Raw genomic sequence first — 57,671 nt, 5'->3', positions numbered from 1 at the left:
GTGTTTCCCGCGGCCCAAATGCTCGGAAATCTCGTTTGTTCTCAAACCGAGCTCCGGACTGATCGCGTTGAGAAGCGAGGATTTTCCAACACCGGACTGACCGGCAAACACCGTTGTTTTGTCCTTAAAATGCGGGATGATGTCCGTTAAACTGCCTTGGTCTTTAGAGGAGGTGAGGTACACGTCATAACCAATTTTCCGATAGTCTTCTGCATAGGCTTGAATCACACCTCGTGAATCTTGATCTTCAATCAGATCCATTTTTGTAATGCATATAATCGGCTGAATATCATTGGCCTCAACAAGAACCAAGAAGCGGTCGAGCAATGCCGTGCTGAAAGAAGGCTGAACCGCTGAGAATACAAGGACCGCTTGATCAACGTTGCAAATTGGCGGCCTGATAAGCTCATTGGTTCTTTCTTTAATTTCTAACAGATATCCCTCTTTATCATTTTCAGCCTGATACACAACGTAATCGCCGACGAGAGGGGTAATTTTGTTCTTTCTGAAAATGCCTCTTCCTCTGCATTGTATCACTTTATCTGAATCCTCTGATTCATCCAGTACATAGTAAAAGCCGCTTAGCGCCTTAATAATTTTGCCCTCAGGCATATTTTCCCTCCTTGTTATTCATCTTTTGGATACTCAATGGTTTTGTAGCTGACGACTTTATTGTTTACCATCACTTGATAATACCCTTTTTGGCCGGGTTCAATCTTTAGTTCGATCGTCCGTTCAGTCGGCTCTTTTATCTTAAATTCTTCATAAGTGTCAGAGATGCTGTGATCCGCATCGTCAATCGCGATTTGCACTTCAAGCTCGTCACCTTCATTTTCTGGCTCGTAGGGGATCTTGACCTTTTCTTTCACTGTTTTCGCAGGTTTTTTCTCAGGTCCGAGAGAGAATGTCACTTCAACTTCGTTTCCCGGCTTTACTGCCGTTCCTGCTGCTGGTTTTTGTTTAACAACCTGTCCTTCTGGAACGTCATCCGAGTATGCTTCTTTTTCTATCAGCTTCAGCCCGTTGTCTTCCAGATATCCAGACGCTGCTTCTTTACTGTAAGTTTTCAAGTCTCTAAGCGTAATGTCTTCGGGTCCGATACTGACTGTGAGCTTGACTTGATCTTCACTCGGCACAAGCTCAGTCCCTGCTGACGGATTCTGGTCAATGACAGTGCCCGCGTTTTTCTCGTCATTCACTTCACTCACCGTTACATGTTTAAACCCCTGGTCCTTTAACGCTTTTTTTGCCTGATCGACCGTTTGGCCTGTCACATCACCGATCTCCGTTTTTGCTTTTCCGGTGCTCTTATAAAGAGTGACCGTTGCTCCTTCTTTGACTGTGGAATCCGCTTTAGGATCCGTTTTTACCATCAGGCCCTCGTCAATTTTCTCATCCGAGATTTCCAAAACCTCGGAATCAACCTGCAAACCTTCTTTTTCCAAAAGGCCTGCCGCCTTTTCGTATTCCATTCCGGAGACATCAGGTATTTTGACATCTTTAGGCATAAAAAGCGATGGGAAAACAGTGACAGCGAGAATTCCAGCCGTGATGAAAACGATGCATATCGTGAGCAAAACCCACGGCCACTTTTTTCTTTTGCCGTTTTTCTTTGTTTTATTCTCTTGGGCGGATGTCAATTCAGCTTCTTTTTCGCCAGCAGCTTTAGCGAGCTCTTCATCTTTAATGATAGGAATCGCTTTTGTCATTTCTTCATCTTCTTGAATGGTAAATCTCTTTTCATTGAGTCTGTCGGCGTCAAAAGCTGTTTGTATGTCTGCTTCCATGTCTTCAGCCGTTTCGTAGCGATGAAAAGGATCTTTGGCAGTTGCCTTTAGTATGATGTTTTCAACGCTTTGGGGTACTGACGGATTCCACCTTCTCGCCGAAGGAGTTTCCGCCTGAAGATGCTTTAAGGCGATGCTGACTGCCGATTCTCCATCAAACGGGATACGGCCGGTTAAAAGCTCAAATAAAACGATTCCAAGCGCATAAATATCCGATTTTTTTGTCGCCAAACCGCCCCGCGCCTGTTCAGGTGATAAGTAATGGACTGAGCCCAGGACAGAATTGGTATGGGTGATTGTGGTCGAACTCAGTGCCGTCGCAATTCCGAAATCCGTCACTTTGATATTTCCCATGTGGTCAATCAAAATGTTATGCGGCTTAATGTCTCTGTGAACAATCTGATTTTGGTGGGCATGAGCGATGGCTGAGACAATTTGCTCCATAATGTTCAGCGCTTCTTTAGGGTGAAGCGGCCCGTTTGCTGTTATGTATTCTTTGAGCGTCATGCCCTCAACGTATTCCATGACAATATAATAAATATCGCCTTCCTCGCCCAAATCGTAAATGCTGACAATATTCGGGTGATCAAGGCTTGATGCGGATTGGGCTTCTCTGCGGAAACGCCTGATAAACTCATTGTCATTCGCATAGTCAAACCGAAGGATTTTGATTGCGACTTCACGGTCTAGAATGATATCCTCAGCTAAATACACGTTGGCCATTCCCCCGCCGCCTATAACGCGGAGAATTTGGTAACGCCCGCTGATCCGCTTGCCGATTAGCACTGATCTTCACCCTCTTCAACATGTAAAGCAAGCTCAAGCAAAACTGCTGTAATGTTGTCTTCCCCGCCATTCTGATTGGCTTTGTCCACAAGCAGGTTTACTTTTTCCTGAGGAGCTGAATCGCTTTGCAGGATGTCTTTTAATTCAGTGCCTTCCACTTTATTCGTCAGTCCGTCAGAGCATAGAAGCAGTTTGTCCCCGGCTTCAATGTCAAAGGAACGTGTATCAATGCTGACTGACTGGTCTGTTCCAAGTGCCTTCGTCAACACATTTTTTCGCGGATGATGTTCGGCGTCTTCTCTGGAGATCTCTCCAGTGCGAACCAGTTCATTTACAAGCGAATGATCTTCTGTCACTTGAATGAAATCATCGTCCTGGAGCAAATAGCATCTGCTGTCACCTATATGGGCAACAGAAACCGTTTTCCCTGTAAAAAGCGCACATACAATCGTCGTCCCCATACCTTGGCATTCTTCGTGGGCCTGGGCGTGATCGTATATTTTGCTGTTTACCGCAAGAATCTGTTCAATAAGCCACTCTTCACATTCCGAGGGCGCAACTGGAATCGTTTCTGCCTCATTCCATTTTTCCCCCATGGCTTTCACAGCCATCTTGCTTGCAACATCTCCAGCAAGATGGCCGCCCATGCCATCAGCGACAACCGCTAATACAAATTCATCTTTCCCCTTGAATATTCCCGCATCATCTTCATTATGCTGGCGGATTTTCCCTGTATCTGTTTTTAAGGCTGTTAACAACCCTCATCACCTCGTCTCGTCTTGACGCTCCTTCGCGCGAAGCTGACCGCAGGCTGCGTCAATGTCATGTCCTTGCTCTCTTCGGATTGTGACATTTACTCCGCGGGATTTCAGCGTTTTCTCAAAAGCAAAAATCTGATCACGTGGTGTACGCACATAGTCCCGTTCAGGCACGTAGTTTACCGGAATCAAGTTTACGTGGCATTTGACTCCTTCCAGCAAGTCGGCAAGTTCTTCAGCGTGCTCGACCTGGTCGTTTACGCCGCCGAACAGCCCGTATTCAAAGCTGATACGGCGTCCCGTTTTATTAATATAATATTTAACGGCTTCCATTAAATCAGGCAGTTTATACGCTCTGTTAATCGGCATCAAACGGCTTCTGATTTCTGTATTCGGCGCGTGCAGAGAAATTGCAAAGTTAATCTGCATTTTCTGATCAGCGAATTCGTAAATTTTCGGGATGATGCCGCTTGTAGAAACCGTAATATGACGAGCACCAATATTCAGGCCCTTGTCATGGTTAATGATTTTCAAGAAAGCAAGCATTTCATTAAAGTTATCAAAAGGTTCACCAATTCCCATGATCACCACAGAGCTGACACGTTCATCCGTTTCATCCAGAGCCTTTTGAACTTTGAGTACTTGAGCGACAATTTCACCCGCTTCAAGGTTTCGTTTCAAACCTCCGAGTGTTGACGCGCAGAACGTACAGCCAATACGGCAGCCGACTTGTGTCGTTACACATACAGAATTGCCATACTCGTGTCTCATTAAAACGGTTTCGATTGTATAACCGTCATGCAGCTCGAACAAAAACTTCATCGTACCGTCTTGAGAGGTTTGTTTAACAGCCGTTTTCAGCGTCGTCATCTCAAAATGAGCGCTTAATTTCTCACGCAGATCCTTTGACAAGTTTGTCATTTCTTCAAAAGAAGACACGCGTTTTTCATATAGCCATTCAAAGATCTGTGCCGCGCGGAACGGTTTCTCTCCGTTGTCTGTCAGCCATTGTTTGATTTCATCTAATTCAAAAGAATAAATAGACGGGCGCTCTGTCCGCAATTCTTTTCTTACTTTTGTTTTTTTAAGTTCAGCCATTACTTATCCCTTCTTTCTCATGCTGCAAATAAAGAAACCATCTGTTCCGAAATAATGAGGAAGGATTTGCACCCTTCCATCCCGAACAAAGGGTCTCGCCTTTTCGGGCAGCCGCTTTTCAAGAGACAAATCGGGTTCAAAATCAGGATGTTCTTGTATAAACGCATGTATTACTTCTTCATTTTCTGTCCGGTCCATTGTACACGTACTGTAGACAAGAGTGCCACCTTTTTTTACTAATGGTGCGATTTCCCTCAAGATCGACAGCTGGATTTCAGCAAGCCGCGCGCTGTCATCAGGCTTTTTCGTGTATTTCATGTCCGGCTTTCTTCGGATGACACCAAAACCTGAGCACGGGGCATCGACCAATATCCGGTCAAACTGTCCATTTTCAAACGTTTCGCCTGCTTTTCTCGCATCCATCGTTTTCGCGTCAATGATTGTAAGTCCAAGCCGATCTGCAGCTTCTTTGATCAGCTTCACTTTATGCTTGTGAAGATCAAGTGATGTAACGCTTCCCTTGTTCTCCATTAATTCTCCGATATGAGCCGACTTTCCTCCAGGCGCGGCACACGCGTCAAGCACCGTTTCACCGGGCTTAGGATCAAGGGCGCGGGCGACGAGCATGGAGCTCTCATCCTGAATGGAAACTTCACCGTTTTGGAAGAAATGAGTTCCAGCGATTGATCCCTTTAAGAGCTTCACAGCGTCTTCAGCCAGATCGCCTTTTTCAACTTCGATTCCCTCAGCAGCCATTTGATTAAGCAAATCCGCTCTGTCTGTTTTCATTTGATTGACCCGCAGTGTCTGCTTCGGCGGAATGAGGTGGATGCGGCAAATCTTTTCAGCCGCATCAAATCCATATGCATCCGCCCACTCTTTCACAAGCCATTCCGGATGGCTTGTCTCTGTCGCCAGCCGGCGGACAGGATCTTCGATAGCGTCAAAGGATGGAACACCTTCGCGCTGAATGGAACGAAGCACGCCGTTGACAAATGATGCAATGCCCTTGTGTCCGCGGATTTTAGCTATCTCGACCGCTTCATGGATAGCCGCCCTCTCTGGAATCTTCTCCAAATACTCCATTTGATACAGGGACAGGCGAAGAAGCTGAATCACCCACGGCTTTACTTTTTGAGGCTTATTAATAAACGGTTTGAGCATATAATCGAGCGCGATCTTGTTTTGCAATGTACCGTAGACAAGTTCAGTCAAAAGCCCTCTGTCCTGATCACTCAGTTCATTTGATTTAATGACCGATTTCAGGAGCAGATTGCTGTATGCCTGGTTTTGTTCCAGTTTGATCAGCGCCTCTAGGGCGATATCACGAACATTATTTTTTTTCATTTTTTACTCCTAACATATCGCCGGCCTCAGCATGAGCGCCGCGCACAAAGTCCTCGCCTTTCATGCGTTTTTTGCCGGCCGGCTGAAGTTCGGTTAATAACAGGGCCGTATCGTTACCTGTGGCAACGATAATCCCTTCCTTTTCAACCGAAACGACTGTGCCGGGCTCAGCTTTTGTTTGTGCGGGTGTTTTTTTCGACGCCCACACTTTCAAGTTTTGTCCATTAAGAGTCGTATAGGCAACAGGCCAAGGGTTTAAGCCGCGGACTTGGTTGTAAAGCTCTTCACCTGTTCTAGACCAATCGATCAGCTCTTGCTCTCTTTTGATATTAGGCGCGTATGTCGCTTTCTCTTCATCCTGCTTTTCAGGTGATATGCTGCCGGCAATGACGTTTGGAACTGTTTCAGACAATAGCTTCGCGCCAGCTACGCTTAATTTATCGTGCAGCGTTCCGACATTATCGGTTTCTTCAATGTCCACTTCCACTTTTGAGATCATATCGCCGGCATCCAATTTTTCTACCATATACATAATGGTAACACCGGTTTTTTTCTTTCCCTGCAGAATGGAATAATGGATCGGAGCCCCCCCGCGCAGTTCCGGTAAAAGTGACGCGTGAACGTTAATGCAGCCGTATTTCGGGCTGTCGAGAAGCTCCTTAGGCAAAATTTGTCCGAATGCTGCCGTTACAATAAGGTCAGGCTTTAATGCCAGCACTTTCTCAATTTCTTCTTTCAATCTGACTTTTTCCGGCTGAAGAACCGGGATGCCGTGACGCAATGCCTCTTCCTTTACCGGAGGAGGTGTCAGCACTTTTTTTCTGCCCTTCGGACGGTCCGGCTGTGTGACGACCCCCACTACTTCATAACCATCCTCTATCAGGGTTCTTAAAACAGGAACTGAAAAATCCGGCGTCCCCATAAATACGATCCTCGTCATCAAATCATCCTTCCATATCCGCTAGTTCATCTTCTGTATAGTATTTGCTTATTTTAGATGTAAACAGCACACCGTCTAAGTGGTCCATTTCGTGCTGCACGGCTCTCGCTAAAAAGCCTCGCGCTTCAAGAATGAACGGTTTTCCCTGACGGTTAAGCGCACGCACTTTGACATAATCGGCACGTGTGACATCACCATAGACGCCAGGAAAGCTCAGGCATCCTTCAATTCCGGTTTGCTCACCGCTTTTTTCTAAAATCTCAGGATTAACGAGATCAATTCTGCCGCTGTCATCTCCGATATCTACGACAGCCACTCTTTTTAAAATGCCGATCTGCGGCGCTGCCAGTCCGACTCCATCCATTTCAAGCATGGTGTCGTACATATCATCAAGCAGCTTTTTTACCTTTTTATCAAAAACAGTCACGGTTTCCGCAGGTGTTTCCAACACCTCCGCAGGATGTGTGACAACCTTTTTTACTGCCAATTTGTTACCCTCCAAGACGTGAGATCTTACATCATCATATAAGGATTCATATCAATTGAAATCATTACATGCTTTTGTTCAATTTCGCGTTTATAATGTTCCAGTATCTTCTTCAACAAAGCGGATAACTGGGTTTCCTGTTTGTATTTTATCACGCATTGATAGCGATATCTATCTTTGATCCTGGCTATCGGTGACGCGCTTGGCCCGAGAATTTTCGTGTCAGCTCCGCAGTTTGCTTTCAAAAAGTGAGCGATTTTTTCAGCAGTAACAGCTGCTTTCGCCACTTCCTCATGAGAAACAGTCACAAGAGCCAAAAAGTAATAGGGCGGATAGGATTGCTCTCTCCTGTGCGCCATTTCGTGCTGATAGAACGTTTCATAATCGTGCGTCTTCGTCAGCTGGATGCTGTAATGGGACGGTGTGTACGTTTGAATGATGACATGGCCGGGCTTTTCATGCCTGCCTGCCCGGCCGCTGACTTGCGTTAACAGCTGAAATGTTTTTTCGGCCGATCTGAAATCAGGAATATGAAGTGTGGTATCGGCACTTAACACTCCGACAAGTGTGACATTCGGAAAATCAAGCCCTTTCGCGATCATTTGCGTTCCGAGAAGAATATCCGCTTTTCCTTCTCCGAAAGCTGACAATAATTTTTCATGGGCGCCTTTCCGCGATGTCGTGTCAACATCCATCCGAATCACTCTCGCATTTGGCAGAACTTTTGTCAGCTCTTCCTCCACCCGCTGTGTTCCCGTTCCGAAAAAACGAATATGCTCGCTTGTGCATTCGGGACAAGTATGCGGAACAGGCTCCTCATGTCCGCAATAATGGCATTTCAGCCTTTGGCCGTAACGATGGTACGTCATGGAAATGTCGCAGTGCGGGCATTGCGGGACATATCCGCAATCCCTGCACATCACAAAGGAAGAATAGCCCCTTTTATTTAAAAACAGCACGGCCTGCTCACCCTTGGCAATCGTTTCTTCAAGCTTTTCCATCAATTCAACTGAAAACATCGAGCGATTGCCGTTTCTGAGCTCCTCTCTCATATCGACAAGGGAAACCTCAGGCATCACCTGGCGGTTAACGCGATGCTTCAGCGAAAGAAGCTCGTACACACCCTTTTGCGCCCGTGCATATGACTCTAATGTTGGGGTAGCACTGCCTAACACAACAGGACAGCTGTGATGCTCAGCCCGCTTGATTGCCACCTCTTTCGCATGATAGCGCGGCATTTCTTCTTGTTTATAAGAGGATTCATGCTCTTCATCGATGATAATCATGCCGAGATTTTCAAATGGAGCAAAAATAGCTGATCTGGCGCCGACGACAAGCCGCACTTCCTTCCGGTGGATTTTGCGCCACTCGTCATATTTTTCCCCTGTGGATAATCCGCTGTGCATGACTGCAACCTGAGAGCCGAAACGGCCCTTGAAGCGATTGACCATCTGCGGCGTCAGCGAGATTTCCGGTACGAGGACGATGGCTTCTTTTCCTTTCGCCAGTACTTTTTCAATCGATTGCAGATAAATTTCTGTTTTTCCGCTTCCTGTCACGCCGTGAAGAAGGAACACTTTATGCTCATCGTTGTCCAAGGTCTGACGTATTGGTTCAAAGGCAGCGCTCTGTTCGTCTGTCAGCGGGAGCGGTTCTGTTTTTTTGAACATTTTGTTCTGATAGGGATCTCTGTAAACCTCTTCATAGCTTTCCTTCAAAAGCCCCTTTTGGATCAGGGTTTTGATGGTCGCAGAGCTCGCATCCGTTTTGTTGCACAATTCCGCCGCAGGGATTTTCACCCCTTCCGGCTCAGCGATGAAAAAGTGAAGAATTGCCTGCTGCTTTGCTGCTTGACGGGATAATCCCTCAGCCTGCTTGGCAAGCTCTTCTTTACTCGCATTTGCCTGAATGTGCCTGACCATTTTTTTATTGGCTTTTTGCGCGACTTTATACGTCACGTCAATGCTGCCTTTTTGAACATGCTTTTGAATCATTTTCAGCGTATCGTGATCGGGTATATCCGAATACAGCAGAGTCTTTGTTTCAGAAAACAGCCGTTCCACTTGAGGCGGAAGATCGGCGCCGTCTGCGATTTTTAATTCTTTTTCATATTTCGCCTTTAATGCAGCAGGCAGCATCGCTTGAAGCGCCGTTATTTTAAAAGACAGCGTTTTGTCGGACAGCCATGATGACAGATTCATAAGCTCCTCTGTCAAAACAGGTGTAAGATCTAATAAATCCTCTACTTTCTTGACAGACTTCCCCGAGAGATCAGATGCTTCTTTGACAGCTGTCACAAATCCTTGAATTTTACGGGGGCCAAACGGAACAATGACCCGCATGCCCGTTTTGATCATGCCCTTGAGATGGTCTGGGATTTTGTAATCAAAAGGCCTGTCTATATTTTTGGTGCTGACATCAACGATGACTTCAGCAAAATTCATGGGCGCTCTCCGGTTTGTGTTAAGAGGGCTGCGATCTCCTGAAGGATTTCAAAAGAAACATCGAGCTTAGACATCATCGGCAGCTCGCGTTTGCGCCCGTCTTTGAAGAAGATTGTCACGATATTCGTATCAGCACCAAAACCAGCCCCATTTGCTTTCACATCATTTGCCACAATCATATCAAGATTTTTGGCGGTGAGCTTTTTACGGGCATAGTGTTCAACGTCTTGTGTTTCAGCGGCAAATCCGACCAATAGCTGCTCCTGCTTTTTCTCGCCCAATTCTTTCAAAATATCAACCGTTCTTTTCAATTCAAGGGTCATCCCGCCGTCTTGTTTTTTCATTTTATGGTCAAACACTGTTTTCGGCGTAAAATCGGCTACTGCAGCTGTTTTGATGACAATATCGCTTGCGTCATACACAGAGAGCACCGCTTCGCGCATATCCGCAGCCGATTGAACAGGGATAAACTGAGAAAGGCCTTTCGGCTGATCCAGCGAAACAGGGCCAGAGATTAAGGTTACCTGTGCGCCGAGCTGGACAGCAGCCTCCGCTAATGCATATCCCATTTTGCCCGTTGATTTATTGGTGAAAAATCGGACAGGATCAACCGCTTCCCTTGTCGGACCAGCTGTAATGACCACACGTTTGCCCTCCAAAGGAGCGATTTTTTCGTCAGCAAAATGCTTTTCGGCTAGCTTCACGATATTTTCAGGCTCTTCCAATCTGCCTTTTCCTACATAACCGCATGCTAAATAGCCCTCGCTCGGCTCAATAAAACGAAAACCATCCTGATAAAGAACTGAAATATTTCGTTTGACTGCCGGGTGGTCGTACATGTGAACGTTCATCGCCGGCGCGATCCAAACGGGAGCCGTTGCTGCTAACAATGTTGTCGTCAGCATATCATCAGCAATGCCGTTTGCCAGTTTTCCAATCACATTAGCCGTAGCCGGCGCCACGATAACCAAGTCGGCCCAGTCTGCGGCATCAATATGAGAAATGACGCTTGGATTTTGTTCTTTAAATGTATCTGTATAGACTTCATGGCGGCTCAATGCCTGAAATGTCAGCGGTGAGACGAACCGACATGCTGATTCAGTCATAATCACTTTGACATTTGCACCTGCCTGAACCAGCTTGCTCGTTAACGCACAGGCTTTATAAACAGCGATGCCTCCGCTCACGCAAAGTAACACATTTCGATTGTTAAGCAATGACTTCTCCCCCTCTGCACTTTACAAAAACCGCACGGAAAAAAATAACAACCTACATGATATAGGTTGCTACTTGTGCTACTATTCGCGGTCTTCCTTTTCAAACGAAAGCAGGCCTGCATCAATTTCTTCTAAAGCTTTGCCTACATATTTGTGTGAAATCGTATGTTCAATCATTTGGTCTTTTTTGATCTGCATTTCTCGGGCACGTCTCGCAGAAACAGTCACGAGCGTGTATTTGGAATCTAATTTATTCATTAAAGAATCAATTGACGGATCTAACATTGGTTATTCAACCTCCAGCATTTTCTTATATCTTGGCGCAACGCGCTCGCGCTTCAAATGTTCAGCGAGAACGATTGCTTTGATTTTATCGCAAGCCGTTTCGACATTATCGTTTTCAACGACATAATCATAAGCATCCATCATTTCGATCTCAGCTTTTGCGGCTTTCATTCGATTTTCAATCAGAGCGTCTGTTTCCGTTCCTCTTGTCACGATTCTGTTCTTCAGTTCAGAAAGGCTTGGAGGCGCAAGGAAAATAAACAGGCCTTCCGGGAAAGCATTTCTCACTTGAAGAGCGCCTTGAACTTCGATTTCTAAAAAGACGTCTTTTCCTTCTTGAAGCGTCTGTTCAACATAATCGACAGGCGTGCCGTAGTAATTGCCGACATACTCTGCCCATTCAAGCAGCTTGTTGTCTGCAATCATTTGCTCGAATTCATCTCTCGTTTTGAAAAAATAATCGACTCCGTTCACTTCGCCCTCTCGCGGACTTCTTGTGGTTACTGAAATCGAATATTCAAATTTTGTGTCTTCCTGCGAAAAAATCGCTTGCCGAACCGTTCCTTTACCAACTCCTGAGGGACCTGAGAGAACGATTAATAACCCTCTTTCTTTCATGCGGCAATTATCCCTGCCCTTCATCCATAATTTCTTCTTTAACAGAAAGTCTGTGTGCAACTGTCTCAGGCTGGACGGCAGATAAGATAATGTGATCACTATCCATGACGACAACTGCACGGGTTCTTCGCCCGTATGTAGCGTCAATTAGCATTCCGCGGTCTCTTGCATCCTGGATCATTCGTTTGATTGGCGCAGACTCCGGGCTGACAATCGAAATCATCCGATTGGCGGAGATAATATTGCCAAATCCGATATTAATCAGTTTAATCGTCATCTTCTACGTTCCCCCTGTAAAATAGACGTCTCTAGTTTAGCCTAGTAAGACCGTCTGTAAACAATACGCACAGTCACTATTCTATATTTTGCACTTGTTCTTTTATTTTTTCAATAGAACTTTTCATTTCGACGACAAGCTTTGTGATCTGATGATCATTTGCTTTTGAGCCGATTGTATTTGCTTCCCGATTCAGCTCCTGAACGAGAAAGTCGAGTTTGCGCCCGACAGCTCCGCCTCCAGCTAATATATCACGAAACTGGGCGAAGTGGCTCTTCAGCCTGGTAATCTCTTCAGTGATATCAGAGCGGTCTGCAAAAATAGCGCATTCTGTTACAAGCCGGCTCTCGTCTAACACGTCTTCAGTCCATTCTTTTATTCTGGCGTACAGCCGTTCCCGGTAACGAGATACGACATCCGCTGCCAGCAATTCAGTCTCTTTCACCAGCTCTTCAAGCTGATCAATGTGCAGCAGGCAGTCTTTTGCTAAAAGCAGCCCCTCTTTTTCACGCATTTCACAGAGCCCTTTTACCGCTTCCTCTGCAGCAACGGTGATTAACGCCTCCAGCTTGTCATTTTGCGTCTGTTCTTCATGAATCTGAACGACATGGTCAAGCTTGAAGAAATCCATTACATCAGGCTCTGCAGACAATTGATACCGCTTCTTCATATCTCTCGCAGCTGCGACAAACTCATCGAGCAGCGGCCAATCAATTTCAAGCCTTTTCTCAACAAGCATATCGCTGTCAACGGATACGAAAAGTTCAATTCTTCCGCGATGGATATGCTGCAGAATGGTCTGTTTCAGCTTATCTTCAAAATATAGCAAAGGCCTTGGCAAACGAGCGTTCACTTCTTTAAATCTGTAGTTCACAGATTTAAGTTCAACGCTTACAGAGAGATCATCTTGTGTTTTGCTTGCACTGCCGAAGCCTGTCATACTTCGTATCATTTTAAAACACCCAATTCTTCCCTGTTCTATAATAAAAGGGCAATAGACATGCTATTACCCCTAAGATTATATCATATGAATTTATTTTTTTCTTGTCAAAAGTGACCCAGCCAGCAAAAAAGTAGGAATGGCGGACATGCCGATGACTAGCATCCAGTCTCCCGGCGTGATGGCAACTGTATGGAAAATCGGCTGAAGCGGCGGATAGTAGATCACGACCAGCATCAGCAAAATTGATGACAATACTGCGCCGATTAAGTACAGATTTTCAAACGGATTTCTGGAAAAAACAGAGGTCTCGCTGCGACAGTCAAAAACGTGAATAAGCTGAGCCAGAACCAATGTGGCAAACGCGATCGTCTGGGCATAAGCCAAATTCTCCGGATTCCGGTGATACACAATGATAAACGCTAAAATCGTGGCAGCTCCGATCAAAAATCCTCTGGAGACGACCTTCCATCCAAGCTTGCGGGCAAACACTCCTTCTTTCGGATGACGCGGCTTCCGCTTCATCACGTCTCCTTCCGGCTGATCCATGCCGAGCGCCATTGCCGGCAATCCATCGGTCACCAAGTTGACCCACAAAATCTGAATCGGCACGAGCGGCAAAGGAAGGGCAAGCAGCATCGCAAACATCATGACAAGAATTTCTCCGACGTTAGAAGCCAACAGGTATCTGATAAACTTTCTGATATTTTCATAGATGTTTCTGCCCTCTTTTATCGCTGATTTGATCGTCGCAAAATTATCATCCACGAGAACAAGGGATGACGCTTCTTTTGCCACATCTGTCCCGGTAATGCCCATAGAGACTCCAATGTCAGCCTGTTTAATGGCTGGGGCGTCATTGACGCCGTCTCCCGTCATCGCCACAATATGCCCGTTCTCCTGGTAGGCTTTCACGATTTTCAGTTTGTGCTCTGGAGAAACGCGGGCAAATACATACACATCCTCCACTACATGAGAAAGCTCTTCTTGAGAAAGTTCATTCAGCATCTTGCCATCCATGATTTTGCCGCTTTTCGGGAGGAGGCGCAAGTCTTTCGCTATCGCTTTAGCAGTCTCCACATGATCGCCTGTAATCATGACGGTCTTAATTCCCGCTTCACGGCATTCTTTAATCGCCTGTCTGACTTCCGGCCGCGGCGGATCGATAATGCCCGAAAGACCGAGCATCGTCAAATCTTTTTCCGCCTGCTCCATAGATGGTGTTTCACCTGCTTTTAGCGGCCTGTAGGCAACCGCTATCGTTCTGAGCGCCTGGGATGCCAACTGTCTTAATACCGCCTCTGTTTCTGCTTTTCTCTCATTTGAGAAAAGCGCCGCTGAGCCGTCATAAAAAATACGGGAAGAGCGCTGCATCAGCACATCCGGTGCACCTTTTGTAATGATATACCGCTTTCTGTCCTGATCCTCGACAATGACAGTCATCATTTTCCGTGCAGAATCAAACGGAAACTCTTCAATCATCCGGTAATGAGATTCAACAAACTCCTTTGAAAAACCGCCTTTTCTTGCCGCGGTGAGCAGCGCTCCCTCTGTTGGATCTCCGTCAAGCACATATTCGCCGTCTCTTTTTTCAATATTGGAGTTGTTACAAAGCGCTCCGAACAGCAGCATCTGCTGAAGCGGCGTATGCTCATTCACACTGATCTCTTTTTCGTTCAGTGTGAAGCTTCCTTTCGGTTCATAGCCGGCCCCGGTTACTCTCCATGTTTTTCCTCCGGACCAGACATGTGTCACCGTCATTTTGTTTTGCGTCATTGTCCCTGTCTTATCTGAACAAATGATAGACGCACACCCAAGCGTCTCAACCGCGGGAAGCTTTCGTACGATTGATTTTTGCTTAATCATCCGCTGTACGCCTAGCGACAGCGCCACTGTCACAATGGCCGGGAGCCCCTCTGGAATTGCGGCGACAGCTAACGACACACCCGCTAAAAACATGCTGTACAGATCGTGCCCCTGAATGACACCGACAGCGACGACAAGTACGGTCAAAAGCAAGGCAACAACAATTAAAATCTTCCCGAGCTGCTCAAGTCTTCTTTGCAGCGGGGTTGACAGTGTCCCTGCTGATTCAAGCATGTCGGCAATTTTCCCCATTGCCGTATTCATTCCTGTGCCGACAACGACCCCGACACCGCTGCCGCGGGTCACAATGGTTCCCATAAATGCCATATTCGTAATATCACCGAGGGAAACATCCGGTTTTTTCAATTTATCTGCATGCTTCACAACCGGGATTGATTCCCCGGTCAGCGCTGATTCTTCTATTTCAAGGCTTTTCGCTTCGACAATTCGAACGTCCGCGCCAATCCTGTCCCCGCTTGTAAATTTCACAATATCACCCGGCACAAGTTCCTTAGAAGGAATCTTTGTCCAGCTTCCTTCCCTGAGCGCCATGACATGCGGTGTTGAAAGCTCTTTTAAAGCCTGAAGAGATTGCTCAGCACGCCTTTCTTGAAAGAAACCGAGTATGCCATTCACCAACACAATCGCAATAATCGCAACCGCGTCTACATATTCACCAAGAAATCCTGAGATTAACGTTGCCACCAAAAGCACAAGCACCATAAAATCTTTGAACTGCGCCAAAAACAAGAGAAGCGCTGATGTTTTTTTCCCTTCTTGCAGCTCGTTTGGTCCATGCTTGTCGAGGCGTTTTTTCACCTCTTTTTCTGTTAATCCTTGTTTCATGGACGTATTGGTTGCCTCTAGTAAATCTGTTTGTCCCATTTCATGAAACTTCATTCCGCTCGTCCACTCCCCTGCTCTCGTATAGAGATATCACTCTATAAGCATGCTTATTCTGACTCGTCCCATTTCATGCTATAATTATCGAATGCAGGAAGAATGAGAGGGTGTATTGCATATGTCGTTTGATGGCATGTTTACATACGGAATGACACACGAACTTAATGAGAAAATGATGGGCGGGCGAATTACGAAAGTCCATCAGCCATATAAGCACGATGTGATTTTTCACATCCGTGCTAATGGAAAAAACCAAAAACTATTACTATCCGCTCACCCGAGCTATTCACGGGTGCACATCACGACGCAAGCTTATGAAAACCCAAGCGAACCGCCAATGTTTTGCATGCTGCTGAGAAAGCATATCGAAGGCGGATTCATTGAGAAAATTGAACAAGCGGGCTTGGACCGCATTATGATTTTTCATATCAAAAGCCGGAACGAAATTGGCGATGAAACCGTTCGAAAGCTTTATGTAGAAATTATGGGCCGCCACAGCAATATCATTTTGACAGACGGAGCAGAAAATGTGATCATCGACGGACTTAAGCATTTATCGCCGTCAATGAACAGCTACCGTACCGTACTGCCCGGCTACGATTATAAGCTTCCGCCGGCCCAGGACAAAATCTCGCCGCTTGAGGCGACAGAAGACGATATTTTACGTCATCTCAGTTTTCAAGAAGGACGGCTGGACAAACAAATTGTCGACCACTTTTCAGGTGTGTCCCCGCTCTTTGCTAAAGAAGCGGTTCACAGAGCGGGGCTTGCCAACAAAGTCACACTGCCAAAAGCGCTGCTGGAGCTGTTTACGGAAGTAAAAGAGCACCGCTTCATTCCCAACATTACAACTGTAAACGGAAAGGAATATTTTTATCTGCTGGAGCTGACTCATCTAAAAGGTGAAGCGCGCCGGTTTGATTCATTAAGCGAGCTGCTCGACCGTTTTTATTTCGGAAAAGCTGAACGAGACCGGGTTAAGCAGCAGGCTCAGGATCTTGAACGGTTTGTTGTCAATGAACGGAAGAAGAATGCCAACAAAATCAAAAAATTAGAGAAAACACTGGAGTATTCGGAAAACGCCAAGGAATTTCAGCTATACGGGGAGCTTTTAACTGCTAATTTATACATGCTGAAAAAAGGTGATAAACAGGCTGAGGTCATCAACTATTACGATGAAGAAAGTCCGACAATCACGATCCCGTTAAACCCGAACAAAACGCCCTCTGAAAACGCACAGGCCTACTTCACGAAGTATCAGAAAGCGAAAAATTCGGTCGCAGTTGTCGAAGAGCAAATCAGGCTGGCACAGGAGGAGATCGAATACTTTGATCAGCTGATTCAGCAGCTTTCGTCCGCTTCTCCTCGAGATATCAGCGAAATCAGGGAGGAGCTCGTGGAGGGCAAATATTTACGCCCTAAGCAGCAAAAAGGACAGAAAAAACAAAAACCGCACAACCCGGTTTTAGAAACATATGAATCCTCTTCGGGCTTGACGATTTTAGTGGGTAAAAACAACCGCCAAAATGAATATTTAACGACAAGAGCGGCAGCCAGAGACGATATTTGGCTTCACACGAAGGATATTCCAGGCTCCCACGTTGTGATCAGAAGCAGCGAACCGGATGAGCAAACAATCATTGAAGCCGCGACAATTGCAGCTTATTTTTCAAAAGCTAAAGATTCAAGTTCAGTGCCTGTAGATTATACAAAAATCAGGCATGTCAAAAAACCGAACGGCGCGAAGCCCGGCTTCGTCACCTATGACAGCCAGCACACCGTCTTTGTCACACCTGATGCTGATACTGTCATCAAGCTGAAAAAAAGCTGAGCCGCATAAAGAAAAGCCAGAGCATTGTATGCTCTGGCTTATTTCTTTCGTCTTACATGATAAAGCCTGTCAACTTCAGCGACAAAGTCGCCGTCAATCAGCTCATCCACTTTTTCAGACAGTTCCTTTGTATGCTTTGGACTGGCTCCGTTTGTAGAAACAGACACCGTAACATGCCCTCTTTTTACGATTTTCGGCATGTACACGTTGCCAAGCTCAGCTTCACTGACACAATTGACAAGCTGAAAAGGTGAAGCGGTTTGAGCAATTTCTTTGTTCACTGCCGCATTATCCGTCGCGGCAATAATCAAAAAAGCATCGAGATAGTCTTCTTTTTCAATCGTGCGGCTGGCCCATCTGATGCGGCGGTTGTCTGCCATCTTCTTGATTTCCGGTTCAACATCCGGACTGACAAGCGTAATATCAGCTCCCTCAGAAAGCACCGTTTTCAGCCTTCTGAGAGCAATGGTGCCGCCCCCCGCAATGACAACCTTTTTCTTTTCCAGGCTAATGTGCAGCGGAAGCATATGAACCTCCGTCAAAATCAAATTGCCCCTCATGGTTTGCGGCGGTTTCTCTCACACGGTTTAAAAATGCGTTTTTCACATGGGGGTGGAAACCGATATAGGAAGAGAGATAGACATTCGGATTTTGAGCTTTTAATTTCTGAACCTCTCGTTCTATTTCATTCATCAGCATACCCGTAAAGAGCAAATAGGGAACAACAAAGGTTGTCATGCCGTCATCTTTTTTAAGCTCTGAAAAAATCTCTTTATAATTCGGGCCGCATGCTGTCAAAAAGCACGGGATGACTTCCTTGACCGGAAGCATATTTTGAAGAAGACTGGCAATACCGGTTACGTCTCTTTTTACATCGGGATCTGAACTTCCCCTTCCGATGAGCACGACTCTGGCATTTTCATACGGAACACCTATATCTTTTATTCGGTGATATACAGCTTTGACTACTTCTTCATCAATTCCGATCGGCCTTCCGTATGAAATGCGGACTGAAGGATATCGCGATGCTGCACGCGCAATTTCTTCCGGAATATCATGTTTTGCATGCGCAGCTGTTAAAAGAAGCAGAGGCACCACTGCGATATGAGTGGCGCCTTGCTTCACACATGCTTCAAACCCTGTCTCAATTGTCGGCTCCTGAAGCTCCAAAAAGCTGATTTCCTGTACAGGCGCAGAGACGTGCGCCTTGCATCCTTCCAAAAAGGCTGCGGCTTCTTGCTGCGCCTTTTTTACCCGGCTGCCATGACCGACATATAAAATCGCTTGTTTCATTTTTACAACGCCTCGCTTAAATCTTGTTTTTTCAGTTCAGATTCAAACCAATCCAGCTTATAGTGATAATTTACAACATTTCCAATGACAATTAAACTCGGATTTTTAATATCTTCTTTTATCACTGTTTCTGAAAGGGTTTCAACTGTACAAAAAACAGATTTTTGCTTGTCCGTTGTTCCCCAGTGAATAAAGGCTGCCGGCGTAGAACCGTCCCGGCCGTTTTCAAGGAGTTTTCTTTCAATCTGCTGTACGTTTTTGATACCCATATAGATGACAAGTGTATCAATTCCTGTAGCCAGCGCTTTCCACTTTTCCTCAAAATCTTCTTCCTTTTTATAATGACCCGTTACAAAAGCGACGTTAGAGCCCGCATCCCGATGAGTAACAGGAATCCCGGCATAAGCGGCTGCCGCGATTCCTGACGTAATGCCGGGGATGATTTCAAACGGAATTCCGTTTTCAGAGAGGCATTCCGCTTCTTCTCCCCCTCTGCCGAACACAAATGGGTCTCCGCCCTTCAGTCTGACAACGGTTTTCCCTTTTTGCGCATACTTCACAAGAAATCGATTGATGGTTTCTTGCTTCATCGTATGAAAATCTGGAAGCTTCCCGCAGTAGATCAGGTCTGCTTGCTCTTTGGCATATTGTAAAATCTCTTTATTTACTAATCTGTCATATAAGATGACATCAGCTTTTTCAATGGCTTTCAGCGCTTTAATTGTCAGCAGATCAGGGTCTCCGGGACCCGCTCCTACAATATATACTTTCCCCATCGTATTTCCCCCGATCTATTCGAGTTCTTCCAGAACATTCGCTGTGATGTTGTTCTCGCTTGCATTTCGACATCTGAGAAGAACACAGCAGATCATATTTAGCTCAATTTTTGTTTGACAAACTCGATCAGCTGGTTTTTACACTCTTCACGGTCATGCTGTCCTGAATCAAGAACGAGCTCCGGTGCTTCCGGCTCTTCATAAGGAGAATCAATTCCTGTAAAGAACGGAATTTCCCCGTTTCTTGCTTTTTTGTAGAGCCCTTTCGGATCTCTTTGTTCACAAATATCGAGGTCGCATTTAATGTATACCTCATTGAATTCGCCTGCTTCCACAAGCTGGCGAACCTGTTCTCTGTCCTCACGGAAAGGAGAGATAAAAGCAGTAATCACAATGGTGCCCTGCTGAACAAAAAGCTTTGCCACCTCTCCAATTCGGCGGATGTTTTCTTTTCGGTCTTCATCAGAAAAACCAAGGTCCTTATTTAAGCCGTGACGGATATTATCCCCGTCCAGCACAATCACTTGGTATCCCTGCTCAAACAATTCTCTCGCAGCTGCATTGGCAATCGTTGATTTACCTGAACCGCTTAACCCTGTCAGCCAGAGAATGGAGCTTTTGTGCTTGTTTTTTTGCTGATACTCTTCTTTTGTAATAGAGGCTTCATGCCATACGATATCGCGATTTGTCACTGCCAGTCCTCCTTAAGATACGCCTGCTTCTTCTTTTTTCTTCATACCTCTGATTAACACTTCTACGACTTCTGCCCGGCTGAATTCTGCAGGAGGCAGCACACCGTCTCTCAGCATGCCTCTTACCTTAGTGCCTGATAAGATGACGTGATGCTCTCTGCCATGAGGGCAAGTTTTCGCTGTTCCCATATTCCCGCATTTTTCGCAGAAGAAGCTGTGCTCGAATTTCAGCGGTGTAATTCCGAGTTCTTCAGGTTTAAATGTGTCAAACAGCTCCTGTGCCTCGTATGTTCCGTAATAGTCACCTACACCTGCGTGATCGCGGCCGACGATAAAATGCGTGCAGCCGTAGTTTTTTCTGACAAGCGCGTGGAAAATCGCTTCTCTTGGTCCTGCATAACGCATCGCCGCTAAGAAGACGCCAAGGAACACGCGGTCTTTCGGATAGTAATTGTCTAGAAGCACTTGGTAGCTTTCCATCCGCACATCAGCTGGGATGTCATCAGATTTTGTTTCGCCTACCAGCGGGTTTAAGAACAAGCCGTCTACTGTTTCAAGAGCCGTTTTTTGAATGTATTCATGCGCTCTGTGAACAGGATTTCTTGTTTGGAATCCGACAATGGTTTCCCAGCCTTTTTCCGCAAACTGGCGTCTTGTTTCCGCTGGTTCAAACGTAAACTCAGGGAATTGTTTTGAAGCTTTTTTAATCAATGTGATCGGTCCGCCGACATATGTATCGCCGCGGCTGAACAGCTTTTTAACACCTGGATGCTCCTGCTCATCCGTTTTGTACACATTGACAGCTTCTTTTTGTTTGTCAGGCACGTACAGGTCTTCGATTTGGATCACGCCGTATGTTTCTCCTTCATACGTTAGCTTTACCGTTTCACCGACTGACAGTTCCGCTGCTTTTTGCGCATCGACCGGAAGTGTGATTGGAAGGGACCAGACAACGCCGGAAGAAAGACGCATGTTTTCGACAACAGATACGTAATCTTTTTCATTAAAGAAGCCTTCGATCGGGCTGTATGCACCAATTCCGATTAATTCCAAATCCGCGAAAGAAATTAAATCAAGTTCAATTTCTTTTTGAATGCTGCTCACATCATATGATTCATCTACTCTGTTTACTAATGTTCCTCCGTGTGGTGCTAAACTCATAATATCCATTTCCTCCTAGTTAACATATAAAATAACTCAGATTAATGATCAGATTCCCCCGCCTTGTTCGTGGACAGAGCGTCTCTCTTTACGAATGGCCTTCGTCAGGCTGATGGCACCGCCCGCCGCTAAAAGCACGCTTACCATGATAAAGATTGAATAATAATCCTCTTTTAAAAACAAGGATACAAGCAGATAAGAAATCGATAAAGATAAAAACGGCGATACGATCCATACCTTCAGCATCGTTTGAACAACTTGTTTATGGAACACATTCGGACCGTTTTTTGCCATGCCTATTCCGATAATAGACGATGACGTGACTTGCGCCAGGGGCACCGGCATCCCAAATACAGAACTGATGATCACCAGTCCGGCTCCTGTACCGGATAAGAGAATGCCTTCTCCTTTTGAGAATCTCGTAATTTTCTTCCCGTTTGTTTCTAACACCCGCCGGCCTAATAACAGTGCGCCAAGGGAGACAAAAACTCCCCCGTACAAGGTTCCTTTCGCGACATCAAGCACACCGGCCGCTACTAATGGGCCAACGGCATTCGCTACGTTGTTCATGCCGGCAGAGAACGCTTCAAAAAATCCGGCAACTAACAAAACAATGCCAAGGATTTTTTGCTTTTTAGAAGACTTAATTTCAATCTTAAAATAGCTAAACAGCTTTGAAACAAAATAGGTGAAGCCGAAAGCAAACAGCGGGACAAAAACCCAAAACGCCACAATGACCAGAAGATTGTTCACAAACAATACTTTGTAAGCCACTCCCACTCCGACAACCGCGCCGACTGTTACTTCACTTGTCGACAATGGAATGCCGAGCAGATTAGCCGTAAAGAGCGACAGCGCAGCGGCTCCAATAATGATGCAAACAATCGTCAGTGTAATCGTCTGCTCAGGGATAATGCCGGAGCTGATGGTTTTTACAACCTCGCCCCCGCCAATGACCGCCCCGGCCAGCACACCGACTGCACATATGATCAAAGCGTAGGTTTTCTTTTTGATGGCTCCAGAGCCGTAAGCAACTCCCATCGAAGCTGCAGCGCCGCTTGCACCGATATTCATCGCGAAAAACAAGCTAAATAAAATAGCGGCTAATTCCATTTTGCAGCTCCTTATTCATGCAATCCGCATTCTGTTTTCGCCATACCATTCCATCTGCCTGAGCGTAAATCCTCTGCGGTAAAAGCAGGAGCCGTACAAGGTGCGCAGCCAATGCTTGGATATCCTTGGTCATGAAGCGGGTTGTAGTCCAGCTCATTCCGGGATGTGTATCTCCAAATGTCTTTCCAAGTCCAATGGATAAGCGGACATACTTTTACTGATTTGAATTTTTCATCTTTGTTTAAGAAATTCGTATTGGCACGGCTTGGCCCTTGATCGCGGCGCAGACCGGAAAGCCAGGCCGGATGCCCTGAAAGCGCCTCTCTTAAAGGAACAACCTTTCTAAGATAGCAGCACTGATTCGGCTCTCTTTCCCACAGTTTGTCACCATATTCTTCGGCTTGCTCCTCAAGGGTAAGATCTGGCTTTTTCAGGATGATATTAAGACCCGGATAACGCTCTTTCACTCGCTCAATCGTTTCATAGGTTTCTTTAAAATGAAGTCCTGTATCAAGAAACACAATCTCTGCGTCTTTTTTCACTTTATAAATTAAGTCAATCAGAACGATTCCCTCAATTCCGAAACTGCAGGCATAAACAAGCTGATTGCCGTAATGGCCGTATGCCCACTTTAAAACTGACAGCGCTCCTTTATAAGGATCGTCTTCCGGAAATGTAATCGTTGGTTCCTCCCAATTATCGTACGTTAACATTTCTTCTTTCCTCCTTTCGGAGACAAACAAACAGTAGCTTTCTGCCGGTTGTCTTTTCCCAATTGTAATGTGGTGCGGCTGCTGATAACGCAAACAGCCTTTTTTCCTCTTAAAATTAAAAAACTTTCAATCCGGCGGAAAGAAAGACAGGAACAGCATGTAGCCCTTATCTTTCAAAATGGAATTCATTTTGCTGGAAGTAGCACCTTACACACTGTGCAGGTTGCCGGGCTTCATAGGTCCAGTCCCTCAGCCGCTCTTGATAAGTTTTTAGATTTGTAGTAAATTTTAGCACAATTCTAACATAAGTCAACCCGACTTTTTTTATAGGATTAATAAAAAAACAGGCCTCTAGGCCTGTTTTCACGCACAGCAAGGCTTTGAAGCCCCTGTGCATCACCGGAATTTAATTTTATTTTTTAAACCAATCTTTTGACTCGGGATTTCGCTTCCACGTTTGCAGCTTTTTTAGATCGTCCGAATGAATATTTCCGTTTTCAAGCGCAACCTCTGTCAGCGTATCATAATCAGTTAATGAGTAGTATGGCAGTTCTGCCTTCGCAAACGCTTCCTGCGCTTTAGGAAGCCCGTACGTAAAGATTGAGACAACCCCAAGCACCTCACAGCCAGCCGCTTGTAAAGCTGCCGCAGCTTCAAGCACGCTGCCTCCTGTGGAGATTAAGTCTTCAATGACGACCGTTTTTTGGCCTTTTTGAACAGCTCCCTCAATCTGATTGCCTTTTCCGTGCGCTTTCGGCTTGCTTCTCACATAACACATCGGAAGATTCAAACGGTCAGCCGCCAGTGCAGCATGAGGAATACCGGCTGTTGCTGTTCCCGCAATCATTTCAGCTTCAGGAAAATGCTCTTCGACAAGCTTGCTGATGCCTGTGGCGACATCATTTCTGACCTCCGGGAAAGATAGTGTAAGGCGGTTGTCACAGTAGATTGGCGATAAAATGCCGCTTGCCCATGTAAATGGCTCGTTTGGGCGTAAAAATACAGCTTGGATGTCTAATAGATGTTTTGCGATGATTTGTTTCATTGTTTGATTCCCTTCCATTCGAGTCTGACAGCTTCATAGGCTTTTACCGGGTCTGCCGCTTTTGTAATCGAGCGTCCTACCACAATCGCTGATGAACCTTTCTCTCTTGCAATTGCAGGTGTTGCTACGCGGATTTGGTCATTCGCAGCGTCCTCTGACATCCTGATCCCCGGAGTGACAGTCAGAAATGAAGGCGAAACCGCTTGGTAAATTGCTTTCGCTTCATGAACAGAGCAGACCACTCCATCCAGTCCGCTTTCTTCCGCCAGTTTGCTGTAGTGCACAACCGTGTCGATCAGAGGCTTTTGGATCAGCAGTTCATCTTTCATCATTTGTTCAGATGTGCTTGTCAGCTGGGTTACCGCGATAAGTGACGGGCGTTTTTTTCCAGCCGGCGTACCTTCTTCTAAACCTTCCAGAGCTGCTTGCATCATTTTTTTGCCCCCGGCCGCATGAACATTGACGAGGTCTACTCCGAGACCGGCAAGGCGCTTCATCGCTTTGTTTACAGTGGTCGGGATGTCATGAAGTTTTAAATCTAAAAACAGTTCGCAATTTCTTTCTTTTAGTTGTTTAACTATGGATGGCCCTTCTTGATAAAAAAGCTCCATTCCAACCTTTACAAATAACGGTTCTTTCTGAAAAGGCGCTAAGAATGCAAGTGTTTCTTCAACTGATGCAAAATCAAGCGCGATGATGGGCAGGTTGTTTTTCATGATTCCAGCTCCTTCCGATGCATTCTTCAATTGATTGATAGCCGTATTGGCGCAAAACAGCAGGGAGCTGTTCAATGATGTCTGGACATGCAAAAGGATTCACAAAGTTTGCTGTTCCGACAGCGACCGCGCTTGCTCCCGCGAGAAGAAACTCCAGTGCATCTTCAGCCGTCTGCACGCCTCCCATACCGATAATCGGGATATTGACAGCCTGGCTGACTTCATACACCATGCGAATGGCAACCGGCTTCACAGCAGGGCCGGAAAGTCCCCCTGTTTTATTCGCTAATATCGGCTTGCCTGATTTTAAATCGAGCCTCATGCCGATTAATGTGTTGATCATCGTAAGACCATCCGCTCCCGCCTCTTCGATCGCTGATGCAATTTCTGTGATATTTGCCACGTTCGGGGAAAGCTTCACATAAACGGGCACATCTGAAACCTCTTTAACCGCTTTCGTCAAATCGGCAGCCATTTCAGGGTTCGTGCCAAAAGCGATTCCGCCTGTTTTCACATTCGGGCAGGAAATGTTTAATTCAAGTGCATGAACATTAGGCGCTTTGCTGATATACTTCGCGACTTCAACATAATCCTCGACTTGAGAGCCTGCGACATTGGCAATGATCGGCGTATCAAACTGCTCAAGCCACGGCAGCTCATTTTGCAAGACGCTTTCCAGCCCCGGATTTTGCAGACCGATCGCATTGAGCATTCCAGCGCCAGTCTCAGCTACCCTAGGGGTCGGATTCCCGAAGCGAGGCTCTTTTGTCGTAGCTTTGATCATGATTGCTCCGAGACAAGACAAATCATAAAAACGCGCAAACTCTTTTCCAAAACCGAAGCAGCCTGATGCAGGAATGATCGGGTTTTTCAAATCAAGCCCAGGTAATTTCACCTCTAGCATTACAGCGCCACCTCCTGAGCTTTAAATACAGGCCCGTCGAGACATACTTTTACGTAGGATGTCTCACTTTCGTTTGTATGGCACACACACGCGAAGCATGCGCCGATTCCGCAGCCCATTCGTTCCTCCATAGACAGGTAGACTTCTTTATGGGCATATTCCTGTTTTAACGCCTTCAGCATCGGTGTCGGCCCGCAGCTGAGGAGAATGTCAAACTCTAGATTTTTCTGTTTAATTACATTTGTAACAAACCCAGTTTCCCCATAGCTTCCGTCAGCTGTTGCCACATACGTGTCTCCGTACTGCCGGCACTCTTCTTCGTAAAAAATATCCTTTGCTGATTGAAATCCTAAAACGTGTATGACCTTGACCCCTTTTTCGTTCAAGCGTTTCGACAGCTCTTGGAGAGGCGGCACACCTACACCGCCTCCTACCAGCAAAGCCGTCTTTCCGGGTTGGACTTCATTGACCGGAAAGCCATTTCCCAAAGGCCCGAGGACATCTACAAGCTCTCCCTGCTGCTTTAGCGACAAGAGCCTTGTTCCTTCCCCATCTACTCGATAAATGATGGTAACTTCATTTTTTTCAAAGTTGACGTCGGCGATGCTGATCGGCCTTCTCAAAAGAGGCGTAACCGCTTCGCTCACTTTAAGATGAAGGAACTGTCCCGGGGTTGTAAACCCTTGGACAAGCTCCCCTTTCAGAACCATTTGATACACCCGGTCTGCAATTTGCTGGTTAGAACATACTGTCAAATACGCTTTTTTCATATAGTGACTGCCGCCTCCTGATTTGTATTGACTGCCGGCATTTGATCAGCACGGAATGTCATGCTTTCCAGTACTCGCAATATCGCTTCTGCCGTATCTAAAGATGTTAAGCAGGCAACACCGTTTTCTACTGATTCACGTCTGATTCTAAATCCGTCTCGTGCAGGCTGCTTTCCTTTTGTCAGCGTATTGATGACAAACTGCGCTTCTCCGTTTCTGATCACATCAAGCAAGTTCGGGCCGTCCTGGCCGATTTTTCCGACGACCTTCGCTGGAATTGAAGCTTCTTTCAGGTAACCTGCCGTTCCTTCCGTGGCTAAAATGTTGTAGCCGATCGCATGGAACCGCTTAGCGATGGCTAGCCCTTCTTCTTTGTCCTTATCAGCCACTGTTAAAAGCACGGAACCGTAGTTAGGGATTTGAATGCCTGAAGCAATCAGGGCTTTATAGAGCGCCTTTTCAAGGGTAGAATCTTTACCCATGACCTCACCTGTTGATTTCATTTCAGGCCCTAACGTAATGTCCACTCTTCTCAGCTTAGCAAAGGAGAAGACCGGTGCTTTTACAAATACACCTTGCTGTTCAGGCTGAAGGCCCTCTGTATAGCCAAACGCAGCCAGCTTTTGACCGAGAATGATTTTGGTTGCGAGATTCGCCATTGGGATACCTGTAATTTTGCTTAAGAACGGTACGGTTCTGCTTGATCTCGGATTCACTTCGAGCACGTACACTTCGCCTTTTGACAAGACGAATTGAATATTGAGCAAACCGACAATGTTCAGCCCTTTCGCTAGTGCGATCGTGTATTGTTCAATTTTTTTCTTAATGTCCTCTGTGAGAGACTGAGGCGGATAAACAGCGATTGAGTCTCCGGAGTGAACGCCCGCACGTTCAATGTGCTCCATAATTCCCGGGATTACAACTGTTTCACCGTCAGATACTGCATCCACTTCAATTTCTTTCCCAGTTAAATATCTGTCAATTAATACTGGGTGCTGCGGATTGATTTTGACTGCGTTTTTCATGTAATGAAGCAGTTCTTCCTCATGATAAACAATCTCCATCGCCCGGCCGCCTAGTACGTAGGAAGGGCGCACCAGTACCGGATAGCCGATGTCACTCGCGATGCTTACCGCCTGATCAACTGATGTCGCTGTTTTGCCAAGCGGCTGCGGAACGCCAAGTTCTCCAAGCGCTTGTTCAAATTTATCCCGGTCTTCCGCGCGGTCTAAATCTTCTAATGAAGTCCCAAGGATTTTGACTCCGCGTGCAGAAAGCTCGTCTGCCAGGTTAATGGCAGTTTGTCCGCCGAATTGTACGACAACGCCCACCGGCTGTTCGAGGTCAATGATATGCATGACATCTTCAATTGTAAGCGGCTCAAAGTACAGCTTGTCTGAGATACTGAAATCTGTTGAAACGGTTTCCGGGTTGTTATTGACAATAATGGCTTCATAGCCTGCTTGTTTAATGGCCCACACAGAGTGAACAGTTGCGTAGTCGAACTCAACACCCTGACCGATTCGAATCGGACCGGAACCAAGCACGATCACACTTTTCTTATCCGTAACGACAGACTCATTTTCTTCTTCGTATGTGCTGTAGAAGTATGGCGTTTCTGATTCAAATTCCGCCGCACATGTATCTACCATTTTGAAGACCGGTGCAATTCCCGCTTGTTTTCTCAAGCTGTAAAGCTCCGATTCTTTCATTTCCCACTCACGGCTGATGTACTTATCAGAGAATCCGAGTTCTTTTGCCCGTCTCAGCACATCCGTATCGCCCGCATGCGCCTTCAGTTCTTTTTCAAACTGTACGATTCCGAACAGCTTATGCAGGAAGAAGACATCGATAGCGGAAAATTCATGGAGCTCTTCTACCGTGTAGCCTCTTCTGTATGCTTCAGCTAAGTAGAATAAGCGTTCGTCACCGGCCTTTTTAATTCGTTTTTCAAGAAGCTCATCGGAAATGTCAGCAGCGTCTTTCAATTCCAGATGATACACATCCGCTTCCAGGGAACGCACAGCCTTCAGCAATGACTCTTCAAGCGTTCGGCCGATCGCCATGACCTCTCCTGTCGCTTTCATTTGCGTGCCGAGCTTTCTGTTTGCTGATTCAAACTTATCAAACGGCCAGCGCGGAATTTTGGATACGACATAGTCAAGAGCCGGTTCAAATGCTGCATATGTTTTTCCTGTCACCGGGTTCATCATTTCATCTAATGAAAGGCCAACTGCGATTTTAGCAGCGAGCTTTGCAATCGGATATCCCGTCGCTTTTGATGCAAGAGCAGATGAACGGCTGACACGCGGGTTTACTTCAATAATGTAGTATTGGAAGCTGTCTGGATCTAAAGCGAGCTGTACGTTACATCCGCCTTCGATTCCAAGAGCGCGAATCAGTTTTAACGATACATTCCGCAAGAGCTGATATTCGCGGTCGCTGAGCGTTTGGCTCGGCGCGACTACAATACTGTCTCCAGTGTGGATTCCGACTGGATCAATGTTCTCCATGTTACAAACGACAATGGCGTGATCCTGGCTGTCTCTCATGACTTCATACTCGATTTCTTTATAGCCGGCGATGCTTTTTTCAAGCAGACATTGATGCACCGGGCTTAATTTTAAGCCGTTCTCAACAATTTCTTTCAGTTCGGTTTCGTTCGAGCAGATGCCTCCGCCTGTTCCGCCTAATGTATATGCCGGGCGGACAATGACAGGGAAACCAATTTGACTGACGAAGTTTTCAGCTTCTTCCAGAGAGTGGATGATCTCACTTTCAGGCACCGGTTCATTCAGCTCATTCATCAGTGTTCTGAACAAGTCGCGGTCTTCAGCCTGCTGAATCGCAGACAGCTTCGTGCCAAGCACTTCAACGCCGCATTCTGCCAGGACGCCTCTTTCTGAAAGCTCAACCGCAAGATTCAAACCGGTTTGGCCTCCGAGAGTGGGGAGAATGGCATCTGGGCGTTCTTTTCTGATGATTCGTGTCAGGAATTCAGGTGTGAGCGGTTCGATGTAAACCCGGTCAGCCATTTCTGTATCTGTCATGATCGTGGCAGGGTTTGAGTTGACAAGGATGACTTCATAGCCTTCTTCTTTCAAAGCAAGGCAGGCTTGCGTTCCCGCATAGTCAAATTCTGCTGCTTGGCCGATGATGATCGGTCCGGATCCGATTACTAAAATTTTGTTAATGTCTACGCGTTTTGGCATACCGCTTCCCCTTCTTTCTCTGTTGTTTCGATCATTTCAATGAATCTGTCAAATAGATGGTTGGCATCCTCAGGACCAGGCGAGGCTTCAGGATGGTATTGAACTGTAAATGCCGGCAGTGTTTTATGCTTCAGCCCTTCAATCGTATCGTCATTAATTGCGATATGTGTCACTTCCAGTTCTGTTTCGTTGATGGATGACACTGTATAGCCATGGTTTTGAGATGTCAAGGCGACTTTTCCGGTAGCCAGCTCTTTTACCGGGTGGTTTGAGCCTCTGTGGCCGAATTTCATTTTCTCAGTATTCGCCCCGCACGCCAGCGCGAATAATTGGTGGCCGAGACATATTCCGAATAATGGCACTTTTCCGAGAACACCCTTAATCATTTCAATCGCTTCAGGCACATCTTTTGGATCCCCAGGTCCGTTAGAAAGCATGATGCCGTCCGGTTTTAGCTGAAGCACTTCTTCTGCTGTAATGTTGTAAGGCACAACGATAACGTCACATTTCCGTTTGTTCAGCTCTCTTAGAATTCCGTGCTTCATGCCGAAGTCAACCAAGACAATGCGTTTGCCTCTTCCCGGGCTCGGATATGCTGTTTTGGCTGATACTTGGGATACTTGATTTCTCGGCAGTTCAGTTTCGTTCAGTCTTTTCAGCACTGCCTCGATATCTTCATCAGGTGTAGCGAATGTTCCTTTTAGCGCGCCTGCCGTGCGAATCATTCTTGTCAGCTTTCTCGTATCAATCCCCTGCAATCCCGGAATGTTTTTCATTTTTAAATATTCGTCCAATGTGTATGCTGAACGCCAGTTTGAAGGCAGTTCACATAATTCTTTGATGATCAGCCCTTTCACAAAAGGGGTAATGGATTCAAAATCATCACGGTTAATGCCGTAATTTCCGATAAGCGGGTACGTTAATGTTACGATCTGCCCGCAGTAAGAAGGATCAGATAAAATTTCCTGATAGCCTGTCATCCCAGTGTTAAAAACGACTTCTCCCATGCTGTGCTCTAAACTTCCGAAGGCTTCTCCCTCGAATACCGCCCCGTTTTCCAGTACTAATCGTCTCTTCATTTGACAAGTCTCCCTTCTTCATAAGCAAGCTTTCCTGCCGCAATTGTAGCGACCGGCCAGCCGGTGCAGCTGATGCCGTTGAATGGTGTATTTTTTCCTTTTGATAAAAATGTCTCTTTGTCTATAACTGCTTCTTTTTCCAAATCGATTAACGTAATGTCAGCGACTTGCCCCGTTTGTAATGTTCCGTATGGGAGACCGAACGCTTCGCATGGTTTGATTGTCATGTAGTCAATCAGCTGTTTCAGCGACCAGCTACCCTTTTTGACAAAGTGTGTGTATAGAAGCGGAAACGCTGTTTCTAAGCCGACAATTCCGAATGGCGCCAGCTTCATGTCTGTGTTTTTCTCTTCTTCTGTATGCGGCGCATGGTCTGTTGCGATAAAATCAATTGTTCCGTCTAAAAGACCTTCGATTAAAGCGGCTCTGTCTTCTGCGCTGCGGAGCGGAGGATTCATTTTATAATTTGTGTCCAGCCCCGGGATGTCCTCATCACAAAGCAGCAAATGATGCGGTGATACTTCTGCTGTCACTCTGATTCCTGCTTTTTTCGCATCGCGTACGACTCTGACAGACTCTTTCGTGCTGATATGGCATACATGGTAATGGCAGTTTGCCGCTTCAGCCAGCAATACATCGCGGGCAATATGGACCGATTCACACACAGATGGAATGCCATTGAGACCGTTCGCTTTGGAGAATGTCCCCTCATGAACGCTTCCTCCGTAAATTAAGGAGTTGTCTTCGCAATGCGCAACAATCGCTTTGTCAATTGCAGCTGCCCGTTTCATCGCTTCATACATCATTCCTGCTGTCTGTATACCGACGCCGTCATCTGTGAAGGCAAATGCCCCGGCTTCTTTTAAAGCTTCAAAGTTTGTCATTTCACCGCCGATTTGTCTGATCGTAATAGATGCATACGGAAGAACTCTGACGCATGATGTTTCTTTAATACGGTTTTGCACCCATTCCATCTGCTCCTTCGTATCAGGAACAGGCCGCGTATTCGGCATTGCTGCTACTGTTGTATAGCCGCCGCGCGCTGCTGCTTTTGCGCCGGTTTCAATGGTTTCTTTTTTCTCTCCGCCCGGCTCTCTGAAGTGTACGTGGAGATCAACAAATCCAGGTGAAACAAGCAATCCTTTTGCATCAATTACTGTTTCTTCATCCGCTGCATCAAGCTTGCCGATTTCAGAGATGATTTCTCCTGTCACTCGAATATCCGCTTCTGTTTTTTCACCATTTTTGTTAAGTATCCAGCCGTTTTTAATGAGATATGACATACGCTGCTTCTCCTCTTTTCACTTTGGTTTGTAAGGCACGCTGTATCACTGCCATTCTGATAAATACGCCATTTTGCATTTGCTTGAAGATTCTTGATTTTTCGCTTTCGACTAAGCTGTCATCAATCTCCACTCCTCTGTTTACCGGAGCTGGATGCATAATGATCGCATGATGCTTCATACGTTCAGCCCGTTCTGCAGTCAAACCGTACTTGTTTAAATAGCCGTCTTGGCTGACAGCGGACTGATGTCTTTCATTTTGAATGCGCAGCAGCATGACGACATCGGAAGACTCAACTGCTTCATCTATTGAGACATATGTGCCGAATGTATTTTCTTCATCCTGCCATTCCGTAGGACCGGAAAACAGGACACGTGCCCCCAATCTTGTCAAAACTTCTGCATTTGATCTAGCCACTCTGCTGTGCTTGATATCGCCGTGAATGGAGACGGTAAGCCCTTTGAACGTATTGAACTCTTCATAAATCGTCATTAAATCAAGCAGTGATTGTGTCGGATGCTGGCCGCATCCGTCTCCCGCATTCAGAATCGGGATATTCACCTGGCTGACAAGCTCTTTATAGTACTCATCCTCACTGTGCCTGATGACGCACACGTCCGCACCAATTGATTCGAGCGTCCGGATGGTGTCGTATAAGGTTTCGCCTTTTTGCACGCTTGTGCTTGTTCCATCAAGGTTGAGCACATTCATACCCAGCTTTTTTTCTGCGACCTCAAAGCTGAACCGCGTTCTCGTGCTCGGTTCAAAAAACAGGTTCGCTGCAAATTTCCCCATAAGCCAATTGTCTGTTTTTCCGCCTTTTAGGTCTTGTGCTGTTTGAAGCAAATCTTTGATTTCCTCAATACTGAGTTCGCTCATCGTCGTTAAATGCTTCATGTTTTTTCCCCTCTCATTTCAACTTTAAGGCTGAAAAAAACCCCGGTCTTAGATAGACTGGGGGTATGGTTAAATAGAGGGCAGCATTGAAGCTTCCTTCTCTTCATAACCCTTCCAAGCCTCTCTGGACTTTCTTTAAAAGGTTTTAGATATGATGTTGTTCAGATGTATCTGCCTGCTCTTCCTTCGGCTGTGGAAGAATCAGGTTTAAGATGACACCGACTATTGCTGCAAGCGCCATTCCCGACACTTGGAATCCCCCTTGAGACACTTGGATAAATGCGCCTCCTACACCGATCACAAGGATAACTGATGTAATAATGAGGTTTCTGTTGTTTTCATAATCAATTTTGTTGTCAATCAGCATTCTCAGACCGCTCGAAGCGATGATTCCGAACAGCAGGAAGGAGACGCCTCCCATGACCGCTGACGGCACTGAACTGATCAGCGCTGAGATTTTGCCAATAAAGCCGAAGCAAAGGGCAATCACTGCCGCCCCGCCGATGACAAAGACGCTGAATACTCTTGTGATGGCCAGCACGCCAATGTTTTCCCCGTAAGTCGTTGTCGGCGGACCGCCGATCAGGGAAGCAAGGATTGTCGCCACGCTGTCCCCCATAATGGAGCGATGAAGCCCCGGCTTCTTAATGAAATCTTGTCCGACAACTTTGCTCAGCACCATTTGGTGGCCGATATGCTCTGACATTGTCACAAACGCGACGGGAACCATTGCCGCTGCGATGCCGAGTGTTACTGACGGTGAATAGTCTTTGAACGGGATGATAAATTCAGGCACTGCAAACCATTTCGCGTCAACCACCGGCTGGAAGTTGACAATCCCTTGAGTAAGGGCAAACAAGTATCCGCCGATAATTCCGATCAAAACAGGGATCAGGCTTAAAAATCCTCGTAAGAAAATGGCGCAAATAATCGTGATGGCCAGCGTAACTCCTGCGACACTGAAGTGCTTTAAGCTGTAGACTAATTCACTTGCGTTTGGATCAGCGTACATCGCCATGTTTACTGCAGTACTTGCCAGACCCAGCCCGATGACGATAATAACAGGGCCTACGACTACAGGCGGGAGAATCTTCATCAGCCATCCTGTTCCAAGCTGCCTGATCAATAAGGCAATCAGCCCGTACACTAACCCTGCAAGAAACGCCCCAACCATTGCCGCTCCCGGCCCGCCGGTCGCTTTTACCAGTATGATTGGAGAAATAAAGGCGAAGGATGAACCGAGATACGCCGGAATTTGCCCTTTCGTTATAAGAAGGTAAGCAAGTGTCCCGATGCCGCTTGTCACCAATGCCACAGCAGGACTCATTCCGACCAGCTTCGGAACCAAAATCGTTGAGCCAAACATGGCAAACAAATGCTGCAGGCTGAATGAAACCCAAGAGAAAGGTGTCGGGACATCCCTGACTCCTAAATTTACTTTTTTCTTACTCATGATGAATTTCCCCCTGATTGTTGACTTTCATTTTAGGATGACTCAATGACTGTATAAAAAAACCTCTTTGCTATTTTTACGCAAAGAGGCATACAAAGACCTGCCGAATACTTTCGGGACTTTGTTGTGCACCTCTTTGCAACCTCTCTGGATTGCCTTTAAAAAGGTGATCTATTATTCATTTTCATAAATGGCGACGAGATCGTTTTGATCTACCTCATCAAGCTGAACCATCACCTTTTCAGCTTTTGATGTCGGGATGTTTTTCCCGATATAATCCGCTCGGATCGGCAGCTCCCGGTGTCCTCTGTCAACAAGCACAGCCAGCTGAATGGAGGAAGGTCTGCCTACATCAACAAGCGCATCCATACCTGCTCTGACCGTTCTTCCGGTGTACAGGACATCGTCAACGAGAATGACTTTTTGATCTGTGATGTCTACCGGAATATCTGCACCTTTCACAAGCGGTTCTTCGTTGCTCGTTTTTTTGGAAAGATCGTCTCTGTAAAGAGTAATATCAATTTCACCAACTGTTACAGGATTCCCTTCAATCTGTTCGATTCGTTCTGCAAGGCGTTTTGCCAAGTAAATCCCTCTTGTCTTGATGCCGACAAGGATGCAGTTATTCATCCCTTTATTGCGTTCGATCATTTCATGAGCAATCCTGGTCAGTGCCCGTCTGATTGCCTGTTCGTCGAGAATGACAGCTTTTTGATTCAATGTGTGACACCTCACAGTTTATATAGAAGAAAAAACCCCTCCTGCCAGAGCATAGAGGGGTTTTAGGACAAGGTGCGCGCATATACACGCATCCCGTCTATCCGTTATCCTTCTCAGCCTCTCTGGACTGTTTTAAAGAATCTATTCAGCTTCGTTTATTATTTCAGAAAAGAAACAGTCTGTCAACCGTTTTTTCTGAGGTTTTCGATTAATTCTGCTATATCCTCCGGGAGCGGCGCTTCAAATTCGACATATTCACCGGTACGAGGATGATCAAAACCTAAAATTCCGGCGTGAAGGGCCTGGCCGTTAAAATCGATCGTTTTTCTCGGACCGTATTTTGGATCGCCTGCTAATGGAAATCCGATATATTTCATATGAACACGAATTTGATGCGTTCTCCCTGTTTCAAGCTGGCATTCCACCAACGTAAAATCCTGAAAACGCTCAAGCACATGAAAATGAGTGACGGCGTTTTTGCCATCACGCGTCACAGTCATGCTTTGACGGTCTTTCTTGTCTCGTCCGATCGGTGCATCAATTGTGCCGTCATCGTGAGAAATAAGCCCGTGGACAACTGCCGTATATTTCCGCGTGACCGTTTTGTTGACCAATTGGTTCACGAGAGACTCATGCGCCATATCATTTTTCGCTACCATTAATAAGCCGGACGTGTCCTTATCGATTCTGTGAACGATCCCCGGACGCATCACGCCATTTATTCCGGAAAGGTCCGTGCAATGAGCCATAAGGCCGTTTACAAGCGTACCCGTAAGATGCCCAGGGGCTGGGTGCACAACCATTCCGCGAGGTTTATTGACGACCAGCACATCCTGGTCTTCATAATAAATATCCAGATCCATAGGTTCTGCCAGCACGTCGAGCGCTTCCGGCTCAGGTACGGTGACGGTCACCTGATCACCTGGCTGAATTTTATAATTCGATTTTACAGGGCTTCCGTTCACGACAACTTGTCCGTCTTTCACCCATTGCTGCACCTGGGTTCTCGACCAATCATTTTCAGTCGATGCCAGAAATTTATCAATCCGCTCACTTTTTTGTTCTTCTGAAGCGGTTATATCAATTTGATTCATGCTATTGCTCCTTTTTCTTTTTCCCGCTGTCCAACAGCATTTGTATAAATAAAAGCATTACGCCGACACATAGTGACGAGTCCGCGATGTTAAAAATCGGGTAATTATAATCCACAATAATAACATGGATAAAATCCACAACTTCCTGTCTGACAGCCCGGTCGATGAAGTTGCCGATGGCACCGCCAAGCATAAGTCCGAGGGCCACGCCAAGAAGCCTTTGTCCTTTTGTATAACGCTGTATGTAATAAACAATGCCAATAATAACCGCGGTTGTAATGAGGTAGAAAAACCACATCTGACCGGCTAATATCCCCCATGCAGCACCCGTATTGCGATGGGAGGTGATATAGAATACCTGATCAATGATCGGAATGCTTTGTCCAAGCTCCATGTTTTTAACAACAAGCCATTTTGTCAATTGATCGGCTGCAATAATAAGTAGTGCAATCACATAATACAGCACAAACGTTCCTCCAGTTTACGGTTACTTTAATCCATTATGCATTTTATCAATAAAAAGCACTGGAGTAAAGAAATATCAGGCATATAAACTGGCCAGACACTGTTATTCATACAGTGCCTGACCATATTCGATATCGGTTGATTTCCACAGCGGAAGCGTTTTTTTTTCGAATTGGACAGAATAAAGAAAATCGTTTGCTGTTCGGGCAGTCGGCAACACCGCCAGTTTTGAAAGAGGAATGGGAGCCCCGGTTTCTTCGCAGTATCCGAATGTGCCGTTTTCGATTTTGGACAATGCGAGGAGAACGTCTTGTAGCTCTTCTTTAATGTGATAGATCAGAGTTGCTTTTTGTTTATGATTGATTGCTGCTTGCGGGCTTGTTGAAACCTGAAAGCAAGAATACTCAAATAATCTCGACTGTAATTCTTCTTTCATCAGAAGAAGTTCCGTATAAATTGCGGTCAGTTGATCATTCATTCATCACAACTCCTGCTCTTAACGTAGTACCTATAGTGTTGCCTGTGAATGATGATCTAAAGCCCATAAGATTTTTCCTGCCGTTCTAAACGATGTCACTCTTGGCACAAAAAAAGCCCGGCTTTAACGCCGGACTATTTTTCATTATTTTTGATAGTATTTTTCAACGATTTCTGCGTTTCGCAGTGAAAGTGTAGGGTATTTCGGATTCGCGCCTACATCTTTTGAGATCACACGGGATCTCTCACACATTTCGCCTTCCGCTTTCTCGACAGCAATTTTACCTGTCGTGAAGCTTTGCGCATCGTTCGGCGCTTCATTTTCTTCGCTGATGGTTAGTTCAGAAACAATAAACAGTTGAGAAAGATTTTCTTTAATGGAAGCCAAGAGCTCTTGGTTTTCTTTGTTTGGATACAATTTCAGGTTCGCTTCCAATGATTTACCGATAATTTTTTCATTCCGCGCAGTTTCTAATGCTTTTAGTACATCATCACGAATAGCCATAAAGCGGTCAAATTTATCTTCTGTCGCTTCGCTGTTTGGAACCGCAATTGTTTCCGGCATGTCTGCCAGCTGAACGCTTTGCTCTTCGACAAATGTTAAATGAGACCATAATTCGTCAGCCGTATGAGGAAGAATCGGCGCTGAAAGCTTTACTAATGCAAGAAGCGTTTCATAGAATACTGTCTGCATGCTGCGTCTATCCGGATGATCCGCATGCTCGATGTACACAATATCTTTTGCGAAATCAAGATAGAATGAGCTCAATTCGATTGTGCAGAAATTATGGATGCTGTGATACACAACCGCAAATTCGTACTCATCATACGCTTTTTTCACTTTATCAATCAGTTTGTTCAGCTTAATCAGCATATACTGATCCACTTCGCGAAGATCTTCGACAGCCACCGCATTCGTTTTTGGATCAAAATCGAATAGGTTGCCGTGAAGGAAACGGAACGTATTGCGGATTTTACGGTATACTTCAGCAACCTGCTTCAGAATTGCGTCAGACACACGAACGTCCGCCTGATAATCAACTGAAGACACCCATAATCTCAAGATGTCGGCACCGAGCTGTTTCATGACTTTAGCTGGAACAACGACGTTACCGATTGATTTACTCATCTTGCGTCCTTCTCCATCCAGTGCAAATCCATGGCTGAGCACACCTTTATATGGCGCTTTTCCTGTTACGGCTACTGCTGTAGAAAGAGATGAGTTAAACCAGCCGCGGTATTGGTCTGATCCTTCTAGATATAAATCAGCCGGGCGAACGAGGTCTTCACGTTCTTCAAGCACCGCTTGATGGGAAGAGCCTGAATCAAACCAAACATCCATGATGTCCTGTTCTTTTGTAAATGTGCCGTTAGGGCTGCCAGGATGCGTAAAGCCTTCCGGAAGAAGATCCTTCGCTTCTTTTTCAAACCAAATGTTTGAGCCGTGCTGTCTGAACAATTCAGAAACATGTTCAATGGTTTCATCTGTAATAACCGGTTCTCCGTTTTCGGCATAAAATACCGGAATCGGAACACCCCACGCACGCTGTCTGGAAATACACCAGTCTCCGCGGTCACGCACCATGTTGTGCAAACGCTGCTCGCCCCATTCAGGAACCCATTTGGTTTCTTTAATGGCATCCAGCAGGTCTGATCTGAAATCTTTAATAGACGCAAACCATTGCGCTGTCGCTCTGAAAATGGTTGGTTTCTTTGTTCTCCAATCGTGCGGATAAGAGTGAGTAATGAATTCAAGCTTCACAAGCGCGCCTTTTTCATCAAGCTGCTGTGTGATCGCTTTGTTCGCATCATCATAGAACATGCCCTCAAAGCCAGGAGCTTCACTTGTCATTACACCTTTTTCATCAACTGGGCAAAGCACATCTAAACCGTATTTTTGACCGATGATAAAGTCATCTTCTCCGTGTCCGGGCGCTGTATGAACACAGCCTGTTCCGGCATCAGTTGTTACGTGCTCGCCTAGCATAACGAGTGAGTCTCTGCCATAGAGCGGGTGTTCAGCGATAATGTTCTCAAGGTCTTTCCCTTTAATCGTTCTTGTCACTTCATATTGATCAAATCCGCATGCAGATGCAACATTTTCAACTAAAGCACTTGCTACGACAAAGCGGTCTTCACCAACTGCAACCACGCTGTACTCAAGATCAGGGTGCACTGAAATTCCGAGGTTCGCCGGAATTGTCCAAGGCGTTGTTGTCCAAATGATGATTCGCTCACCGTTTTCAAGAACGCCTTTTCCGTCTTTCACACCGAAAGCAACGTAAATAGATGCTGAACGTTTATCTTGATATTCGATCTCAGCTTCAGCCAAAGCAGACTCACTTGAAGGTGACCAGTTAACCGGTTTAAGGCCTTTATAAATGTAGCCTCGTTTTGCCATCTCACCAAATACGCGGATTTGTTGCGCTTCGTATTCCGGTTTTAATGTCACATACGGGTTTTCCCAGTCACCGCGGACACCAAGGCGTTTGAACTGCTCACGCTGCCCCTCGATTTGCTTCCAAGCGTACTCTTCACACAGCTTGCGGAATTCCGCTACTGACATTTCTTTGCGGTTGACTTTTTTGTTTTTTGTAAGAGCTGTTTCAATCGGCAATCCATGTGTATCCCAGCCTGGTACATACGGCGCGTTGTAACCGCTCATTGATTTGTAACGGACAATGAAATCCTTCAAGATCTTGTTAAGCGCGTGGCCCATATGGATGTCGCCGTTTGCATACGGAGGTCCGTCATGTAAAACAAATTTCGGGCGGTCTTTCGTCCGTTCCTGCACAAGACGGTAGATATCCTGTTCCTCCCATTTCTTTTGAATGTCAGGCTCACGGTTTGGCAAATTTCCTCGCATCGGGAAATCTGTTTTCGGCATTAAGAGCGTGTCTTTAAAATCCATTTTCATTCCTCCACTGCATTTTTTCAGAAAATAAAAAAAGCCCTCTCATCCCATAAGGGACGAGAAAGCTTATCTCGCGGTACCACCCTTTTAGAAAAAGCCAGCATACGCTTTTTCCTCTCGAGCATCGTAACGTGATGAACGTCCTAACCTACTGTGAGTTCAGAAAGGAAACTTAAGGGCTGATCTACATGATTCCGGCCATCCCGGGCTCTCACCATCTCCGGGTCGCTATGAAGGCCTGAAGGAAACATGACTGTCCCTTTCAACCGTCTTTTCATCTGAATTTATGAACGTATTATATTCGACAAGCTAAGATAATGTCAAGATAATCAGAGAATTTATTCCTTTTCTTCAAATACCGCGTCGACTTCATACTCAAGCAGATGATCCCAATCGTCATTTTTCAGAAGATCGAGCTGTGCTTCAATCAGCATTTGGAAACGTGTTCTGAAAACTTTAGACTGTTTTTTCAGCTCTTCAATTTCCATTGCAATTTTTCTTGATTTTGATAAAGATTCGTTGATAATGCGATCAGCGTTTTTCTCCGCTTCCCGAACGATCAGCTTTGCTTCTTTTTGAGAATTGCGTTTTACGTCTTCAGCCGCTTCTTGAGCAACTAAAATCGATTTATTCAGCGTTTCTTCAATATTGGCAAAGTGTCCGATTCTTTCATCAAGTTCATTGACTTTCGCTTCAAGCTCAGTTTTCTTACGGAGAACAATTTCATAATCTTTTCTGACTTGCGCTAGGAATTCATTTACTTCATCTTCATCATATCCGCGAAAGCTTTTTGTAAACGTCTTGTTGTGAATATCATTTGGCGTTAATGGCATGATGCCACCTCCATTTTTACATTTCAGTACGGTTATCTAGTTCACATTATAAAACAAATTTCGCACAGATGGAGAAAAAAACTGAAAAACCGACTATTTTTGTCGTTCAAACGTAACTCTCCATTTGTCTTTTTTGGTTTTTCCTTCGATTTTTGTTAAGCTGCATCGTCCAAAACCTCTGATAGAGAGCATGTCCCCTTCTGCTACCATATATGAAGGATCTTCAACTACCTTCCAGTTCACTTTCACGAGTCCGTTTTTCACGAGCGTCTGTGATTTCTGGCGGGATTGCCTGCTCATAGAGGCGCAGACGGCGTCAAGCCTTAAAGAAGAAACCGTGTCATCTCTTATTTCGACATCTATTGCCGGAATGTTAAGGTCTGACAAGTCAATTTTCTCTAGGCTGACCGCAGCTTTGCCTGCTTGGGTCAGCTGTGCAGCCACAAAATCAGCGGTATCGGCTGAGACAATCAATTGCACTGATGTCTCAGAAAACACGATGTCACCAAACTTTTGCCGCCTTAAGCCTATACCCATTAATGCACCTAGGAGAGAACGGTGGTCTACTGTGACAAACTTTTCAGCATAACGGACGTTAAACGCCTGCAGTTCAAAATCTGATTTTTCCGGAGTGATGTATTCTGGATAGAGGATCGCCCGTTTTCGCTCCGCTCTGTCATAGCCGCCGGAAAAAGCAAGCCCAACATCTGCCTGTCCGGTAACAGCAGAGAGGATGACCTGCTCTCGGGGATCTAAAAAGTCAGTCAGTTTCATCCGGTACTGCTCCTGGACAATACTTTTCCATTCGAGCGCCTGATCAATAAAGGCCCGCTCGTCTTTTCTGAAGTGCTGATAGATATCGCTCATCGTCTTTCCCTTCTATGTAAAGAGGCTTGGCAGCTGCCAAGCCCCTATCAAACTGTCACTTTAAAACGCAATCATGCGATAAAGCCCCCACAAGCCGGTTGTCGCAAACCGAAGCACAAGTATAGCTACGATCGGTGAAATATCCAGCATTGCGATCGGAGGGATGATTTTTCTGAATGGTTCGAGATATGGTTCACAAATCGAAGCTAAAAAACGCCCGACTGCCGTTTCCCTCGTACTCGGCACCCATGACATAAAAATATATATGATCAGGGCAAATGAGTATATTGTAATTAATAAGCTTAAAACCGAAAAAACTTGATAAAGGATCATCTCGCTTTACCACCTCTGATGTTCGTCTTCAGATATGAGCTCAGAAATTGTGCCTGATACATCTACGTTGTCAGGCGTGCAGAGGAAAATATCCGAGCCGATTCTTTGAATATCGCCGCCGATGGCATAAACGGTTCCGCTTAAAAAGTCAACAATCCGCTTAGCCTGGTCATGCTGTATCCGCTGAAGATTGACGACGACTGCCCGCCGGTTTTTCAAATGGTCGGCTATTTCCTGGGCCTCCGCATAAACGCGCGGCTCACTCAACACCACTTTAGAGGATTTCTGAACACTTTGCAAGCTTACTACATTCTGTTTGCCCGCAGGTTTGTTTGCGGCATAAGCCGGCTTTTCTTTTTGCTCATGCTCTTCTTGAGACTCCCGCTCTGTCTCAATATATTCATATTCGTATTCTTCCTCATCCATCGAGAAAAAGTTTTTCAGTTTATTTTTCATACTCATTGCTGTACACCCCCTGTTTCATTTCCGACTAACGATGAGCCGATTCTAATATAAGTAGCCCCTTCTTCAATTGCAATTTCAAAATCATTTGACATGCCCATCGACAGTTCAGTACACGGAGCGTTTGGCTGTTTCAGCTCCTGAACCTGGTCACGGAGTTCTCTCAGCGCCCGGAAACAGCTTCTGATCTGATCTTGATCATCAGTCAGCGGAGCCATTGTCATCAGTCCGGCCACAACGATGTGTTCGAAACCGGAAAGCTCCTGTATGAAGGGAATGACTTCTTCTTTTTTCAAGCCGTGTTTAGAAGGCTCAAGAGAGGTATTGACCTGCACAAAGCATTTGACAGTGCCTTCAGCCCGTTTTTCAATTTCTTTCGCTAATGAGAGCCGGTCTAAGGAATGGATATAGGAAACCGCATTGACGACAGCTTTTGCTTTTCTTGATTGAAGACTGCCGATAAAATGCCATTCAGGATCCCCTTTCATCATTTCCTGTTTGCGGAGCAGTTCCGCGTCCCGATTCTCTCCGAGGCAGGTGATGCCCGCATCCACTGCCTCCTGTGCTCTTTCAGGCGATACATATTTTGTGACAGCAATAACCGTAACTTCATCGGAGCTGCGGCCCGATCTGTTACATGCTTCGTTTATTCGTTCGTTTATATGTCGTAAATTATCAACAACACGCAAGATCTTTTATGCCTCCTTCATTCCGATAAAGGACATCATCCGTCCAGTTTTCCCCTGATCGCGGCGGTGAGAATAGAAAAGCGACTGCTCACTTTCCGTGCATAAACCGCTGACAGAAATCTGTTCATTTGCCAAACCGCTGTCGATCAGTATGAGGCGGTTCAGCTCTTTCAGATCAAGCTGATATTGTCCCTTTCCCGTCTGATTTACGGCACGTTCTGCTGAAACCGGCAATACGCGGACAGCATCCATGACACGATCGTCTACCGTATAGCATGCTCCGCTGATAGACGGTCCGATAACAGCATAAATATCTGAGAGCTTTGAACCTTCCTGCTCGGTCCATTGCTTCACCATTTCTCTGCCAATCTGTTTGACAGTGCCTTTCCACCCGGCATGGGCGACCCCGACAAGCGATTTAACCGGATCATAAAAGAAAAGAGGCACACAATCAGCAAAGCATAATGCCAAAACCACATTCTTTTCATTTGTGTAGAGCCCGTCCGTTGCTTTTAAAGCCGTGTGATACTCACGGGCGCCTTTTCCCCTATCCCTCTGCGTCACTTTCTGAACGCGATTATCATGTGTCTGATCAGCAAATACCCAAGACTGCAAATCAATATTAAACATATCGGCAATATATTCACGATTTTTAACTACATCTGCATCTTTGTCATGAACGTGCAATCCTGTATTTAACGATTCAAAAGGCTTTTGGCTGACACCGCCGTTTTTCGTAGTAAATCCGGCAATGACTTCTCTGTTGTTTTGATTCGTTTGTGTCCAGTCTTGTATCATGAGTGTCGAGGGTGTGGTAAGACTGAATGGGTGATATGTATTCATGATGATCCAACCTTTCGACAAACATTTAAAAAAGCGGAATTTCCCACTTATTTTACCACATCTTTCTGCATTCGTTGAGCGCCGATTTGCATATTTCTAAATGAAATGTGCCGGAAGAATCGAGACTTCCGGCATTTGCCAATCCGCGGCAGACAAAGCAGGTTATGCATGCGGTTCACTTAATCGGACCAAGATCACGTCTTCCCCGATTTTTACTATATTTCGCCATGGAATGACCAATTCCTCTTCTTTTCCAAAAAAACCGAGAACCTTCCCATTTCCTCCCAGTATGATCGCTTGAATTTTTCCAGTGGTCACATTGATATCTATATCACCAATGCTCCCCAGCTTTTTTCCGTTTGAGACATTGACGACATCCTTCACCTGAAATTCAGAAATGCTGATCATCCCATCACGTCCTTTTTCCGTCCTTTTTTCCAGTATATGAACGGGCGGGCTGAACCTTGTCAGCAAGAAGAAATTTTCATGATCACTGTTCTTTTTTACGGCTGCACCAGCTGATGATAAAATCGAGCATGATTTTTGTATAATCTACCAGCTGCTCAATCGATACCTCCTCGTTTACGGAGTGTGCATTGTGCAGATCGCCAGGACCGTATATCACGCATGGAATGCCGGCATTATACAGCCATCCCCCGTCTGTAACGGATTGAGAAACGTCCATAACCGGGCGCTCCCGTTTCACTTTCTCATGAGACACAGTAAGCGCTGAGACGCCTGGGTGGCCAGGATCAACTTCCAGTGCCGGAAAAATTTCTCCTCTGTCTTCAATCATAGATGAGCCTCCCCACTTAAAAACAGGGCGGTTTTCCCTAAGCCAAATATCACTGTCACTCAGCCGATTGATGTAATCTTCTATTTCCGCTGCCACTTGGTCATGGGTTTCATTCGGGTAAAAATGGACTGTGATCCACAGCCGGCACTCGTCCGCTATAAAAGCCGCATGTCTGCCTCCTTCAATGACAGCCGGGTTAATCGTATTTGTGCCTGGTTTAAAGCCGGGATAACTTTTCATAATGGACCAGTGGCGCTCAAGTTCACCGAGCCCCGCAATGATTTTTGCCATTTTTTCAATTGCGCTTGCCCCGAATGTTCCTCCGCCTGCATGAATCATATTCCGCCTCGTCCCATCATGAAACGTTTGACTGCTTTTGATTTCGATCCAGCCTGTAATGACACCGCCTTGGCCTTGAATATGCATATCGCTCGTATCTGCGACAACTGCAAAATCAGCGCGATAGCCCCTCTTACAGCACTCAAGCGTACCGGCTTCTCCAACTTCCTCCCCGATAACCGATTGCAGAATCAAATCACCTGGAAGTTCAATGCCGGCTTCACGAATCAATTTGACCGCAAACAGCACACACGCCATTCCGCCTTTCATATCAGAAGCACCCCGTCCGATTAAGAAACCGTTTTTTTCAATTGGATGAAACGGAGCATGCTCCCAATCCTCATCCTCTTTTACCTCTGCCACATCTACATGACCATTGATGATCAAGCTATGATAGTCTGCTGCATCTGTTCCCTTTAGCAGGCCTACAACATTGGGATCTCCCGGGTACACGTCCCATTTGTCGATCGAGAATCCCATTTCATTTAAAAACCGAGCAATCCATGACTGAATGCCGTCTGTATTTCTTGCAGGCGGAGCAGGTGTTTGATAAGAAATCAGCGTTTTTGCCAGCTGAATAAGCTCCTTCTTTTGATCTTCCACCTTTTTTAACAGAGAGTCTATTTGTTGATTCAATGTGATCAGCTCCTATTCTTAAAAATCAAAAAGCCGTTTCAAATGTTATGAAACGGCTTAGTAAAAACAAACAGAGTCCTATGTACTCCGCTATTTCACCGCTTCCCTCCGCTGGCATGATCCAGATCAGGTCAAAAGGGTTGAGACAATGTCTCTCTCAGCTTCGCAAAGCACCCCTAGGATGAATCTATATGTGTTTGTCAGGCATTCGTTATCGGCTCGGCTCTTGTTAAAAACGGCCGATCCTGATTCCATAATACATGGATTGGCGTATCAAAAAAAGCGGAAAGTATGTGATCAGTGAGCATTTCCTTTATTTCTCCTGATCTAAAGACCTCTCCCTGTTTTAACAAAAGGGCTTTGTCAAAGACCGGTAAAATTTCTTCCGCATGATGTGTCACATAAAGGATCGATGGCGCTTTTTCTTTGTTTGCAATATATGTAATCGTGTCTAACAGCTTTTCCCGGGCAATAAAATCCAGCCCTGTGACCGGTTCGTCCAATATCAGCAGCTCCGGATCGGCCATTAGCGCTCTTGCAATCAAGGCTCTTTGTTTTTCTCCTTGAGAAAGGGTTTCATAGCGTCGGTCGGCATATTCTATTGCACCCAAATCCTCTAACAAACCAATCGCTTTTTCCCTGATTTCCGCACTTGGCGTTTCATATAATCCTATCGAAGCGTAAGCTCCGCTCAACGCAATCTCAAAGGCTGAATCTGCCGGATACAATTTTTGCTGAAGACCCGCTGAGACGAGGCCAATTTTCCGTCTGAGCTTCTCCCCAAGCTCGGTTTTACCAAATTCATGGCCAAGCACCTGCATCTCGCCTGATGTTGGAAAGTAATATGAGCAAAGCATATTTAACAGCGCTGTCTTTCCGGCACCATTTAATCCGTAAAGCACCCAATTTTCCTTTTCCTCCACCTTCCAATGAATATCCCTCAGTATCCATTTTCCATTTCGTTTTAGTGAGACATTGTCAAGCTGCAAAATCATCGTGGTCCTCCTCTAAACTTCTATTATAATTGTTTTAATTTTCATAAAACTTTGTACGGACTAGAATACCTTATTTTTTCCAAGACGTAAACAACCCATAATCAATAGAAAAGCCTTTAAAACAAAAATTGTTTTAAAGGCTTTTCATGTCATTATTGATGAATATTCTTATTCATTTGTTTGATAGCCGCTTTTTCAAGCCTGGACACCTGCGCTTGGGAAATCCCGATTTCCTCGGCTACTTCCATTTGTGTTTTCCCTTGGAAGAAGCGCTTTCTCAAAATCATTTTTTCCCTATCATTCAGCCTTCTCATGCCCTCTTTTAAAGCCAGCTCTTCAATCCATTGTGAATCTGTATTGCGCTCATCACTGATTTGGTCCATCACATAGATCGGGTCTCCGCCGTCGTTATAGATCGGTTCAAATAGAGAAACCGGATCCTGGATGGCATCAAGCGCAAATACGATTTCCTCATGCGGTACCTCAAGAACTTTTGCGATGTCTTCTGCAGTCGGCTCCTTGCTTGTCTCACTGATTAACCGCTCTCTTACCTGAAGCGCCTTGTAAGCGATGTCCCGAAGCGATCTTGAAACACGGATCGGGTTATTATCGCGTAAATACCTGCGGATCTCTCCGATAATCATAGGTACAGCGTATGTTGAAAACTTAACATTGTGGCTTAGGTCAAAATTATCAATGGATTTCATTAGTCCGATGCAGCCGACCTGAAATAAGTCATCAACATACTCCCCTCTGTTATTAAATCTTTGAATGACACTTAAGACAAGACGCAAGTTCCCGTTTACAAGCTTTTCTCTGGCTGAATCATCGCCTTCATCCTGCAGCTGCCTAAACAGCTTTCTCATCTCTTCATTCTTGAGTACTGGTAATTTGGAGGTATCCACCCCGCAGATTTCGACTTTATTCCTAGACACTTTTTTCCCTCCCTACAGGAGCTGCTGTACATCGTTAAGTATCTCCTTGGGTGGGAAAAATATGCACTGCACTCAGACCGAAAAACAGTCGAAATCAGGAAATCCCTGTAAAATCAAGGGGTTATAACCATAAAAAATTTTACACCATTTTGTTGAACTCTTTTCTCAATCTTTTTATAATTCTTTTCTCAAGCCGCGAAATATAGGACTGTGAAATCCCCATCATATCCGCTACATCCTTTTGGGTTTTTTCTTCTTCACCGACAAGCCCAAACCGCAGCTCCATGATTTGTTTTTCTCTCTCATTGAGCTGTTCAAGCGCTTTTTTTAAGAGCTTTTTATCTACGTTGGCTTCTATATCTTTTGTGATGATGTCATCGTCAGTGCCGAGTACGTCAGAAAGCAAAAGCTCATTGCCATCCCAATCAATATTAAGCGGCTCATCAAAGGAAACCTCTGAACGAATTTTATTGTTTCTTCTTAAATACATCAGGATTTCATTTTCTATACACCGTGAGGCATAGGTCGCCAGCTTGATTTTCTTTTCTGGATTGAATGTATTCACAGCTTTAATTAATCCGATGGTGCCGATGCTGATTAAATCCTCTATATTAATTCCTGTATTTTCAAATTTCCGTGCGATATAGACGACCAGACGTAGATTGCGTTCAATCAAAATGGCGCGAGCCGCCTGATCACCGTTTGGGAGCTTCATTAACAGAACCTGCTCCTCATCTTTAGATAATGGCGGCGGCAGGGCTTCACTCCCGCCTATGTAATAGACTTCATCACTTTTCAATCCAAGTTTCATCAGCAGCTTATACCAGAGGTGCGTCAGTCGCAATTTCAGTTTTTTCATCTTCCTCTCCCTTCTAAATGTCACGTCGTTTGAGTATGATAAGTAACGGACATTTGCGAACATTATGAAACGTGTTTGATGGCCTTGCCCGAAAGCATTTTCGGATGAATAATCGCGTCAAACTCTCCATCTGCCGATAGCTTTGTTGTGCTGATGCCGATTAAGCATTTATCCGCAGAAACCATTTCTTCTTTTGTCATTATCGTTACGTGATCCGGTTTAATGCATAATAAAAATTGATTTTGCTGCCCTACCCCCCTGTATGGAATCAGCCTCATTTTATCTAAAAAACGAAATGAATCATCGAGCTGTTCAATCGCTTCCAATGGGTCTGTGTTTCGAATGATCATCGTTTCAGCCGCTCCGAAAATCGGCTCCAGTTTATCAATGTAAATAATCATAACCGGCGTTTTTGTAAGAGGATCGTACAGCTGATTACCGGAATCAATCAACCCTCTGACATGAAGCGTTTGACCGCCCAAATCCGCCTGTACGCTGACTCGTTCCTCATATTGAATGTTTTTTGTTTCAATGTCGTCAATTCTTCTCTTAGAAAAAAACCATAACGCTGGAAAGCCAGCAACAATAAACAACCAGCTGATTGGGTCTCCAAACCCGGTTTGATTGGTGATCATGACACCGTTTCGAACAACAGAATGTGACTGCAGCAAAGAATGAGCTCCGATAATTCCTCCCCCCATTAAAAAAGTGGCAAAATAAAAGGAAAACAAATTTTGAAAGAAATAACGAAATCTTTTAAATCCAAATGTCACCATCACAATCACAACTGAAAAAGCCAGCTTCCCGGCCGGATGTTCAACGATCGGCGAAAAAGGAGTAAACATCAAAAGGACAATACTTGAACCGATGAACGCTCCGCCTATCAGTCTTCTTTTTTTCACATGACGTTTTAAAATAAATGCCGTGAGCAAAAGTAAAAGTGCATCAAAACAAAAGTTTAACAGCCAAATGACATCTAAATAGATTTTCACATCTGACTCCTTTCTTTCTTGCATCACGCTGTTCCCCTTCTTGTTTCATAAGTATAAAGCAAGCTCTGTGGGAAAGTCTGTCAATTAATGTTGAGAGGAAAATACAATTTTTCAGGGATATCTGCTTAATTTGTCGAGGAAATAAATGAGAGTATATAAAAAAGCTGCCTGTGACGGCAGCTTTTTTACACTTAATTTTCAGTATTGATATAAAGTTTTCCATTCGCTGTTTTTCTAGTTTCATTTCCATACTCATCTCGTACAATCACTTCTACTTTTGCTCCGTTTGCTTTAATAGAAGAAGTGGCTGTCCAATAGCCTTCATATCTCCCCGGAGAAATTTCTCTTAGCGGGAGCTCGGTGGCGTTTTGCACACTCGCCCTTGCATTTGTCAGCGGAAGACGAATGACAAACGTTGCATCCAAATCTTCTGCGCTTGAGAAAGCGATTTTCACAGATTCACCGGCTTTTAAGGTTTTGTCCTCTCCAGGGATCAATCCGGAAATGACAGGCTTGTCAAAGTTAATGTCAATGACTGCCTTTTTCGTCGTTTTGTTGCCCGCCAAGTCAGAGGCAGTCACCTTGACTTCATTGCTTCCGTTCTCCAAGAGAACACGGGCTGAGTATGAACCATCTGTAACCGTTGCTTTTTTGCCATTCACCTTGACTTCTTTCAGATTGTCATCGGATACAGCCCCTTTGACAGTCAGTGCTTCTTTATTTGTTTTCTCGCCATCCTTTGGATTGTCCAGCGTCAATTCAGGCTTGACTTGATCAAGCGTGACTGTAACAGGGCTGGAGGCATCCGTAGTTCCGTTGTCTGTTGATGCAGTGGCCGTCAGCTTATTTTCACCCTTGCTGAGTGAGATGCCTGCCTGGAAGGTGCCATCCGCAGCAGCTTTCGTTTCTCCTGCTTCTTTCTCTCCATTATAAATGTGTACTGTTGTACCAGGAGAGGCTTTTCCTTTTACAGTAACGTTCTCCTTGTTTGTGTACGATTTGTCTGCCGGTGAAGAAATTTCAGGTACAGCAGCTTCATAATCAACTAATGCGCGAATCATATAGTTGCCGTCCGCTTCGTCACCTGGCTGCCATTGTCCATCTATATACTGCCAGTTGCGGCCAGAATTCTGACCGGTTTCATCCATTGCCAGTCCAGGTGAATACGGATCAGGTTTTGACTGGATATACACGAGATAAAAGTCTTTATCGACCATAATCCCTTTTGAACTGAGATCTACCTTGGTCCATTCGCCATTGCGAAGGGCTTCGGCGTTAAATGGCCCGGCAATTTTTTTGCCTGGTGCTCCGTCTTCTCCTGTAGCATCGTATACCTCAACCTTAAACTCGGTGCCGCCAGGATCAGGAAACTCTGTATCCCAGAATCTGAACAGTCCTCCTGTAAGCATGCCTTTGTCCTTGCCGTCAGCCAACGTCATTTTTACCGCCCATCCGTTACCTGCTGCAAAATAGGAATTGGCATTTTCCGCCGTTCCGTCATCATATGCAATCTCACCCGGATAACCGACGAAAGGCTTCAGTACAGTTTCCTTCGTAACATCACCTTTTAAATCAACGGTAAATTCATCGCTGTAATAACCCGGTGCAGCGACTTTAATCGTATAGGCGCCTTCATAGGCCTCAAGCGTATATTCACCTTTGTCGTTTGTTGTAGCAGGTTCAACTGCAGCATCCTCTATAACATAGACGGTGGCGCCTTTTACCGGCTCTCCTGTCGCTTTATTAATGACTGTGCCTTTTAATGTCCCCTTCTTCATTTCCTCTAACGTAAAATTAGCTTGTGTCGTCTGATCTGCCTGCAGAGAAACTTTTTGGGTTTTCGATTGATAACCGTACGCTTCTGCCTTAAGCGTATAATCTCCCGCTTTGTGCATCAGCGTGTACTGCCCTGTGGCTTGATCCGAATATGTTGATTTTCCTGTTTCCGCGACACTGACTTGTGCCCTGATCGGCAAAACCTGTGGCTGTATATCTTTACTCTGATTATTTACCGCTGTGTTTGCAGATGGCTTAGCCTTTTTCGGATTCACTGGCTTTTTCTTTTGCTTTCCTGAAGGCTTTTCGACACCCAGCTTATTCTTCTTGGCTGTTTTTCCGGCCGATTTGTCAGAAAGCACTACATCATCAATGTACCAGCCCTCTTTTGCTATACTTTCATCTGATTGAAGGTTAAACATCACTTGAATGTTTTGACCTTTATAAGCGGATAAATCAATTTCTTCATCCGTCCAGCTTGATGTCTTTCCATTATAGACACCAGCCTGCTCCCAATTCTTTTCGCCTTCCGGAAGAACAAAAACGTAGCCGTAATCAAAATCATCCTCTAAATGGTGCCAGCTTTTAAATTGAAGAAACAGGTTTCCTGAATTCGGCACTTCAACAGGAGGCATCACTAGATTCATATTTGCTGAATTGGCATAGTTTCCTGTTAGGTTTGTTCCGTATACTTTTTCTCCTGATGCTGCTGTAGTTGGGCCTGACGACGGAACTCCCCATTCCCAGTTATTATGTGTTCCGCTTGCAATCCAGCCACCGGGTGCAGCCTCAAAGTCCTGCTTGTATCCCACCGTGATGCTTGGCTTCACAGTTACATCGTATGTGTCAGACTCAACGACATGGCCGCCAAAATCCTGAATCATCCACTTATAGCTTAGTGCAGCTCCTTTAATGTTTGGAATCTCTGCCTGATACGTTCCTTTCAGGTGATCACCGCTGATTCGTTTAGCCGTTACTTCTGTCCATTCACCTTGATCCAGCTTATAGGACAGTTTTACAGACGTCACACTCACATTGTCTTCAGCTGTCAAAGTCAGCGGCAGGCTGGCGCCTTCATAGGCTTCTGTTACTTTCTCATGCTGATAGACAGGAGGCTCTTGATCATCCCCCTCTACAGAAACTTGTCCTTCTGCTTTTCCTAAACCATCTGTAACAGCTGATACAGCATCAAAAGCGTTCACCAAACCATGGCCGTATCCGTTATTCGGAGAATCAGGAAATGTTGAATCCGTCAGTGGTTCAGCCGTGCTCGTTAATATATCCTCCATCTCATCGACAGAAAGTGAGGCATCCACCTGTTTCAGCAGTGCAGCAACAGCAGACACATGCGGTCCTGCCATTGATGTGCCGTTCCATCCGTCCTCATATGCCTGGCCGGGAACGGAAGACCGGATATTTACGCCCGGTGCAGAAATTTCCGGCTTTATTTCATCATATGGAGATGGCCCTTGTAGAGAAAAGTCAGCGAGCTTTTTGTTAATATCAGTCGCGCCAGTTGCAAACGATTCCGGATAGTTTGCCGGGTTTGCGATAGAACCAGGTCCGCCCGGAATAAAGAGATCCGTATTCCCCGCTGAAAACTCAGGGAAAATATCGGCCGCACGCCAGGCATTGACCATATCTCTGTACCATTCATCAAGTCCTGAGCCCCCGCCCCATGAGTTATTGACAACATCAGGAGCCATTTCCGGGTGAGGATTGCCCTCTGCGTCCTTTGGAGCTAAAACCCATTCACCCGCCTCCAAAATGTCAGCATCAGTGCCGCCCTCTTCGGAGAACGCTTTTACAGCAATCCATTTTGCGCCAGGCGCTACACCGATTTGATTTGTTCCATCGGGTTCAGATCCCACCATCGTACCTGTCACGTGGGTCCCATGAGCCAGATCATCATAAGGGCTTGCTTCGCCTGCTACGGCATCATACCAGTTCATTTCATTATTAGGCTCATCAGGATTTTCCGGATTATATCCGCGATATTTCTCTTTTAATGCCGGATGGTTCCATTCCACACCAGTATCAATAGACGCGACAACTGTGCCAGTTCCATCGTATCCAAGTTCCCAAGCTTTCGGGGCGTCGATTTGGTCTATATTCCATTCCACACCGTCGGTTGCTTTGACAGCTTTTTGCGCTTTTTTCATATTAAATGGGGAGGATGACTTAAAAAGCTGCCGTTTCTCATTTGGAAGCACCTTTTCCACTTCGGGGAACTGCGCTACTTTTTCCATAACCTCTTTTGAGGCATGAACAGCGATCCCATTCACCACATAATAAGAGTGGATCTGGTCTGCATTTCCTTTATTTTTCTGGCTGTTCAGGTATGTTAAGACGTCTTGCTGTGATTCATTGGCTGTGACTTTTAAGGATGACACAACGGCAGAACGCTTTTGATATTCCGTCTTAGCGGCAGTCAGCTTCTTCGATTTTGCTTTTTTGACAGCTGCTTTTGCCGCTTTTTCTGTGTCAGCTTGATCCTTAAATTTAATCAGAAAGGTCGTTTTTTCTTTCTTTTTAAAGCTTTTCTTTAATGTACTCGAGATCTTGTTCTGAATGGATTCAGCAGATTGAAGCTCCTGTTTAACAGGAGTTGAGGCGCCTTTGCTGCTTGCCCCGGCTGCACCCGGAAACAGCAGTGAACCGATAACAACCGTACTTAAAACAGAGCTAACGAGTCTGTTTTTCGTTTTTTTCCTCATTTTTATCCCCCTTTTTTCAAAATGCTTTGTAAAAGAATGTCGTCCCTCCTTTTAAAAAGTGAATGGTTTGTCAGAACATCGCTGTACGTTAACTGTAGACAATCTGTATTACAGATATTGTCGTTTTATGTCATTCGATTTCCATATATATGAAAATGATAAAATCGTCATGAAATAAGAATAGGTCTAATAGTCTTATTTGTTATTCTGTGAAGGAAGACATAGGGAAAAAGACTTTACAAGAAGAAAAGTTTTGGAGAAAAACAAAAAGGACAAAATCGAAAACGATTTTGTCCTTTACATTAGCCGCGTTTATTACGGTTTCTTAAGAATGTCGGGATGTCAAGCGTATCATCAGCCGGCTGTGACGTGTGACGGCTTACTGTGTTTTGTTGCTGAGGCTCCTCACGTTTTGGTTCACGCTTTGGAACACTTGTGTTATGTGTTTTGATGCTTTGGTTTAAGCTTGGACGCTGGGGTTTCGTGACGTCCTTCTCTTGTTCGATAAAACCAGTTGCAATCACTGTCACCACAATCTCATCTTTTAGATTTTCATTAATAACAGAACCGAAAATCATGTTTACGTCTTGGTCAGACGCTGAAGCGACAATGTCTGCTGCTTCCTGAACTTCATATAAGCTGAGGTTTGTTCCCCCAGTGATGTTCATGAGGACACCTTGCGCACCGTCAATGGCCGCTTCAAGAAGCGGGCTGGAGATTGCTTTTTTTGCTGCCTCTGCCGCGCGGTTTTCTCCAGTCGCAATACCGATACCCATCAAAGCAGATCCTTTGTTTGACATGATTGTTTTCACATCAGCAAAGTCAAGGTTGATAAGACCAGGTGTAGCAATCAAGTCTGAAATACCTTGAACCCCTTGACGGAGTACGTTATCAGCTTCACGGAATGCTTCAAGCATCGGCGTGTTTTTATCAACAATTTCCAGAATTCGGTCGTTCGGGATCACGATCAGTGTGTCCACCGCTTCTTTCATTGCTGAGATTCCGCCTGCAGCCTGAAGCTGTCTTTTGCGTCCTTCAAATGTAAACGGTCTTGTAACAACTCCGACTGTTAATGCGCCTAAGTCTTTCGCGATTTGTGCGATAACCGGTGCAGCACCTGTTCCTGTTCCGCCGCCCATACCAGCTGTCACGAATACCATGTCAGCGCCTTTTAACGCTTCTTCAATCTGCTCTTTGCTTTCTTCAGCGGCTTTTTTTCCGACTTCCGGATTCGCACCTGCTCCCAATCCTCTTGTCAGCTTTGCGCCGATTTGCATTTTCACTTCTGCTTTTGACAGGTTAAGAGCTTGAGCGTCCGTATTTACCGCGATGTACTCTACTCCTTGCACTTCATTTTCAATCATTCGGTTGACAGCGTTGTTACCGCCGCCTCCTACTCCGATTACTTTAATTGATGCTAAGCCGTCTATGTTTGTTTCGAACTCCAACATGCTAAATCCTCCTAATCTGCCGAATGACTATCTATCTATTCCCAAAACATGCTTAATAGTTTTTTCATTTTGCTCTGTTTATTATGTTCGGCTTGTGTTTTTTGTTTTCCTTTTGGCCGCTGCTGCACCTCATTTTGGTGATGATGCTGCTCTTGTTCCTCTGATGATGAGACTGCAATTTCCTGTATCGCTTCTTCAGGCATCTTAAAGCCTATTTTTCTGCCTTGGATTCTTGCATTTCGGCAGGCGAATTGGATCAGACCCACTCCCGTCATATACTGAGGATCTCTTACACCGATATAATTCGGGCTTGCCACTCTGACATTGTTTTGCAGCACATCCTGTGCCAATGACATGACACCCGGCATTGCTGCTTGTCCCCCTGTCAGCACGAAGCCTCCCGGCAGATCGGTAATTCCCATACTGCGAAGCTCTTCTGAAACAATTTCAAGAATTTCTTCTACTCTTGCTTCAATGATATTCGCTGCTTCCTGCTGTGTAAATGTTTGTTTTTGATTGGTGCCTATAACGGTTACCTCAAATACTTCATCTTCCGAGGCTTCGTCATAGTAGGCATGTCCAAATTGCTTTTTCACGCGTTCTGCTTCTTCTGTTGACGTTCTCAATCCGATGGAGATATCTTTGGTGATATTTTCGCCTCCGAGAGGAATGACACGGGTAGAAGTGAGATGTCCGTTCTGGAACACAGCAATGGTTGTTGACCCTCCTCCTATATCAATGAGAGCAACACCAAGATTTTTCTCGTCCTTTGACAATGCAGCAGAACCGGCTGCCAGCGGCTGAAGACATATATCAGTTATTTCAATACCGGCTCTTTCAACACAGCGAAGCAAGTTATGTAAGATTGTTTTTGAACCGGTGATCAGGGTGCCTTCTACTTCTAAACGCACACCCAGCATTTTTTTCGGGTCGGTGATTTCATCTCTTCCATCTACGATAAACTGTTTAGGAATGACGTCGACAATCAGCTGTTCGTGCGGTACTGAAACAACCTGTGCCGCCTCCATGACACGGCGTACATCTTCAACTTGAATTTCTTTATTCTCACTGGAAACTGCTACAACACCGTTTGTATCTTGAATATTGATATAATTTCCATTAACGCCGACAATAGCTTTTCTAAGCGGAAAACCTACCATTCTTTCAGCTTGGTCAAACGCTTTTCTTATAGAATGAACGGTCTCATCTATATCAACGATTGAGCCTTTTTTCAACCCTTCAGACGGTACATTTCCCACACCGATAATATTAAGGGAATCATCTGTCATTTCTCCGACGATCACTTTTGTATTGGACGTACCGATGTCAAGACTGACGTAAAGTTCATTGTTGTTCATTCTATGGCACCTCCTCACATTTCGATCATTTCTATTCTATTATTTGCGGAACAACAATACAATGAATGTGGCTTTACAAGTGTGTAACAAAAAATATCACAACGGAATATTCCTCATGTGCTTTTCACATTTTATGTTTATTGAAAATATTCGTTATATCCTATGTATATCCTCTTTTATATCACATTTTTTTTATTTTTTTTAGAAAGAGTCCACTTTGTTAGTAGATTTCTTCTAATAACAGCTATATTCTGAAATAATCTCACTCCAAATGCGAATATACCTGCTAAATACAAGTCTACACCAAGATGGACTCCCAGAAAAGCTAAACTTATTGCCAATATAATATTAAAAAAGAAACCGGAAACAAATACCATTTCATCATATGTACCTTGTAAATGCGCCCTGATTCCGCCGATTAATGTATC

The 57,671-nt window shown here is 45.3% G+C and carries 52 protein-coding genes, 2 riboswitches and 1 other annotated feature (2 of these 55 cut by a window edge); of the genes, 1 reads left to right on the top strand and 51 read right to left on the bottom strand.

The window, feature by feature from the left end; all coding sequences use genetic code 11:
- The 14 genes from rsgA to LWH95_RS04455 all read right to left on the bottom strand — a co-directional run.
- Positions 1-612, bottom strand: partial view of a ribosome small subunit-dependent GTPase A gene (rsgA, locus tag LWH95_RS04520; protein ID WP_232919053.1) — the 5' portion only. 285 nt of this gene lie to the left of the window's left edge; only the first 612 of its 897 coding nucleotides appear in the window; the start codon lies at positions 610-612; the stop codon falls past the left edge of the window.
- 14 nt (positions 613-626) lie between these two features.
- Complete coding sequence (prkC, locus tag LWH95_RS04515; protein ID WP_232919052.1) at positions 627-2,573, bottom strand: serine/threonine protein kinase PrkC; 1,947 nt, start codon at positions 2,571-2,573, stop codon at positions 627-629.
- Positions 2,567-3,331, bottom strand: a complete 765-nt coding sequence (gene prpC, locus LWH95_RS04510) for a protein-serine/threonine phosphatase PrpC (protein WP_003238611.1) — start codon at positions 3,329-3,331, stop codon at positions 2,567-2,569. Before prpC ends, prkC begins: the two co-directional genes overlap by 7 nt.
- A 6-nt stretch (positions 3,332-3,337) precedes the next feature.
- Positions 3,338-4,429 (bottom strand): 23S rRNA (adenine(2503)-C(2))-methyltransferase RlmN, encoded by a 1,092-nt coding sequence (rlmN, locus tag LWH95_RS04505; RefSeq protein ID WP_003238612.1) that lies wholly within the window; start codon positions 4,427-4,429, stop codon positions 3,338-3,340.
- Between the two features lie 3 nt (positions 4,430-4,432).
- Positions 4,433-5,776, bottom strand: a complete 1,344-nt coding sequence (gene rsmB, locus LWH95_RS04500; RefSeq protein ID WP_133487490.1) for a 16S rRNA (cytosine(967)-C(5))-methyltransferase RsmB — start codon at positions 5,774-5,776, stop codon at positions 4,433-4,435.
- Entirely contained in the window at positions 5,763-6,716 is a 954-nt protein-coding gene (gene fmt / locus LWH95_RS04495; RefSeq protein WP_133487492.1) for a methionyl-tRNA formyltransferase, read from the bottom strand. Before fmt ends, rsmB begins: the two co-directional genes overlap by 14 nt.
- Before the next feature lie 4 nt (positions 6,717-6,720).
- Positions 6,721-7,203, bottom strand: a complete 483-nt coding sequence (gene def / locus LWH95_RS04490) for a peptide deformylase (RefSeq protein WP_060398608.1) — start codon at positions 7,201-7,203, stop codon at positions 6,721-6,723.
- 26 nt (positions 7,204-7,229) lie between these two features.
- Positions 7,230-9,647 (bottom strand): primosomal protein N', encoded by a 2,418-nt coding sequence (priA, locus tag LWH95_RS04485; RefSeq protein ID WP_232919051.1) that lies wholly within the window; start codon positions 9,645-9,647, stop codon positions 7,230-7,232.
- Positions 9,644-10,864, bottom strand: a complete 1,221-nt coding sequence (gene coaBC, locus LWH95_RS04480; protein ID WP_019258367.1) for a bifunctional phosphopantothenoylcysteine decarboxylase/phosphopantothenate--cysteine ligase CoaBC — start codon at positions 10,862-10,864, stop codon at positions 9,644-9,646. Before coaBC ends, priA begins: the two co-directional genes overlap by 4 nt.
- An 81-nt stretch (positions 10,865-10,945) precedes the next feature.
- Positions 10,946-11,149: a DNA-directed RNA polymerase subunit omega gene (gene rpoZ / locus LWH95_RS04475; protein WP_003221520.1), complete on the bottom strand. Its 204-nt coding sequence runs from the start codon at positions 11,147-11,149 to the stop codon at positions 10,946-10,948.
- A gap of 3 nt (positions 11,150-11,152) precedes the next feature.
- Positions 11,153-11,767 carry a guanylate kinase gene (gmk, locus tag LWH95_RS04470; RefSeq protein ID WP_003238626.1) on the bottom strand — a complete coding sequence of 205 codons (615 nt, stop codon included), beginning with the start codon at positions 11,765-11,767 and terminating at the stop codon, positions 11,153-11,155.
- Between the two features lie 7 nt (positions 11,768-11,774).
- On the bottom strand, positions 11,775-12,044 hold the full coding sequence (remA, locus tag LWH95_RS04465; protein ID WP_003154355.1) for an extracellular matrix/biofilm regulator RemA: 270 nt from the start codon (positions 12,042-12,044) through the stop codon (positions 11,775-11,777).
- Between the two features lie 76 nt (positions 12,045-12,120).
- Positions 12,121-12,996, bottom strand: a complete 876-nt coding sequence (locus LWH95_RS04460) for a YicC/YloC family endoribonuclease (RefSeq protein ID WP_232919050.1) — start codon at positions 12,994-12,996, stop codon at positions 12,121-12,123.
- 81 nt (positions 12,997-13,077) lie between these two features.
- Positions 13,078-15,750, bottom strand: a complete 2,673-nt coding sequence (locus LWH95_RS04455; protein ID WP_232919049.1) for a calcium-translocating P-type ATPase, SERCA-type — start codon at positions 15,748-15,750, stop codon at positions 13,078-13,080.
- 121 nt (positions 15,751-15,871) lie between these two features.
- Here LWH95_RS04455 and rqcH point away from each other — a divergent pair, with 121 nt between their 5' ends.
- On the top strand, positions 15,872-17,584 hold the full coding sequence (gene rqcH, locus LWH95_RS04450) for a tRNA modification protein RqcH (protein WP_232919048.1): 1,713 nt from the start codon (positions 15,872-15,874) through the stop codon (positions 17,582-17,584).
- 38 nt (positions 17,585-17,622) lie between these two features.
- Here the strand turns inward: rqcH and sirC are convergent, their stop codons facing one another.
- The 37 genes from sirC to LWH95_RS04265 form a co-directional block, all read right to left on the bottom strand.
- Positions 17,623-18,111, bottom strand: a complete 489-nt coding sequence (gene sirC / locus LWH95_RS04445) for a precorrin-2 dehydrogenase/sirohydrochlorin ferrochelatase family protein (protein ID WP_232919111.1) — start codon at positions 18,109-18,111, stop codon at positions 17,623-17,625.
- Positions 18,092-18,877 (bottom strand): sirohydrochlorin chelatase, encoded by a 786-nt coding sequence (gene sirB, locus LWH95_RS04440; protein ID WP_232919047.1) that lies wholly within the window; start codon positions 18,875-18,877, stop codon positions 18,092-18,094. The genes sirC and sirB overlap by 20 nt, the downstream gene beginning before the upstream one ends.
- Before the next feature lie 2 nt (positions 18,878-18,879).
- Positions 18,880-19,653, bottom strand: a complete 774-nt coding sequence (gene cobA, locus LWH95_RS04435; protein ID WP_019258360.1) for a uroporphyrinogen-III C-methyltransferase — start codon at positions 19,651-19,653, stop codon at positions 18,880-18,882.
- A 98-nt stretch (positions 19,654-19,751) separates the two neighbouring features.
- Complete coding sequence (gene cysC, locus LWH95_RS04430) at positions 19,752-20,345, bottom strand: adenylyl-sulfate kinase (protein WP_003238641.1); 594 nt, start codon at positions 20,343-20,345, stop codon at positions 19,752-19,754.
- Between the two features lie 12 nt (positions 20,346-20,357).
- Positions 20,358-21,506: a sulfate adenylyltransferase gene (gene sat, locus LWH95_RS04425; protein WP_084992526.1), complete on the bottom strand. Its 1,149-nt coding sequence runs from the start codon at positions 21,504-21,506 to the stop codon at positions 20,358-20,360.
- 48 nt (positions 21,507-21,554) lie between these two features.
- Positions 21,555-22,619, bottom strand: coding sequence for a sulfate permease (gene cysP / locus LWH95_RS04420; protein WP_003238644.1), 1,065 nt, complete (start codon positions 22,617-22,619; stop codon positions 21,555-21,557).
- Between the two features lie 11 nt (positions 22,620-22,630).
- Positions 22,631-23,332 (bottom strand): phosphoadenylyl-sulfate reductase, encoded by a 702-nt coding sequence (locus LWH95_RS04415; RefSeq protein ID WP_003238646.1) that lies wholly within the window; start codon positions 23,330-23,332, stop codon positions 22,631-22,633.
- 163 nt (positions 23,333-23,495) lie between these two features.
- A riboswitch (SAM riboswitch) is annotated at positions 23,496-23,601 on the bottom strand.
- 143 nt (positions 23,602-23,744) lie between these two features.
- Positions 23,745-24,377: an orotate phosphoribosyltransferase gene (pyrE, locus tag LWH95_RS04410; protein WP_003238648.1), complete on the bottom strand. Its 633-nt coding sequence runs from the start codon at positions 24,375-24,377 to the stop codon at positions 23,745-23,747.
- Positions 24,374-25,093 carry an orotidine-5'-phosphate decarboxylase gene (pyrF, locus tag LWH95_RS04405; RefSeq protein ID WP_133487508.1) on the bottom strand — a complete coding sequence of 240 codons (720 nt, stop codon included), beginning with the start codon at positions 25,091-25,093 and terminating at the stop codon, positions 24,374-24,376. Before pyrF ends, pyrE begins: the two co-directional genes overlap by 4 nt.
- Positions 25,062-25,997, bottom strand: a complete 936-nt coding sequence (locus LWH95_RS04400) for a dihydroorotate dehydrogenase (protein WP_232919046.1) — start codon at positions 25,995-25,997, stop codon at positions 25,062-25,064. The genes pyrF and LWH95_RS04400 overlap by 32 nt, the downstream gene beginning before the upstream one ends.
- Positions 25,997-26,767, bottom strand: a complete 771-nt coding sequence (gene pyrK / locus LWH95_RS04395; RefSeq protein WP_232919045.1) for a dihydroorotate oxidase B electron transfer subunit — start codon at positions 26,765-26,767, stop codon at positions 25,997-25,999. The genes LWH95_RS04400 and pyrK overlap by 1 nt, the downstream gene beginning before the upstream one ends.
- On the bottom strand, positions 26,764-29,979 hold the full coding sequence (gene carB / locus LWH95_RS04390; protein WP_003238652.1) for a carbamoyl-phosphate synthase (glutamine-hydrolyzing) large subunit: 3,216 nt from the start codon (positions 29,977-29,979) through the stop codon (positions 26,764-26,766). The genes pyrK and carB overlap by 4 nt, the downstream gene beginning before the upstream one ends.
- A complete protein-coding gene (locus tag LWH95_RS04385) occupies positions 29,964-31,058 on the bottom strand; it encodes a carbamoyl phosphate synthase small subunit (RefSeq protein WP_133487510.1) in 1,095 nt (364 codons plus the stop codon). The genes carB and LWH95_RS04385 overlap by 16 nt, the downstream gene beginning before the upstream one ends.
- A complete protein-coding gene (locus tag LWH95_RS04380; RefSeq protein WP_232919044.1) occupies positions 31,055-32,341 on the bottom strand; it encodes a dihydroorotase in 1,287 nt (428 codons plus the stop codon). The genes LWH95_RS04385 and LWH95_RS04380 overlap by 4 nt, the downstream gene beginning before the upstream one ends.
- Positions 32,325-33,239 (bottom strand): aspartate carbamoyltransferase catalytic subunit, encoded by a 915-nt coding sequence (locus tag LWH95_RS04375; protein WP_232919043.1) that lies wholly within the window; start codon positions 33,237-33,239, stop codon positions 32,325-32,327. The genes LWH95_RS04380 and LWH95_RS04375 overlap by 17 nt, the downstream gene beginning before the upstream one ends.
- A gap of 145 nt (positions 33,240-33,384) precedes the next feature.
- Positions 33,385-34,692 carry a uracil permease PyrP gene (gene pyrP / locus LWH95_RS04370; RefSeq protein ID WP_232919042.1) on the bottom strand — a complete coding sequence of 436 codons (1,308 nt, stop codon included), beginning with the start codon at positions 34,690-34,692 and terminating at the stop codon, positions 33,385-33,387.
- Between the two features lie 174 nt (positions 34,693-34,866).
- Positions 34,867-35,412: a bifunctional pyrimidine operon transcriptional regulator/uracil phosphoribosyltransferase gene (gene pyrR / locus LWH95_RS04365; RefSeq protein ID WP_003221477.1), complete on the bottom strand. Its 546-nt coding sequence runs from the start codon at positions 35,410-35,412 to the stop codon at positions 34,867-34,869.
- Between the two features lie 182 nt (positions 35,413-35,594).
- A complete protein-coding gene (locus tag LWH95_RS04360; RefSeq protein WP_232919041.1) occupies positions 35,595-36,506 on the bottom strand; it encodes an RluA family pseudouridine synthase in 912 nt (303 codons plus the stop codon).
- Position 36,507: 1 nt separating this feature from the next.
- Entirely contained in the window at positions 36,508-36,972 is a 465-nt protein-coding gene (gene lspA, locus LWH95_RS04355) for a signal peptidase II (RefSeq protein ID WP_003238660.1), read from the bottom strand.
- A gap of 102 nt (positions 36,973-37,074) precedes the next feature.
- A complete protein-coding gene (ylyA, locus tag LWH95_RS04350; protein WP_003238661.1) occupies positions 37,075-37,449 on the bottom strand; it encodes a sporulation-related RNA polymerase-binding protein YlyA in 375 nt (124 codons plus the stop codon).
- Between the two features lie 144 nt (positions 37,450-37,593).
- Complete coding sequence (gene ileS / locus LWH95_RS04345) at positions 37,594-40,359, bottom strand: isoleucine--tRNA ligase (RefSeq protein WP_232919040.1); 2,766 nt, start codon at positions 40,357-40,359, stop codon at positions 37,594-37,596.
- Positions 40,360-40,411: 52 nt separating this feature from the next.
- Positions 40,412-40,638 (bottom strand) — a binding site (T-box leader).
- 62 nt (positions 40,639-40,700) lie between these two features.
- Positions 40,701-41,195, bottom strand: a complete 495-nt coding sequence (gene divIVA / locus LWH95_RS04340) for a septum site-determining protein DivIVA (RefSeq protein ID WP_003221468.1) — start codon at positions 41,193-41,195, stop codon at positions 40,701-40,703.
- A 93-nt stretch (positions 41,196-41,288) separates the two neighbouring features.
- Complete coding sequence (locus tag LWH95_RS04335; RefSeq protein WP_232919039.1) at positions 41,289-42,062, bottom strand: YlmH family RNA-binding protein; 774 nt, start codon at positions 42,060-42,062, stop codon at positions 41,289-41,291.
- A gap of 60 nt (positions 42,063-42,122) precedes the next feature.
- The gene (locus tag LWH95_RS04330; protein WP_003221463.1) at positions 42,123-42,395 is read right to left on the bottom strand and encodes a YggT family protein; all 273 of its coding nucleotides are present in this window, start codon (positions 42,393-42,395) and stop codon (positions 42,123-42,125) included.
- Positions 42,396-42,401: 6 nt separating this feature from the next.
- Positions 42,402-42,857 carry a cell division protein SepF gene (gene sepF, locus LWH95_RS04325; protein WP_019258347.1) on the bottom strand — a complete coding sequence of 152 codons (456 nt, stop codon included), beginning with the start codon at positions 42,855-42,857 and terminating at the stop codon, positions 42,402-42,404.
- Positions 42,854-43,546, bottom strand: coding sequence for a YggS family pyridoxal phosphate-dependent enzyme (locus tag LWH95_RS04320; RefSeq protein WP_232919038.1), 693 nt, complete (start codon positions 43,544-43,546; stop codon positions 42,854-42,856). The genes sepF and LWH95_RS04320 overlap by 4 nt, the downstream gene beginning before the upstream one ends.
- 6 nt (positions 43,547-43,552) lie before the next feature.
- A complete protein-coding gene (pgeF, locus tag LWH95_RS04315) occupies positions 43,553-44,389 on the bottom strand; it encodes a peptidoglycan editing factor PgeF (protein WP_232919037.1) in 837 nt (278 codons plus the stop codon).
- Positions 44,390-44,551: 162 nt separating this feature from the next.
- Positions 44,552-44,797, bottom strand: coding sequence for a YlmC/YmxH family sporulation protein (locus tag LWH95_RS04310; RefSeq protein WP_003232153.1), 246 nt, complete (start codon positions 44,795-44,797; stop codon positions 44,552-44,554).
- A gap of 82 nt (positions 44,798-44,879) precedes the next feature.
- Positions 44,880-46,160: an acetylornithine deacetylase gene (locus LWH95_RS04305; RefSeq protein ID WP_232919036.1), complete on the bottom strand. Its 1,281-nt coding sequence runs from the start codon at positions 46,158-46,160 to the stop codon at positions 44,880-44,882.
- A gap of 86 nt (positions 46,161-46,246) precedes the next feature.
- Positions 46,247-46,348, bottom strand: a riboswitch (TPP riboswitch).
- Positions 46,349-46,360: 12 nt separating this feature from the next.
- A complete protein-coding gene (locus LWH95_RS04300) occupies positions 46,361-47,155 on the bottom strand; it encodes an ABC transporter ATP-binding protein (protein ID WP_133487524.1) in 795 nt (264 codons plus the stop codon).
- 152 nt (positions 47,156-47,307) lie between these two features.
- Positions 47,308-48,090 carry an RNA polymerase sporulation sigma factor SigG gene (sigG, locus tag LWH95_RS04295; RefSeq protein ID WP_009967190.1) on the bottom strand — a complete coding sequence of 261 codons (783 nt, stop codon included), beginning with the start codon at positions 48,088-48,090 and terminating at the stop codon, positions 47,308-47,310.
- 139 nt (positions 48,091-48,229) lie between these two features.
- Positions 48,230-48,949 (bottom strand): RNA polymerase sporulation sigma factor SigE, encoded by a 720-nt coding sequence (sigE, locus tag LWH95_RS04290; RefSeq protein ID WP_003221446.1) that lies wholly within the window; start codon positions 48,947-48,949, stop codon positions 48,230-48,232.
- A 62-nt stretch (positions 48,950-49,011) separates the two neighbouring features.
- Positions 49,012-49,941: a sigma-E processing peptidase SpoIIGA gene (spoIIGA, locus tag LWH95_RS04285; protein WP_032732082.1), complete on the bottom strand. Its 930-nt coding sequence runs from the start codon at positions 49,939-49,941 to the stop codon at positions 49,012-49,014.
- A 191-nt stretch (positions 49,942-50,132) separates the two neighbouring features.
- Complete coding sequence (locus tag LWH95_RS04280) at positions 50,133-54,434, bottom strand: S8 family peptidase (protein ID WP_232919035.1); 4,302 nt, start codon at positions 54,432-54,434, stop codon at positions 50,133-50,135.
- A gap of 302 nt (positions 54,435-54,736) precedes the next feature.
- Positions 54,737-55,885: a cell division protein FtsZ gene (gene ftsZ, locus LWH95_RS04275; RefSeq protein WP_003238681.1), complete on the bottom strand. Its 1,149-nt coding sequence runs from the start codon at positions 55,883-55,885 to the stop codon at positions 54,737-54,739.
- Positions 55,886-55,920: 35 nt separating this feature from the next.
- On the bottom strand, positions 55,921-57,243 hold the full coding sequence (gene ftsA, locus LWH95_RS04270) for a cell division protein FtsA (RefSeq protein WP_003238682.1): 1,323 nt from the start codon (positions 57,241-57,243) through the stop codon (positions 55,921-55,923).
- Positions 57,244-57,419: 176 nt separating this feature from the next.
- A protein-coding gene (locus LWH95_RS04265; RefSeq protein WP_003238683.1) for a small basic family protein crosses the window boundary here: on the bottom strand, positions 57,420-57,671 show its 3' portion. The gene runs 114 nt beyond the window's last position; 252 of the gene's 366 nt are visible here — the last part of the coding sequence; the start codon falls outside the window, past its right edge — the gene reads right to left on this strand; it ends in the stop codon at positions 57,420-57,422.

This window comes from Bacillus sp. G16, assembly GCF_021282335.1.
Taxonomy (GTDB): domain Bacteria; phylum Bacillota; class Bacilli; order Bacillales; family Bacillaceae; genus Bacillus; species Bacillus inaquosorum.
This window is presented reverse-complemented; position numbering and strand designations above follow the sequence as displayed.

What these genes read in the sequence shown, in the direction of transcription:
- LWH95_RS04385 (WP_133487510.1), bottom strand. Translation starts at nt 31,058, where the DNA reads ATGAAGAGACGATTAGTACTGGAAAACGGGGCGGTATTCGAGGGAGAA.
- carB (WP_003238652.1), bottom strand. Translation starts at nt 29,979, where the DNA reads ATGCCAAAACGCGTAGACATTAACAAAATTTTAGTAATCGGATCCGGA.
- LWH95_RS04415 (WP_003238646.1), bottom strand. Translation starts at nt 23,332, where the DNA reads ATGTTAACGTACGATAATTGGGAGGAACCAACGATTACATTTCCGGAA.
- pgeF (WP_232919037.1), bottom strand. Translation starts at nt 44,389, where the DNA reads ATGAATACATATCACCCATTCAGTCTTACCACACCCTCGACACTCATG.
- sepF (WP_019258347.1), bottom strand. Translation starts at nt 42,857, where the DNA reads ATGAGTATGAAAAATAAACTGAAAAACTTTTTCTCGATGGATGAGGAA.
- LWH95_RS04380 (WP_232919044.1), bottom strand. Translation starts at nt 32,341, where the DNA reads ATGTCATATCTCATTAAAAACGGCTGGATACTTAACAAAAATGGTGAA.
- LWH95_RS04330 (WP_003221463.1), bottom strand. Translation starts at nt 42,395, where the DNA reads ATGATCCTTTATCAAGTTTTTTCGGTTTTAAGCTTATTAATTACAATA.
- gmk (WP_003238626.1), bottom strand. Translation starts at nt 11,767, where the DNA reads ATGAAAGAAAGAGGGTTATTAATCGTTCTCTCAGGTCCCTCAGGAGTT.
- ileS (WP_232919040.1), bottom strand. Translation starts at nt 40,359, where the DNA reads ATGGATTTTAAAGACACGCTCTTAATGCCGAAAACAGATTTCCCGATG.
- fmt (WP_133487492.1), bottom strand. Translation starts at nt 6,716, where the DNA reads ATGACGAGGATCGTATTTATGGGGACGCCGGATTTTTCAGTTCCTGTT.
- LWH95_RS04460 (WP_232919050.1), bottom strand. Translation starts at nt 12,996, where the DNA reads ATGATACGAAGTATGACAGGCTTCGGCAGTGCAAGCAAAACACAAGAT.
- cysP (WP_003238644.1), bottom strand. Translation starts at nt 22,619, where the DNA reads ATGGAATTAGCCGCTATTTTATTTAGCTTGTTTTTCGCGATGAATATC.
- rsmB (WP_133487490.1), bottom strand. Translation starts at nt 5,776, where the DNA reads ATGAAAAAAAATAATGTTCGTGATATCGCCCTAGAGGCGCTGATCAAA.
- sigE (WP_003221446.1), bottom strand. Translation starts at nt 48,949, where the DNA reads ATGAAAAAACTGAAATTGCGACTGACGCACCTCTGGTATAAGCTGCTG.
- LWH95_RS04400 (WP_232919046.1), bottom strand. Translation starts at nt 25,997, where the DNA reads ATGCTAGAGGTGAAATTACCTGGGCTTGATTTGAAAAACCCGATCATT.
- ftsZ (WP_003238681.1), bottom strand. Translation starts at nt 55,885, where the DNA reads ATGTTGGAGTTCGAAACAAACATAGACGGCTTAGCATCAATTAAAGTA.
- sat (WP_084992526.1), bottom strand. Translation starts at nt 21,506, where the DNA reads ATGAGTTTAGCACCACACGGAGGAACATTAGTAAACAGAGTAGATGAA.
- LWH95_RS04455 (WP_232919049.1), bottom strand. Translation starts at nt 15,750, where the DNA reads ATGAAGTTTCATGAAATGGGACAAACAGATTTACTAGAGGCAACCAAT.
- LWH95_RS04280 (WP_232919035.1), bottom strand. Translation starts at nt 54,434, where the DNA reads ATGAGGAAAAAAACGAAAAACAGACTCGTTAGCTCTGTTTTAAGTACG.
- LWH95_RS04375 (WP_232919043.1), bottom strand. Translation starts at nt 33,239, where the DNA reads ATGAAGCATTTAACGACGATGAGCGAACTCAGTATTGAGGAAATCAAA.
- LWH95_RS04360 (WP_232919041.1), bottom strand. Translation starts at nt 36,506, where the DNA reads ATGAATCAAATTGATATAACCGCTTCAGAAGAACAAAAAAGTGAGCGG.
- rlmN (WP_003238612.1), bottom strand. Translation starts at nt 4,429, where the DNA reads ATGGCTGAACTTAAAAAAACAAAAGTAAGAAAAGAATTGCGGACAGAG.
- pyrF (WP_133487508.1), bottom strand. Translation starts at nt 25,093, where the DNA reads ATGAAAAACAACCTGCCCATCATCGCGCTTGATTTTGCATCAGTTGAA.
- divIVA (WP_003221468.1), bottom strand. Translation starts at nt 41,195, where the DNA reads ATGCCATTAACGCCAAATGATATTCACAACAAGACGTTTACAAAAAGC.
- priA (WP_232919051.1), bottom strand. Translation starts at nt 9,647, where the DNA reads ATGAATTTTGCTGAAGTCATCGTTGATGTCAGCACCAAAAATATAGAC.
- ftsA (WP_003238682.1), bottom strand. Translation starts at nt 57,243, where the DNA reads ATGAACAACAATGAACTTTACGTCAGTCTTGACATCGGTACGTCCAAT.
- pyrK (WP_232919045.1), bottom strand. Translation starts at nt 26,767, where the DNA reads ATGAAAAAAGCGTATTTGACAGTATGTTCTAACCAGCAAATTGCAGAC.
- rpoZ (WP_003221520.1), bottom strand. Translation starts at nt 11,149, where the DNA reads ATGTTAGATCCGTCAATTGATTCTTTAATGAATAAATTAGATTCCAAA.
- remA (WP_003154355.1), bottom strand. Translation starts at nt 12,044, where the DNA reads ATGACGATTAAACTGATTAATATCGGATTTGGCAATATTATCTCCGCC.
- rqcH (WP_232919048.1), top strand. Translation starts at nt 15,872, where the DNA reads ATGTCGTTTGATGGCATGTTTACATACGGAATGACACACGAACTTAAT.
- LWH95_RS04335 (WP_232919039.1), bottom strand. Translation starts at nt 42,062, where the DNA reads ATGAGCGATATCTATCAGCACTTCAGAAAAGACGAGCGGGCCTTTATT.
- sirB (WP_232919047.1), bottom strand. Translation starts at nt 18,877, where the DNA reads ATGAAACAAGCGATTTTATATGTCGGTCATGGCAGCCGGGTAAAAAAG.
- sirC (WP_232919111.1), bottom strand. Translation starts at nt 18,111, where the DNA reads ATGCTTCCGCTGCACATTAGCCTGGAAAAGAAAAAGGTTGTCATTGCG.
- LWH95_RS04300 (WP_133487524.1), bottom strand. Translation starts at nt 47,155, where the DNA reads ATGATTTTGCAGCTTGACAATGTCTCACTAAAACGAAATGGAAAATGG.
- pyrP (WP_232919042.1), bottom strand. Translation starts at nt 34,692, where the DNA reads ATGAGTAAGAAAAAAGTAAATTTAGGAGTCAGGGATGTCCCGACACCT.
- pyrE (WP_003238648.1), bottom strand. Translation starts at nt 24,377, where the DNA reads ATGAAACAAATCATCGCAAAACATCTATTAGACATCCAAGCTGTATTT.
- ylyA (WP_003238661.1), bottom strand. Translation starts at nt 37,449, where the DNA reads ATGAATGATCAACTGACCGCAATTTATACGGAACTTCTTCTGATGAAA.
- cobA (WP_019258360.1), bottom strand. Translation starts at nt 19,653, where the DNA reads ATGGGGAAAGTATATATTGTAGGAGCGGGTCCCGGAGACCCTGATCTG.
- LWH95_RS04310 (WP_003232153.1), bottom strand. Translation starts at nt 44,797, where the DNA reads ATGATCAGCATTTCTGAATTTCAGGTGAAGGATGTCGTCAATGTCTCA.